This is a genomic window from Pedobacter sp. 22163, assembly GCF_052045595.1.
Taxonomy (GTDB): domain Bacteria; phylum Bacteroidota; class Bacteroidia; order Sphingobacteriales; family Sphingobacteriaceae; genus Pedobacter.
Window position 1 is genome coordinate 1 of sequence record NZ_JBQEPM010000017.1, and the last position, 55,226, is coordinate 55,226.

Annotated in this window: 44 protein-coding genes; 3 read left to right on the top strand and 41 right to left on the bottom strand. The window is 37.0% G+C overall.

Annotated elements, in window-relative coordinates; translation table 11 throughout:
• Positions 1 to 911 precede the first annotated feature (911 nt).
• On the top strand, positions 912 to 1,610 hold the full coding sequence (locus tag ACTJKN_RS26655) for a ComF family protein (protein WP_440828657.1): 699 nt from the start codon (positions 912 to 914) through the stop codon (positions 1,608 to 1,610).
• A 60-nt stretch (positions 1,611 to 1,670) separates the two neighbouring features.
• The gene (locus tag ACTJKN_RS26660; RefSeq protein ID WP_440828658.1) at positions 1,671 to 3,044 is read left to right on the top strand and encodes a hypothetical protein; all 1,374 of its coding nucleotides are present in this window, start codon (positions 1,671 to 1,673) and stop codon (positions 3,042 to 3,044) included.
• Between the two features lie 925 nt (positions 3,045 to 3,969).
• Here the strand turns inward: ACTJKN_RS26660 and glmS are convergent.
• The 3 genes from glmS to ACTJKN_RS26675 form a co-directional block, all read right to left on the bottom strand.
• The gene (glmS, locus tag ACTJKN_RS26665) at positions 3,970 to 5,808 is read right to left on the bottom strand and encodes a glutamine--fructose-6-phosphate transaminase (isomerizing) (protein ID WP_440828659.1); all 1,839 of its coding nucleotides are present in this window, start codon (positions 5,806 to 5,808) and stop codon (positions 3,970 to 3,972) included.
• A 147-nt stretch (positions 5,809 to 5,955) separates the two neighbouring features.
• Positions 5,956 to 7,227: a serine hydroxymethyltransferase gene (gene glyA, locus ACTJKN_RS26670; protein ID WP_440828696.1), complete on the bottom strand. Its 1,272-nt coding sequence runs from the start codon at positions 7,225 to 7,227 to the stop codon at positions 5,956 to 5,958.
• Between the two features lie 62 nt (positions 7,228 to 7,289).
• Positions 7,290 to 8,033, bottom strand: a complete 744-nt coding sequence (locus ACTJKN_RS26675; protein ID WP_440828660.1) for a segregation and condensation protein A — start codon at positions 8,031 to 8,033, stop codon at positions 7,290 to 7,292.
• A gap of 497 nt (positions 8,034 to 8,530) precedes the next feature.
• On the opposite strand from ACTJKN_RS26675, the gene dxs reads away from it, so the two are divergent.
• Positions 8,531 to 10,459, top strand: coding sequence for a 1-deoxy-D-xylulose-5-phosphate synthase (gene dxs / locus ACTJKN_RS26680; RefSeq protein ID WP_440828661.1), 1,929 nt, complete (start codon positions 8,531 to 8,533; stop codon positions 10,457 to 10,459).
• 153 nt (positions 10,460 to 10,612) lie between these two features.
• On the opposite strand, the gene ACTJKN_RS26685 is transcribed toward dxs, so the two are convergent.
• The 38 genes from ACTJKN_RS26685 to ACTJKN_RS26870 all read right to left on the bottom strand — a co-directional run bounded on the left by ACTJKN_RS26685 (position 10,613) and on the right by ACTJKN_RS26870 (position 54,629).
• Positions 10,613 to 12,208: a gliding motility protein RemB gene (locus tag ACTJKN_RS26685; RefSeq protein ID WP_440828662.1), complete on the bottom strand. Its 1,596-nt coding sequence runs from the start codon at positions 12,206 to 12,208 to the stop codon at positions 10,613 to 10,615.
• 102 nt (positions 12,209 to 12,310) lie between these two features.
• The gene (locus ACTJKN_RS26690) at positions 12,311 to 13,246 is read right to left on the bottom strand and encodes a nucleotidyltransferase family protein (RefSeq protein ID WP_440828663.1); all 936 of its coding nucleotides are present in this window, start codon (positions 13,244 to 13,246) and stop codon (positions 12,311 to 12,313) included.
• 11 nt (positions 13,247 to 13,257) lie between these two features.
• The gene (locus tag ACTJKN_RS26695) at positions 13,258 to 14,649 is read right to left on the bottom strand and encodes an undecaprenyl-phosphate glucose phosphotransferase (RefSeq protein ID WP_440828664.1); all 1,392 of its coding nucleotides are present in this window, start codon (positions 14,647 to 14,649) and stop codon (positions 13,258 to 13,260) included.
• A 271-nt stretch (positions 14,650 to 14,920) separates the two neighbouring features.
• Positions 14,921 to 16,069, bottom strand: a complete 1,149-nt coding sequence (locus tag ACTJKN_RS26700; protein WP_440828665.1) for a mannose-1-phosphate guanylyltransferase — start codon at positions 16,067 to 16,069, stop codon at positions 14,921 to 14,923.
• Positions 16,005 to 17,123 (bottom strand): glycosyltransferase, encoded by a 1,119-nt coding sequence (locus tag ACTJKN_RS26705; protein ID WP_440828666.1) that lies wholly within the window; start codon positions 17,121 to 17,123, stop codon positions 16,005 to 16,007. Before ACTJKN_RS26705 ends, ACTJKN_RS26700 begins: the two co-directional genes overlap by 65 nt.
• The gene (locus ACTJKN_RS26710) at positions 17,120 to 18,085 is read right to left on the bottom strand and encodes a GDP-mannose 4,6-dehydratase (RefSeq protein WP_440828667.1); all 966 of its coding nucleotides are present in this window, start codon (positions 18,083 to 18,085) and stop codon (positions 17,120 to 17,122) included. The genes ACTJKN_RS26705 and ACTJKN_RS26710 overlap by 4 nt, the downstream gene beginning before the upstream one ends.
• Positions 18,086 to 18,095: 10 nt before the next feature.
• On the bottom strand, positions 18,096 to 19,223 hold the full coding sequence (gene gmd / locus ACTJKN_RS26715; protein ID WP_440828668.1) for a GDP-mannose 4,6-dehydratase: 1,128 nt from the start codon (positions 19,221 to 19,223) through the stop codon (positions 18,096 to 18,098).
• An 89-nt stretch (positions 19,224 to 19,312) separates the two neighbouring features.
• On the bottom strand, positions 19,313 to 20,467 hold the full coding sequence (locus ACTJKN_RS26720) for a glycosyltransferase (RefSeq protein WP_440828669.1): 1,155 nt from the start codon (positions 20,465 to 20,467) through the stop codon (positions 19,313 to 19,315).
• Positions 20,448 to 20,951 carry a serine acetyltransferase gene (locus ACTJKN_RS26725; RefSeq protein WP_440828670.1) on the bottom strand — a complete coding sequence of 168 codons (504 nt, stop codon included), beginning with the start codon at positions 20,949 to 20,951 and terminating at the stop codon, positions 20,448 to 20,450. Before ACTJKN_RS26725 ends, ACTJKN_RS26720 begins: the two co-directional genes overlap by 20 nt.
• The gene (locus tag ACTJKN_RS26730) at positions 20,926 to 21,945 is read right to left on the bottom strand and encodes a hypothetical protein (protein ID WP_440828671.1); all 1,020 of its coding nucleotides are present in this window, start codon (positions 21,943 to 21,945) and stop codon (positions 20,926 to 20,928) included. Before ACTJKN_RS26730 ends, ACTJKN_RS26725 begins: the two co-directional genes overlap by 26 nt.
• Before the next feature lie 140 nt (positions 21,946 to 22,085).
• Positions 22,086 to 23,093: a glycosyltransferase gene (locus tag ACTJKN_RS26735; RefSeq protein WP_440828672.1), complete on the bottom strand. Its 1,008-nt coding sequence runs from the start codon at positions 23,091 to 23,093 to the stop codon at positions 22,086 to 22,088.
• A gap of 5 nt (positions 23,094 to 23,098) precedes the next feature.
• The gene (locus ACTJKN_RS26740) at positions 23,099 to 24,127 is read right to left on the bottom strand and encodes a glycosyltransferase family 2 protein (protein ID WP_440828673.1); all 1,029 of its coding nucleotides are present in this window, start codon (positions 24,125 to 24,127) and stop codon (positions 23,099 to 23,101) included.
• Positions 24,112 to 25,437: a lipopolysaccharide biosynthesis protein gene (locus tag ACTJKN_RS26745; RefSeq protein ID WP_440828674.1), complete on the bottom strand. Its 1,326-nt coding sequence runs from the start codon at positions 25,435 to 25,437 to the stop codon at positions 24,112 to 24,114. Before ACTJKN_RS26745 ends, ACTJKN_RS26740 begins: the two co-directional genes overlap by 16 nt.
• Before the next feature lie 22 nt (positions 25,438 to 25,459).
• Complete coding sequence (rfbH, locus tag ACTJKN_RS26750) at positions 25,460 to 26,761, bottom strand: lipopolysaccharide biosynthesis protein RfbH (protein WP_440828675.1); 1,302 nt, start codon at positions 26,759 to 26,761, stop codon at positions 25,460 to 25,462.
• A 46-nt stretch (positions 26,762 to 26,807) separates the two neighbouring features.
• Entirely contained in the window at positions 26,808 to 28,526 is a 1,719-nt protein-coding gene (locus tag ACTJKN_RS26755) for a thiamine pyrophosphate-binding protein (RefSeq protein ID WP_440828676.1), read from the bottom strand.
• 8 nt (positions 28,527 to 28,534) lie between these two features.
• Positions 28,535 to 29,446: an NAD-dependent epimerase/dehydratase family protein gene (locus ACTJKN_RS26760; protein ID WP_440828677.1), complete on the bottom strand. Its 912-nt coding sequence runs from the start codon at positions 29,444 to 29,446 to the stop codon at positions 28,535 to 28,537.
• Complete coding sequence (rfbG, locus tag ACTJKN_RS26765; RefSeq protein ID WP_440828678.1) at positions 29,439 to 30,518, bottom strand: CDP-glucose 4,6-dehydratase; 1,080 nt, start codon at positions 30,516 to 30,518, stop codon at positions 29,439 to 29,441. Before rfbG ends, ACTJKN_RS26760 begins: the two co-directional genes overlap by 8 nt.
• A gap of 1 nt (position 30,519) precedes the next feature.
• Positions 30,520 to 31,296 carry a glucose-1-phosphate cytidylyltransferase gene (rfbF, locus tag ACTJKN_RS26770; RefSeq protein ID WP_440828679.1) on the bottom strand — a complete coding sequence of 259 codons (777 nt, stop codon included), beginning with the start codon at positions 31,294 to 31,296 and terminating at the stop codon, positions 30,520 to 30,522.
• A 5-nt stretch (positions 31,297 to 31,301) separates the two neighbouring features.
• The gene (locus tag ACTJKN_RS26775; RefSeq protein WP_440828680.1) at positions 31,302 to 32,339 is read right to left on the bottom strand and encodes a ferredoxin--NADP reductase; all 1,038 of its coding nucleotides are present in this window, start codon (positions 32,337 to 32,339) and stop codon (positions 31,302 to 31,304) included.
• A 6-nt stretch (positions 32,340 to 32,345) separates the two neighbouring features.
• On the bottom strand, positions 32,346 to 34,697 hold the full coding sequence (locus ACTJKN_RS26780) for a GumC family protein (protein WP_440828681.1): 2,352 nt from the start codon (positions 34,695 to 34,697) through the stop codon (positions 32,346 to 32,348).
• 13 nt (positions 34,698 to 34,710) lie between these two features.
• Complete coding sequence (locus ACTJKN_RS26785) at positions 34,711 to 35,517, bottom strand: polysaccharide biosynthesis/export family protein (protein ID WP_440828682.1); 807 nt, start codon at positions 35,515 to 35,517, stop codon at positions 34,711 to 34,713.
• Between the two features lie 148 nt (positions 35,518 to 35,665).
• A complete protein-coding gene (locus ACTJKN_RS26790; RefSeq protein ID WP_440828683.1) occupies positions 35,666 to 36,406 on the bottom strand; it encodes a tyrosine-protein phosphatase in 741 nt (246 codons plus the stop codon).
• Between the two features lie 388 nt (positions 36,407 to 36,794).
• Positions 36,795 to 36,926, bottom strand: coding sequence for a GDP-mannose 4,6-dehydratase (locus ACTJKN_RS26795; RefSeq protein ID WP_440828684.1), 132 nt, complete (start codon positions 36,924 to 36,926; stop codon positions 36,795 to 36,797).
• A 1,512-nt stretch (positions 36,927 to 38,438) separates the two neighbouring features.
• Positions 38,439 to 39,716 (bottom strand): nucleotide sugar dehydrogenase, encoded by a 1,278-nt coding sequence (locus ACTJKN_RS26800; RefSeq protein WP_440828685.1) that lies wholly within the window; start codon positions 39,714 to 39,716, stop codon positions 38,439 to 38,441.
• 281 nt (positions 39,717 to 39,997) lie between these two features.
• Entirely contained in the window at positions 39,998 to 40,858 is an 861-nt protein-coding gene (gene rfbA, locus ACTJKN_RS26805; protein ID WP_440828686.1) for a glucose-1-phosphate thymidylyltransferase RfbA, read from the bottom strand.
• Between the two features lie 71 nt (positions 40,859 to 40,929).
• Complete coding sequence (rfbD, locus tag ACTJKN_RS26810; RefSeq protein WP_440828687.1) at positions 40,930 to 41,790, bottom strand: dTDP-4-dehydrorhamnose reductase; 861 nt, start codon at positions 41,788 to 41,790, stop codon at positions 40,930 to 40,932.
• Positions 41,787 to 42,335, bottom strand: coding sequence for a dTDP-4-dehydrorhamnose 3,5-epimerase (rfbC, locus tag ACTJKN_RS26815; protein WP_440828688.1), 549 nt, complete (start codon positions 42,333 to 42,335; stop codon positions 41,787 to 41,789). Before rfbC ends, rfbD begins: the two co-directional genes overlap by 4 nt.
• The gene (gene rfbB / locus ACTJKN_RS26820; protein WP_190326843.1) at positions 42,335 to 43,387 is read right to left on the bottom strand and encodes a dTDP-glucose 4,6-dehydratase; all 1,053 of its coding nucleotides are present in this window, start codon (positions 43,385 to 43,387) and stop codon (positions 42,335 to 42,337) included. Before rfbB ends, rfbC begins: the two co-directional genes overlap by 1 nt.
• Positions 43,388 to 43,652: 265 nt before the next feature.
• The gene (locus tag ACTJKN_RS26825; RefSeq protein ID WP_440828697.1) at positions 43,653 to 44,216 is read right to left on the bottom strand and encodes a DUF3109 family protein; all 564 of its coding nucleotides are present in this window, start codon (positions 44,214 to 44,216) and stop codon (positions 43,653 to 43,655) included.
• 2 nt (positions 44,217 to 44,218) lie between these two features.
• The gene (locus tag ACTJKN_RS26830; RefSeq protein ID WP_440828689.1) at positions 44,219 to 44,992 is read right to left on the bottom strand and encodes a DUF3108 domain-containing protein; all 774 of its coding nucleotides are present in this window, start codon (positions 44,990 to 44,992) and stop codon (positions 44,219 to 44,221) included.
• 164 nt (positions 44,993 to 45,156) lie between these two features.
• Positions 45,157 to 45,672 carry a DUF2480 family protein gene (locus tag ACTJKN_RS26835; protein ID WP_029278574.1) on the bottom strand — a complete coding sequence of 172 codons (516 nt, stop codon included), beginning with the start codon at positions 45,670 to 45,672 and terminating at the stop codon, positions 45,157 to 45,159.
• Positions 45,673 to 45,737: 65 nt separating this feature from the next.
• A complete protein-coding gene (locus ACTJKN_RS26840) occupies positions 45,738 to 47,822 on the bottom strand; it encodes a peptidylprolyl isomerase (protein WP_440828690.1) in 2,085 nt (694 codons plus the stop codon).
• 274 nt (positions 47,823 to 48,096) lie between these two features.
• The gene (locus ACTJKN_RS26845) at positions 48,097 to 48,669 is read right to left on the bottom strand and encodes a hypothetical protein (protein ID WP_440828691.1); all 573 of its coding nucleotides are present in this window, start codon (positions 48,667 to 48,669) and stop codon (positions 48,097 to 48,099) included.
• The gene (locus tag ACTJKN_RS26850; RefSeq protein WP_440828692.1) at positions 48,669 to 49,982 is read right to left on the bottom strand and encodes an OmpP1/FadL family transporter; all 1,314 of its coding nucleotides are present in this window, start codon (positions 49,980 to 49,982) and stop codon (positions 48,669 to 48,671) included. Before ACTJKN_RS26850 ends, ACTJKN_RS26845 begins: the two co-directional genes overlap by 1 nt.
• Positions 49,963 to 50,697: a type III pantothenate kinase gene (locus tag ACTJKN_RS26855; RefSeq protein WP_440828693.1), complete on the bottom strand. Its 735-nt coding sequence runs from the start codon at positions 50,695 to 50,697 to the stop codon at positions 49,963 to 49,965. Before ACTJKN_RS26855 ends, ACTJKN_RS26850 begins: the two co-directional genes overlap by 20 nt.
• Positions 50,698 to 50,852: 155 nt before the next feature.
• Complete coding sequence (locus tag ACTJKN_RS26860; protein ID WP_440828694.1) at positions 50,853 to 51,833, bottom strand: DUF6427 family protein; 981 nt, start codon at positions 51,831 to 51,833, stop codon at positions 50,853 to 50,855.
• A 931-nt stretch (positions 51,834 to 52,764) separates the two neighbouring features.
• A complete protein-coding gene (locus ACTJKN_RS26865; RefSeq protein WP_440828695.1) occupies positions 52,765 to 53,754 on the bottom strand; it encodes a glycosyltransferase family protein in 990 nt (329 codons plus the stop codon).
• A gap of 20 nt (positions 53,755 to 53,774) precedes the next feature.
• Entirely contained in the window at positions 53,775 to 54,629 is an 855-nt protein-coding gene (locus ACTJKN_RS26870) for a UDP-2,3-diacylglucosamine diphosphatase (RefSeq protein WP_230143385.1), read from the bottom strand.
• Between the last annotated feature and the right edge of the window lie 597 nt (positions 54,630 to 55,226).

A 55,226-nucleotide genomic window follows, 5' to 3' on the forward strand; every position in this document is an offset into this window, starting at 1 on the left:
TCGCTACGCTACATTGACATCTCTTTTAAGAACTTGTTGACCAGGTAAGCCTCACGGCCGGTCATCTATATATCGTTAAACTTCAGTTCGGAAAAGTCTTGTTCGTCTCTCCGTGTTTCCGTTTATCTCAATCTTGTTTTGTTGTTTGTGCAACATCCGCTGCTCCAACTTTTTGCCCTTCCTTTCGGTTGGGAGTGCAAAGGTAAGGATCTTTTCCGAAGTTCCAAATAAAATAAATTTTATTTTTTATTCTTCTCTTATCCACCGTCTGCTTTTCAATATGCCGATTTTAATCAGCTTTCCGTTCTTCCGATCCGGGCTGCAAAGGTAGCAATCTTTTCCGCTTTAGCAATATTTATTTTAAAATAAATCCTGCCCTTTCCATCTCTCTGCCATCTTTTCAACCAAACCCTTCCTCCGAAGCGGGATGCAAAAGTAGAAAAAATTAATGCTTCTGCAAAGATTTTACGCCGATTACCTGAAGGTTTAAGTTAACTCAATGGTTTTCAACACGAAAAAATTTGCCGCAGGACCAAACTTTTTGAGCGAAAGGATGTTTCGGGGCACCTGACCCAACAAACCTATCAGGTTTTTAAAACCTGATAGGTTTAAATAGGAAGCCCCTTGCCCGAAACTTCCGAAGTTTTCCCTGCGCCCGGCCGTTTAAAACTTCGGAAGACCCTGCCAGCTAAACCCGACAGCAGCGGCAGCTCCCGATTCTTCATCGGGACTATAGCGTATGGCGGGGACAAACCTACATAGTAGCACGAGAACTGCTTTGCTAAAAAACAAAAGCACTTTATACATAGTGTAGTAATAAAACCAGCGTGACCTGAATAAACTTCCGAAGTTATCCTTACACCTGTGTTCTTTAAACTTCGGAAGTCAAAAATATTTTATAAATTAGTTAGATGCTTCTGGTTAAACAATGGACTTCTGACTTATTTGGACTGCTATTCCCAAATTTATGCAATGCATGTGGCAATTCTTTGTTTCGCTACGAACAGTTGATTTGTTTAAAATGCTTACATGATCTTCCTTTTACAGATTATCACCAATATGCAGATAACAGGGTTGCCAAACAATTATGGGGCCGCTTACCGCTTAATGCCGCAATGGCCATGTTGTATTTTAGAAAAGGAGCGAAGGTTCAAAACTTAATTCACAACTTAAAATATAATGGCAGAACCGATGTTGGAATATTATTAGGCAATATGCTGGGCGAGCGGCTAAAAACCGGAATTCTTTACCAGGATATCAATATGGTTATCCCAGTTCCTTTGCATCGTAAAAAGTTTAAGATTAGGGGTTATAACCAAAGTAGCTTTATTGCAGAAGGAATTGCAACACAAATGGGAATCGATGTTAGCGAAGACCACCTTATCCGAACTACTTCAACGGAGAGCCAAACTAAAAAAAGCAGGTATAACCGGTATGAAAACATGAAAGATGTTTTTCAGGTAAATTCTCCTGAAGATATAATCGGCAAACATATTTTACTGGTTGATGATGTAATTACTACTGGTGCAACGCTTGAAGCATGCGCCAATACACTCTTAGCTATCGGGGCGGCAAAAGTGAGCATTGCGGTGCTTGCCTTTGCAGAATAATTACGGTTATACGGTTTAGGCGCTATTGTAAGTAGCCAAACATTTTTCTAAGTTTGATTTATGCGTTTAAGTATTGGTTTAGTGCTTTTAATTTCATTCTTTGGTTCAGCTTGCCGGAAAGGGGAGCGTATAACCACCGATCCGAATGCTAAACTAAATATCTCTAATAAAGAAGTATTATTTGATACCATTTTTACCTCTGTAGGATCAATTACCAAAAGAATAAAGATTGTCAACAAAAATAATGATGCGGTTAAAGTTTCCGAAATCAGATTATCAGGTGGCAATACTTCGGCTTTTAGCATTAACATTAACGGAGAACAAACGCAGCACAAAAATGATCTCATTATAAACGGCCGGGATTCTATAAACCTTTTTGTCAAAGTCTCGATCAATCCAAATTCAACTAACCTGCCCTTTCTGGTTCAAGATTCTATCATATTAAATACAAATGGGAATAAACAGGTAATTCAGCTTTTAGCTTATGGACAGAATGCTGTATTTGTTAACGAATCGACAATTAATGCCAATACCATCTGGACAAAAGCTTTACCTTACATTATTAACGGCTCGTTAACCGTTAAGAGCGGGGGCTCACTAACTGTCCAACCTGGAACTAAAATTTATTTTCACAAGGATGCCAATTTAAACATAGAAGGGAACCTGGTAGTTAATGGCAGCCTTACCGAACCTGTACTATTTTGTAGCGATAGACTGGAATACATATATAGCGATGAGCCCGGACAATGGAAAGGGATTTTCTTAAAACGAACGGGATATGGATTGATTAAAAATGCAATCATCAAAAATGCGTCTGTTGGCATTACCTCCGATTCTTTGTCCGTTAACAACAGTCCAAAATTAATTTTAAGCAATAGCATTGTTAAAAACATGCAGGTGGCGGCTTATATTGGGTATCACTCGGAATTGCTTGCATTTAATAATGTGATGTATAACTGCGGCAATTACTTAATATATGCGGTAGGAGGAGGAAATTACAACTTAAAACAGAATACTTTTGCTGCTTATAATTCAAATTTCCCACGTAAAACTGCCGCTCTGAGTTTTTCAGATTATTTATCGGCAAATGCTTATAACAAACTTCGGGTAGATTTAACCAATAATATCATATGGGGGAGTTTAACGAATGAACTGGATATCCAAAAAAAAACGTCTGCAATAGTGCAGGTCAATTTATGGAACAATTTAATCCGATCCACCAACAGCGTTTACACCAACAACGGCAATATTTTAAATACCGATCCTCTTTTCATCAATCAAGATCTGGAAGATTTTCGGGTATCTCCAAGTAGCATCGTCAGAAAAAAGGGAGCTGATTTAAGTACTGATCCGTATTTCTTTAATTACCTTAATCAGGATGCGAAAGGAAACACAAGAATTTCTCCCTCAACCTTAGGTAGTTACGAGAAATAACTTATTTTTTTTTATTTCTCAAAACAAAATGGCTATAAATTTCGTTTATATATTCGAGAGCGTTAATTTAGATGGTAAGGGTCGATATTTCTTCTAAAGAATATCGGCCCTTTACTTTTAAGGCAATTTATTCCCCCAAACGGTAATGGTAATCCTATACTGGCCATCCAAACCCAATAGAGTCTAGTCCCGATTGAAAATCCTACCCGTATGGACACAAATATTTAAGAATAGTCTAGGCGTTTTGCTAGCTTGCTTTAATAATTCACAGGTTTTACCGAAGAACGCCCGTCAATCCCAAGTGGCGGGAGAATCAAAAAAACAGGTACACAAAAGAACAAATAGCATTACCAAACCTGAAACGCAGTGGTTTTGTGTTCATAAAAGCTGCCTCAAAACTTTTACGAAAATTGAACACAAACCCCGAAGGGCTCAATCAGACCTAAGAAAACAAAAACAAGAACTGATTAAACGAAGTGCCACTGTTTTTTTGATGAGCGTGGGCGCTAGGGAGCCACATTGCTGGATTGACGAAGCGTTTTGATACTTTGGCGCTCCAAAGTATCATGCCCCGCGGCAAAGAGCGAAAAAAAATTAACATTTGTGAGTGAACAGTAGTTTTTTCGGGATAGAAGGTTTTTAATAGCATAAAAGATGCTGAAATAAATTCAGCATGACGATCGCCTTAGACAAAGGAGCAAAAAAATCCGGTCAGAGAAAGATATTGTCCAACGGTAGGATTGAAAATCAGGGCTATAGCAAGTAGGGAAGAAACCATCATTAGTATTACTGCTTTTGCTTTCTAATGATGAATTGATATCAAACATTTTATAATCAATAAGCTCATCACCGCACCTCATTAGCACAAACAAAAAAGCAGCTACAAATTAATGCAGCTGCCTTATTTATTTGTTTTGTTGTAAAATTATTCTACTGTTACCGATTTAGCTAAGTTTCTAGGCTGATCTACATTACAACCACGCATCACTGCAATATGATACGATAATAACTGAAGCGGAATAGTTGCTATAAGTGGTAAAAAGGCTTCATTGGCATCAGGAATTTCGATACAGTAATCGGCCATTTTCTTCACCTCCGTATCGCCCTGGGTTACAATCGCAATCACTTTACCTTTTCTTGCTTTTACTTCCTGTATATTGCTGATCACTTTTTCGTATGATGAATTCTGCGTAGCAATAAAAACCACCGGCATTTCTTCATCAATTAAAGCGATAGGCCCATGTTTCATTTCTGCTGCAGGATAACCCTCTGCATGGATATAAGAAATTTCCTTAAGTTTTAAGGCACCTTCTAAGGCTACAGGGAAACCACTGCCTCTCCCCAGAAACAAACAGTTGGTAGAATCTTTGATCTTTTCTGCAACTTCTTTGATCAGATCATTCGATTCTAAAGCCACCTGAATTTTTTCAGGGATATGATCCAGTTCGGTTAAAAGCTCGATTAATTTTGAAGTAGTAATGGTTCCTTTTTGTTGCGCCATATAAAAGGCCATCAAGGTTAGAACCGTTACCTGGGCAGTAAATGCTTTTGTTGAAGCTACGCCAATTTCTGGCCCCGCATGGGTGTAAACACCTGCATGGGTTAAACGTGGGATGGAGGCACCCGCAACATTACAGATCCCAAAAATAGTTGCCCCACGTTCTTTAGCCATCTCGATGGCTGCCATGGTATCGGCAGTTTCGCCCGATTGTGAAATGGCAATTACTACATCTTTTTCGGTGATAATTGGATTTCGGTATCTGAACTCCGAAGCATACTCCACCTCAACAGGAATACGGGCATATTCTTCGATCAGGTATTCGCCAACCAAACCTGCATGCCACGATGTTCCGCAGGCCACAATAATGATCCGGTCTATATTTTTTAATTTCTCTGCAAATTCTTTGATCCCACCAAGCTGAACTTTTCCTTCTTCAGGATAAATCCGGCCCCGCATACAATCTTTAATTGAACGTGGCTGCTCATAAATTTCTTTAAGCATAAAGTGATCAAAGCCACCTTTTTCTAGCATCTCAAGTTTTAACTGTAACTCTTGAATTAAAGGGGTTTGCACTACGTTATCCAATTGTTTAACTAAAAGGTCATTTTTGGTAATCAGGGCGATTTCGCCATCCTTTAAATAAATTACGGTTTTAGTATACTCAATAATCGGCGTAGCATCAGAGGCAATAAAATATTCTCCCGCTCCAACACCAATTACCATCGGACTTCCTTTCCTCGCCACAATTAAACGATCAGGGTGTTCTTTATCCATAATCACGATGGCGTAAGCACCGTTCACTTCCTGCAAAGCTAAACGAACCGCCTCTAAAAGATCAATATTTTCAATTTCCTGGATTTCTTCGATCAGGTGGATTAATACTTCGGTATCGGTATCGCTTTTAAACTCGTGGCCACGACTAGTCAATTCTTCCTTTAAGGTGGCGTAGTTTTCGATAATTCCATTATGGATAATAGACAGCTTACCGCCATTTGATGTGTGGGGATGAGAGTTCCGATCAGAAGGCACGCCATGTGTTGCCCATCGCGTATGCCCCATACCAATTGTACCAGACTTATCTTTGTCTTCGGCATATTCTTCTAAAACAGCTACTTTTCCGGCCTTTTTATAAATATGCTGGCCACTATCATTCATCAGTGCAATACCAGCACTATCATAACCCCGGTATTCTAATCTTTTAAGACCTTTCAATACAATCGGCCAGGCTTCTCTGTAGCCAATATAGCCTACTATTCCACACATAAGTTACATCATTTTATTGGTCAAATATATAAAACAAACGTTTGTTTTGCATCATTAGGCCGAAAAACTTACTTCACAAAAAAAAGCAGCTACAAATTAATGTAACTGCTTGTCTTAATGCCACTCTGGCCGGGTGAGTGTATAATTTTATTTATATAGTGGGAAGGCACTTACCAACTTAATCACCTCAGCTTTTACACTATTCAGGTTAGCTTCATCTTCCGGATTGGTTAAAACCTGGTCGATTAAATCTACAATCTTCTGCATTTCAGTCTCTTTTAAACCGCGTGTAGTAATTGCTGCAGTACCTACACGGATACCTGAAGTTACAAATGGCGATTTATCATCGAAAGGAACCATGTTTTTGTTCACTGTAATTTCTGCTTTCTCCAAAGCATTTTCAGCTACTTTACCAGTAATATTTTTATTTCGAAGATCGATCAGCATCAAGTGGTTATCTGTACCACCAGAAATAATGCCATATCCTTTAGCTACAAATGCTTTGGCCATTGCCTGTGCGTTGGCCGCAACTTGTTTAATGTATGTTCCGTACTCCTCGCTTAAAGCTTCGCCAAAAGCAATTGCTTTAGCCGCAATAATGTGCTCTAACGGACCACCTTGTGTACCAGGGAAAACCGCCATATCAAGCAGGTTACTCATTAAACGGATTTCGCCTTTAGGTGTTTTTAATCCCCATGGATTTTCGAAATCCTGTCCCATCATAATCATACCCCCACGTGGGCCACGTAAAGTTTTGTGGGTGGTAGTGGTTACAATATGGCAATGTGGAAGCGGGTTGGCCAACAATCCTTTTGCGATTAAACCTGCAGGGTGAGAAATATCAGCTAAAACCAAAGCACCGATTTTATCAGCTACTGCACGGATAAAAGCGTAATCCCACTCGCGGGAATAAGCAGATGCACCACAGATAATTAATTTAGGTTTTTCGGCTAAAGCAACTTCTTCTAATTTTTTATAGTCAATAAGTCCGGTTTCCCTTTCAACTCCATAAAATAAAGGTTGGTATAGTTTACCCGAAAAGTTAACAGGCGAACCATGCGTTAAGTGACCTCCGTGAGAAAGATCAAATCCCAATATTTTATCACCCGGCTGCAAAACGGCAAGCATTACTGCTGCGTTAGCTTGTGCGCCAGAGTGCGGCTGAACGTTTACCCATGCTGCACCGAACAACTCTTTTGCCCTATCGATAGCAATTTGCTCTACTACATCCACTACCTGGCAACCGCCATAGTAACGTTTTCCCGGTAAGCCTTCAGCGTATTTGTTGGTTAGTACCGATCCGGCAGCTTCCATCACCTGCTTGCTTACAAAGTTTTCTGATGCAATAAGCTCTAAACCATGCTCTTGGCGGTTTAACTCCTTATCAATAAGTTCAAAAATTTGGTTGTCGCGTGTCATCATTATATGAGGTTTGTATTTTTTTGGCAAAAGTAAGAATTTCAAATTTAATTTAGGCCGTATTAGGATAATGCTTTCACATTAAAGTTGTTAAAGCCGCTCCCAATGGTTATCTCTACGATTTGCTGCTGCAACATTTCTAAAATAGCCAGGAAATTATAAACGAAATGCACTTTATTCTCCGAATTTTTAAGCACCAAAGCAAAATCGATCTGTTTATTGATATCGAGCAGATTCGCAATAAAGTGTTTTTGCTGCTCGATAGTGTAAGGATATTGTACCACGGTGTGTTTAACCTCTTCGCTGCGCAGCTCATATTTCTGCATCGTCCGGTGGTAAACGGTTAAAAGTTTATAGAAATCCAATGATAAAAGCTCATCCTGGTGACTGGAAGATGCAGCGGCCAAAGTTAAATCGTATGCAATATTACCCCGTTGATCCTGTTTAAACCGTTCCTCTTCAAAAACTTTCATTTCTTCCGCGGCAGATTTAAATTGTTTGTAGGCGATAAGCCTTGCAATCAGGTCTTGTTCAGCATTAATTTCATTTCCGGCTTCATCAACCTCAATCCTTGGCAAAAGCATTTTAGATTTAATGCGCATCAGCGTTGCGGCCACTAAAATAAATTCGCTGGCCACTTCTACATTTAAAGCAAGGAGCTGATGGATATAGGCCAAAAAATCGTTGGTGATTTTGGCAATCTCCACATCCTGGATATTAAGTTCATCCCGCTCTATAAAGAACAGCAACAAATCGAAGGGGCCTTCGAATACCGGAAGTTTTATTTCAAAATTCTCTGCCTGCATGTGAAGAGACAAACATAACGAAAAATTTTAGCCCTTAATAATATAAACCCTAGCCTATTAACCACTAAACCCTAAAGTTAATGTCATTAATTTTAGAGTTTTACCACAGATGTACACAGATAAACACAGATCTATATCATAGCTGTGTTTATCTATGGTTAATTTTGCTTTTAAACCCAAAACGGTTTTCCTTAACCTTATCTGCTACCCCATAAACACAACTAAATGCCCATAACCCAATTGTCAATAACTAAAGCCATTTTACCACAAATAGAAACTGAGGTTTATCTGTGTGTATCCTTTTTATCTGTGGTTAATATTCCTTTTGCCTTAAACCTTAAGTTAATCTCATGCCACTAACCACTAAACCCTTAACCTTCATCCGCTAAGCCCTCAACGCCAACCGCTTAACGCTCAATAATAAACCACTATTTTTCTCTTCTATATTAAAACAAATTTGCCTTACTTTGTATCTTGTTTTTTACCATAAATTTCGAATGCAAGTAAAAGCTGGCCCCCTATTATCTAAAATCAACTATCCCGCTGATTTAAAGCAATATAGCGAATCTGACTTAGAACAAATAAGCCAGGAATTACGACAGTATATCATTGATGTAGTTAGTGTTAACGGTGGCCATTTTGGCGCCAGTTTAGGTGTTGTTGAATTAACAGTAGCCTTACACTATGCATTAAATACCCCTTACGACAAGTTGGTTTGGGATGTAGGCCATCAGGCATACGGACATAAAATATTAACCGGCCGCAGGGATTTATTCCACACCAACCGTGTATACGGTGGCATTAGCGGTTTCCCAAAAATTTCGGAAAGCGAGTATGATACCTTTGGTGTAGGCCATTCTTCTACTTCCATTTCGGCCGCTTTGGGTATGGCGGTGGCCTCGCAGTTAAAAGGCGAAACAGACAGACAGCATGTGGCTGTTATCGGCGATGGCGCCATGACAGCTGGTTTAGCTTTTGAAGGGTTAAACCATGCAGGGATCGAAAACAGTAATGTGCTGGTGATCCTGAATGATAACTGCATGTCTATCGATCCGAATGTGGGTGCGCTTAAGGAATATTTAACCAGCATCACCATTTCAAAATCATACAACCGTTTCCGTGATGATATTTCTCATGTACTCACAGGGCTTTCTAAACTAGGCCCTAATGCTCATAAGTACGTTAAAAAAATAGAAAAGAGCATTAAAGGAACCTTACTAAAACAAAGTAACTTATTTGAAGCTTTAAACTTTAGGTATTTTGGTCCTGTTGACGGACATGATGTAAAACGTTTGGCGCAGACCATAAAAGATTTATCTGCTATTCCTGGTCCTAAGCTTTTACATTGTGTTACCGTAAAAGGTAAAGGTTTTGCACTGGCAGAAAAAGATCAGACCAAGTGGCATGCACCAGGTCTTTTCGATAAGATTACCGGTGAAATCAAAAAAAGCACTCCAGATAAGCCACAACCACCAAAATACCAGGATGTTTTCGGACATACCATGGTAGAGCTGGCTGAGGCGAATGATAAAATTGTAGGTATTACACCTGCTATGCCATCAGGATCGTCGTTAAATATTATGATGAAAGCGATGCCAAAACGTGCATTCGATGTAGGTATAGCAGAGCAACATGCCGTAACTTTCTCGGCTGGTTTAGCTACACAAGGATTAGTTCCGTTCTGTAACATCTATTCAAGCTTTATGCAAAGGGCATACGATCAGGTGATCCATGACGTAGCCATTCAAAAACTAAACGTAGTGTTTTGTTTAGATAGAGCCGGCTTGGCAGGTGCTGATGGGGCAACACACCATGGTGCATATGATATTGCTTACATGCGTTGTATCCCGAATTTAGTAATCTCTTCTCCGATGAACGAGGAAGAATTGCGAAACCTGATGTTTACTGCTCAACAAGAAAATGTGGGGCCATTTGTAATCCGTTATCCTCGCGGTAATGGTGTAATGCCCGATTGGAAACGACCATTTAAAGCATTGGAAATTGGCAAAGGACGCAAGATCTGTGACGGCGAAGATGTAGCCTTATTAACCATTGGTCACGTAGGTAACTTTGCCGTTGAGGCACGAGCCGAATTAAACAGCGAAGGTTTTTATCCGGCACACTACGATTTACGTTTTGTGAAGCCATTGGACGAGCAGCTATTACATGAAGTATTTGCTAAATATAAACATGTAATCACCGTAGAAGACGGCTCATTACCTGGAGGCGTAGGCTCTGCAGTATTGGAGTTTATGGGCGATCATGGTTATAACGCCAATGTAATCCGTTTAGGTATTCCAGATCAGTTTATCGAACATGGCGAACAAGCGGAACTTTGGGCCGAATGCGGTTATGATAAAAACGCAATTGTAGCGGCCGTAAGAAAAGTTGCTGTAAAAAGAACAACAGATAGTATGGCAGGGTAGAAGAAGCCTCCATTATGTTTTGTCATTCTGAGCGCAGCGAAGAATCTCAATGATACAAATAAAGATCCTTCCTATCGTCAGGATGACATGTAAATTAACAAAAGAGCCTCAGTTATCTTATTAACTGAGGCTCTTTTTATATCATGTAGTCTACTAAAAATCAGAATACAAATTCCTGAACGAACTCCGTAAACCGAAAGTAATTAATCCGGTTGTATTTTTACCTAAACTGTTACTTTCTCTTCTAACCACACCACCTAGTTCTAAGCGTAGGTTGTATTTCGGGTTAACCACATAGGCAACTTTTCCCTCAGCATAAAAAAGGTCTGTGCGAATCCCTTGAGTGGTGTAATTCCCAATAGGCTGTACCGCGTCAGTATATGGCTCGAAAATATTCTTACCATAGTTCTGCCCGGCGATATCCAGACCATACTTAGCATACATCAATTCTCCGCTAAAATCAAAGCGTTTGTAAGAGTAGTTTAACAAACCAACAAGCTCTCTAAAGTTAGCGCCAAAAGGATGTGCTAGTGGCTCATTATAGTTGGCGTAATTGCCAATACGGGTTCTGGAAGAAAATGTATAGGGTTTAGCCGTATTGTATTCCAATAAATAGTTTAATCCTTCTACATGAAAAACATCTGCTCCCCGCAATCCTAACTGCCAACCATATTTATTTCTGGAGCTACCTGAGCTAGAAAAGAAATTTTTAGCCTCAAACTCATCTAATGAAAACTGTCCGTAAGCTACCAGTTCCTTTGCAAATTTATATTTACCAGTAAAACCCAATAAAGCATTGTCCGGAGAACCACTAGAAGCTTCTACTGGTCTTAAGAAAATAATTGGATTAGCATAACCCCAGTCAAATCCTCTTCTATTCCCGGCATCATCAGTCTGCGCCCAAATAATAGAGTCGAAAAATCCAATTGATAATTTATTGTTAACGTTCCAATCGAGATAATGAAAAATCCCCCCTTTTTTACGGTTGCCCGCGTCGTAAGATAATTTGGTCGCACCTGGATCCTGCATAGATGTCCACATCACCATATATTGTACATTTCCCAAATTCCCGGTCAATTTTAAAAAGGGAGTTGGAGATGAAAAGTCAGATAACAACAAAGAACGATAGCCATCACCAATAAAAGTTTTATCATAACCTGCAGTAATATTCAAATATTTTATAGGTGTATAAGATACTGTTGCGGTCACATACGACCAATCTTTGGTTAATTTACCAAAGCTCCTATCGTAAGATTGGCCTGGCACAACTTTAGTTTGGTTTACATAATTATCATAATAAGCTGCAAAACGCCCTTGATTCTCAAATCCGCTGGTGTAGAAAGAAAATTTCTTTCCTATTGTACCACCAACCTGGTAACCACGGGTATTTAAATAGGTAGTTTTTTTACCCGATGCATCACGACCGATCTGGAAGTCTGGCAAAAAATCTGCATAAACGGTATAGTCTTCTTTCTGAATATCCAATAGATGCTCTTGAAATAATTTTCTCGATACCCACGATTTTCTGGTTGAGTCTGTGCCAATGCTTAACAACATGTTACTTTTGTCACGCAGCAAACTATCATCAATAAAAAAAGGCTTTAAAGCGCTGTGAATCCTTGTATTTGGATTATAAACCTCTCCACTTAATTTCTGGTAAAATTGGAAAGAATAAGGTTGATAAACAGCTTGAGCACTTAACTTGTGAATGGAGGCGACTAAAAATAGGAGGAATAAGATTTTCTTCATCTGGTAAATTTTAATTCAAAAGGCAAAGAACGTTATTAATTATGAAATTAACGATCCTCTCCAAATTTCGATAAAAGAAAAGCCCCTTCGGGCTTTAAAGAACTATAATTGTGTTATCGGAGTACTTACATCCCAAAGATCAACAGGATAGGTTTGTGTATTAGAAAGTTTTAACAGCTCTTCCTTCACTATAGCTGCATCTTCCTTAAAGGTAACACCGAACCATTTGGCATCTGTAGCAATAACTTTGATACGCGCTTCACCGTTTGTGATTAATTGATCAGCTACTTCTGGTATAAGAAACTCTGCTTTAAGCTCATCCTTATTTTCTGATAAAAATTGATAATATTTATCTTCCATCCAATCAATAAAAGCAGGTGTAAAACAGAAAAAGTTCATGCTCACTTGCGTATCCGCGGCCAAGATCTGCTGTTGATCTTTTTCCAGGCTAACAATTTGCCCATCTTTTAAAATAATCTCTCTTCGCTCATTGATAGAAACAATGTCATCTGCTGCATTGGTTTTAATCTCGCCCCTGGTAACAGCGCCAAACTCACTTACCGTATTCTTTAATTTATATCCAAGGCATGCAAATAAATCATCCTGAATCTCTTGGGTTAAAAATGTATCGGCTTTATTAAAGGCATCCAAACCATAAAAGTCATCGGCGTTAATTACGGCAAACGGCTCACTCACCTTACCTTTGCAACAAAGTAGCGCATGTGCAGTACCAAAAGGTTTTGTTCTTTCTTTCGAAAATTCAATATCATTGCTAAAGCTTTCCAGCGACTGATAAGCATAATCAATTTCAATTTTACCGCTTAATTTAGGTTCAATTTGCGCAGCAAAAGTTTTAGCAAATTCTTCGCGGATGATAAAAATCACCTTACCAAACCCCGACCTGATGGCATCATAAATGGAATATTCCATAATGGTTTCACCACTAGGTCCGAAAGATTCTGTTTGTTTATTTCCTCCATATCGGCTGGCCATTCCAGCCGCCAGAATAATTAAGGTAGGTTTCTTATTGTTATTCATTGATTACTAAATTAAAAAGCATTCTCTTCACCTTTAGCCATATTAATTACGGTCATAAAGATAATCTTAACATCCAGCATAGCACTCCAATTCTCCAGATACCAAATATCGTGTTCTACGCGCTTTACCATTTTATAATCTTCTTTGGTTTCGCCACGGTAGCCGTTTACCTGTGCCCAGCCCGTTATTCCAGGTTTTAAAAAATGGCGAACCATAAACTGATCTACGATACCTTTATATTGCTCGGTATGGCTTAACATATGGGGACGGGGACCTACCACACTCATATGTCCCATGAACACATTAAAAAATTGGGGCAACTCATCTAAGCTTGACCTTCTAAGAAATTTACCTATCGGTGTAATCCGGTCATCATTTTTGCTCGCTTGTCTTTTATCACTATCAGCATTCATCCGCATGCTTCTAAACTTAAAACACCAAAAAGGCTCATCATCACGACCACTTCTTAGCTGTTTAAATAAAACCGGACCTTTACTTTGCATTTTAATTAACAAGGCAATAATCGGATATAACCAGCTTAGTACAAAAAGAATCACCAAACCACTGAATACCACGTCAATAACCCGTTTTTTGAAGCGGTTATGGATTTTCTCCAAAGGTTCTGAACGTAAAGAAATTACTGGAAATTCATTACCCAAATAACTTACTGTATAAGGAGATAATAAAGCACCACTAATATCCGGAATAAACTTTAAGCGTACACATTGACGCTCTGCCTCTTCGGTTAATAACGTCATATCCGCCATCCGCTCTGGTGCAATGGTTACATAAATATCCTTAATCCCCTTTTCGACTGCCATTTTAAACTGGCGTCCTACCATATCAGAAATCTGACCATTACGGTCTAAATAATCCTCCGGCACGTCATTAATAAAACCGTGAAATTCGATATAACGCTGCTTTTCAAAATAACTTGCTAACTGTAGTCCTGTCGCATTGTTGCCCATTATAGCAACTGATTTAACCCCACGTAAATGATTAAATAATAAAAACTGAAAAGAGGTACCTATAAAACGGTTCACCAAAAACAAAATGGCCAACATCCCATAGAAAATCACTAAGAAGGATCTAGAGAAATCATTTTGTTTAGAAAAGAAAAGATAAATAGAAAATAAAACCGCATGTAAAACTACACTTTTCCAGGTTCCACGATAGATCCGCTCGATTCTACGCGACCCATATTCACTATAAAGACCAAAGCTTGTAGTGCTCACAATCCAGATCAGATTACACACCACAATATAATGCCATTGTAGTTCAGAACTTACCGCTTTTCCCATATAAGCCGTAAATTCGTAGGCAAAAAAGTACACAATATTGACCATAATCAGGTCAGTAATCGGTAAAATATATTTGAGTATAAATAAGTAACGTGTTTGCATAGGCTTAAAGGGAAAACTTAAACATTTATTTCCTGCTTTTGTTTTAAATGAATCATAATGAACAAAATTGATGCCCAAAATCTAAATTCAAAGTTAAAAAATCATTACCAAAGTGAAAATCGGTAATAATCACACAATATAAGCTTTAAAAACCCTTCCAATGAAAAGAAGTATCTATATAATAATAAATAGTCGACTAGTCGTGCAAATACGTAGATACAAAAAAAGTTTACAAATATGTAAACTTCTTAATATTATTTGGCTTAGTATACTAAGCATATTTTATTCCGTGTTCGTTAACCATATCCTTAGCTACTTGCTTAATTTCCTGTTCTTCCGATTTTGGATAAATCAAAAGTACATCACCATCATCAACAACAATGTAGTTATCCAATCCTCTTATTACCGCCGCTTTATCATTGGGTAAGTGTATAATGCAATTGTTTGTGTCTTTCAAATTAATCTTAGTAAGATTAACCATATTATTATCGAAATCTTTTTCTCCAACCGCATGTAAAGAAGCCCAGGTACCCAAATCAGACCAACCAATATCAGCAGGAATAGTGTATACATTATCAGCCTTTTCTAAAATGGCGTAATCGATAGAGATATTAGGACTTAAAGGGTAATTTTCAGCAATAAAATTAGCCTCTTCAGGTGTATTATAAAAAGGCAAGCCACTTTCAAACAGCGCAGTTATTTCGGGAGCATATTTCTCAAATGCTTTCTTCAAGGAACCTGCTGACCAGATAAATATTCCTGCATTCCAAACATAATCTCCACTTTGTAAATATTCCTCTGCCTTAGCCAAAACGGGCTTCTCCATAAAAGCATTTACCTTTTTAATCTCGATTGATTTGTCTTGATACTCGATACTCGATTCCTCATACTGTATGTACCCATAACCAGTATCCGGTCTAGTCGGTGTAATACTCAAGGTTAGTAAGGCATCATTTTTCGAACTAAAATCTAAAGCAAGCGCGATCTTATTTAAAAATACATCTTCTTTTAAAATCAAATGATCTGAAGGTGCAACTACAATATTGGCATCGGGATTTAACTGACCAATTTTATAAATAGCATAAGCAATACAAGGTGCAGTATTGTTACGGCTAGGTTCTAACAAAATATTAGCCTTTAAAATAGCTGGCAATTGTTCGGTGACTAATTCCGAATAACTTTCATTGGTTAATATGAATATTTGATCATTTGGGCAAATGTTTAAAAATCGCTCATAGGTTAGCTGTAATAAAGATTTCCCAATTCCTAAAATATCAATAAATTGCTTTGGGCAAGCATTACGGCTTTTTGGCCAAAAACGGGAGCCAACACCGCCGGCCATAATTAATACATAATTATTTTTGCTCATTATATTTTTGCAATACAAATTTTTCAAGCTCCTCTTTGAAGACATTTTCATCGAATCTTTCCGCGTTTGATCTAATAAAAGCAGGGTTAAACTCAAGATGTTCAGATAGTTTCACAGCCTCAATAAGACTTTCTACTGTCTGCTCCTTGAAAAAAATTGCGGTGGCCTTAGTTGCATCATTAGTGAAAGGGATCATGGTTTCTAATACGCCTCCAACGCCGTAGGCTATCACCGGCCTTCCCGATGCATTTGCTTCGAGGGGTGTGATCCCATAGTCTTCGTGTTGTGGAAAAATAAGTGCTTTACAATTGGCATATAACTCAGCAAGTTCTTCGCTTGAAAGGCCCTTTCTGAAATCAATATTATTCTCCGCAAGCTGCTTTAATTCTTCAGCTTTCGTACCATTACCTACAACAATTAATTTTAAGCCGAGTTTATTGAAAGCTTCAATTGCCAGATCAGCCTTCTTATAATATTCAAGACGGGAAACCAAAAGATAATACTCTTTAGGTTTGCTGGAAACATGAAAGTTTTTTGTCTTTACATCTGGGGGGATAAGTTTAATATCTGTTACACCATAAGCATCTCTGATACGTTGAGCAGTTTCTTCAGTCATGCCTAAATAATAGTCACCCCTCTGAGCAGCCTTTTTATCAATTTTTCTTAAAACTCCGACAACCTGATTAAATATCCATCTTGATATGCCTTTTGAGGTATTATATTGGCTATAAGAAGTCGGATTCCACGCGAGTCTAAAAGGGGTATAAGTGTAAATAAACACTAAAGCATTTCTATCAATATTTACATATTTAGCACTATGTGTATTTGATATTAGAACCACATCATATCCATGAACTTTCAATGCTTTCATGGCCATTACACCAAATGGAAAGTATAGTCGCTGCATCCATTTGACGCTTTTAGAAAGAAATTGAAGTTTGGAGGTAGTAATCTTGTAATCCCTATATTCAGGATAAGTACCCTCTGGGTTGTAAGCAAGTGTAAAAACATCAGCTTGAGGAAAAGCCTTAAGCATTGTCATCACCACTTGCTCTGCCCCACCTCTTCTCATCAATTCATCATGGACAATCGCTACTTTCATCATATAAAGTTGTTATCTTCTTCGTTAATTAATATTTCGAGAACATCAAAAAATGACTTATCATATTCCCAGCCTAAAACTGTTTTTGCCTTATTGTTATCACCAAACATATCTTCCATATCAGTAGGTCTAAACAACGCTGGATCCTCCACTAACTTATCTTTTGAAATGCTAAGATAATCCATTGTGTAGGTTATAATATCCCTTAAATAAATAGACGTTCCAGAACATATTAAATAATCATCAGCTTTATCTTGCTGCAAAGAAAGCCACATGGCTTTAACATAGTCTGGAGCATAGCCAAAATCACGTTTCACATCGATGTTACCAACCCTAAGCTCATCTTTCAGGCCTTTCTTTATTTCCAATGATGTTCTGATCACTTTCTTAACAAAAAAGTTCGGGCTGCGTAAATACGATTCGTGATTAAACAAAATACCATTGACGCAAAATACTTTGTAAGATTCTCTATAATTAATACCAATCCAAAACCCTGATGCTTTTGAAATCGCATAAGGACTTAGAGGATGCATCGGCGTACTTTCCGTTACTGGTAAAGATTTCACCTGACCAAACATTTCACTGCTACTGGCCTGATAAATTTTCGTGTCTAATTGCAATAAACGTACACTCTCTAGTATATTAAGAACAGATTGTGTATTATAATTTAATGTACCTATGGGTTGTTCAAAAGAAATACCTACCGAGCTTTGAGCTGCTAAATTATAAAATTCGTCAGGCTTATATTTTAACAAAACCTTAATAATACTTGAAAAGTCTAATAGATCACATTCTTCAATTACAATATCATTTTTAATGTTTAAATACTTGAAATTTTTTGTACTAAAATTATGACTACTTCGGGTTAACCCAACAATTGTATAATTTTCACGAGACAGCAGCTGTGCCAAATAACCACCATCTTGCCCCGTGATCCCAGAAATAATAGCTATTTTCCTTTTCATTTTACATATATTATTCAAACTGTCTTTTGATGTAAAATCCGTTTTCTTTCAACAACTTTTCTTTTTTGAAATGATCAACATCAGCTGCTACCATCTCTTTTACTAAACCTGCTAAATCGTATTTTGGTTCCCAACCTAATTTAGTTTTTGATTTTGTAGGATCGCCAATTAACAAATCAACTTCTGTAGGTCTAAAATATGTAGCATCAACTGCAACAACAGTAGTGCCAATCTCAACCTTGAATTCAGGATTTGAACAAGAAATTACTTTACCAATTTCATCAACGCCTTCACCTTCAAAACCAACAACAATGCCCACTTCTTCAAATGCCAATCTCACAAACTCTCTAACTCTTGTAGTCACACCAGTAGCAATTACGTAATCTTCAGCAACGTCCTGTTGCAAAATTCTCCACATAGCTTCCACGTAATCTTTAGCGTGGCCCCAATCTCTTTGAGCATCAAGGTTTCCCAAATACAATTTAGATTGCAAGCCTTGAGCAATTTTAGCTACAGCTCTTGTTATTTTACGAGTCACAAAAGTCTCTCCTCTTAATGGACTTTCATGATTGAATAATATACCGTTACAAGCGAAGATATTATAGGCCTCCCGATAGTTTTTAGTAATCCAAAAACCATAAATCTTTGCTACGCCATACGGTGAACGCGGATAAAAGGGTGAATTTTCATCATAAAATCCTCTATCATTTTTATTTTCGGGCATGCCACCGTATAATTCAGAAGTAGATGCCTGATAAACCTTAGTCTTTTTTTCTAAACCTAAGATTCTTACCGCTTCCAATATCCTTAAAGTTCCAATACCATCTACATTGGCTACGTATTCGGGAGAATCGAAAGACACTTTCACATGGCTCATAGCACCTAAATTATAAATCTCATCTGGTTGAACTTCCTGAATAATCCGTATTAAATTAGTAGAATCACTAAGATCACCATAATGCAATTTAAAACGAACATTATCTGAGTGAGGGTCTTGATATAGGTGATCTATTCTATCAGTGTTAAATAGGGAACTCCTTCGTTTGATACCGTGAACTTCGTATCCCTTTTCTAATAATAATTCTAGAAGATAGGCACCATCTTGACCAGTTATCCCCGTTATTAAAGCTTTTTTCATTTTTTTTATTTTATATATTTTTTATGCCTCTTAACCAATACGCAGTATCAATATATAATACCACTTACTCAAATCCGATTAATATTAAGTTAATTGTTATAAATCTCAAGAATATTCTCTAAATACTTACTTTCGGAAAACTGGCTGAGATTTCCTTTTGAGGAATTGTCATCATTCATTTGTTCTCGAACTATTTCTAGACAATTTTTCAAAGATAACCAATTGTTTTTTTCAAAATGATTACCGCCACCAACAGCATTGGCAATTTCAACCATCCCACCTAAATTTGTAGTGACAATTTTCAACCCTGCATTTGCAGCTTCAATAATAGACATCGGAGCATTTTCATACCAAATTGACGGAAGTATAAATACGTCAAAATTTGGCAGCACTTTTAGAAGAGCTTCTCTATCCATAATCCCTTTAAATTCAATTACTGAATCTAATTTACTATTAATTACCTGCTTTTTCAGAGATTTAGATTCTGGACCCGCTCCTATTATAGTAAGTCTAAATTTTATCTCCTTTATGTGGCTTATCATTTCAATTAATTCTTTTAAACCCTTTTCTATCGAAAGACGGCCAAAAAAAACTATTTCCATTATTTCTTTTTTAGACCGTTGGCGCAACAATGTTGTTGAAGATAGAGTGATGGGATTTCTAATAACCTTAATTGTTTTATTGATGTGCCTATCCAAAACTTGTTTAAGAAAAAAACTAGGTGTAGTAATAATATCTATGGCATTGAGGTAATCATTATCAATGTACGCATTTTTCCATTGCCTTTTTTTTAACCAATTGTGAACAAAGCCTCTCTTATCTATATTTTTTCGCCTTATCTCAGACCATTCAGCAGAAATGTCAAAATTTTCAATTTTGCCATTGTGAAAATAGTAGAAACCACTATTCGGACAAACTAAATGATAGTCATGTGCGGTATAAACGACCTTGATGTTACCACCTAACCTTTTAAAATCAAGTATTGCTCTTAAGATTGAGGGTGATAATAAATGATAATAATTATGCAAATGAATTACATCATATTTTTCATTAACTAACTTATCGAAAAGAACATTATAAGATTTTTTTGAGTAAATATATGAGAAAAAATTCGGTTTGCTATGAATATCCTCCCCTGATAGAAAATGTATATCTAACATAGGACTCAATATTGCAATCTGCATTCTAACAACAGATTCTGCTCCCCCGCCTAATATATGGTCGTTAATTATTAATACCTTCATTATTTTTTATTATTCTTGCTGGATTACCTACAACAATACTGTTCGCTGGGACATCTTTTACAATGACAGTTCCTGCACCTATGATCACATTGTCCCCAATTTTAATATCGCCAATAATACAAACGTTTGCACCAATATCCACATTATTTCCAATATCAGGGCATTTTGTATAGCTTCCATCCAAAGTTTGCTTGTTCCCTATAGTTGTTGAGTTACGAAGCGTGCAATTTGAACCAATTTTAGTTTCACCATTGATAATCAAAGATTGTCCGTGATAAATCTTTAAGTTTTGTCCGGCATTCATATTCCATGACAATTCGGTACCAAAGCACCACTCAATTATTAATCTATACATTATTAAATAAAAGAAAAATAATACCGTGAGTAACTTATTATGTCTTATAAAAAAAGCTAGGCGGTAACAAAATGTTATAATCCTTCCTTTAGCATTTCCACTGTTAATTTTCCAATCTTGAAATACCATGTAAAGTTTTCTTTTTGTAAATTTTAATCAACATCTTCCTTAATAAACTTGTAAAAAATATCAACAGAAGAATTTTGTATATATATATTACTCCATACCACTGTACTCGCAGTTGCATAACGACGATCAATATGAAAATCAATGTAAAAATTTGTGTTCTCCGTTTGTAAACGAATTTAATAAAGAGACTCCATACAAACACAATAAAAATCAATCCGGGAATTCCAGCAATTAACAAGCCTTCTGTATAATACAATCCTCCTCCAGGATTAGTCATTACATTTTTACTTAAAAAAATTGAATAGTTATAATCAGATAAAACTCCCCCATACTTACCTGGTAAAGCCCCAAATACAGTGTTGAACATAAGGGCAGAATTAGTGCCCTTAGCTATAAAGTAATCCACACCGGTTAAATACACATAACATACGTCAACCGCAGTTTGTTGAGATATCAGGGACGAAACAACAAATGGAAAATTAAATGCTTGACCTGCTCTCTGAGCATCGATAAAAATAGCAAAAAGAAACATCCCAATAACAATTGGAATAACTTTCCATAAACTAACTTTACGGGTGTTGTTTCTCTCCCCTATTAAAAAGTGTAAAATTAATGCTAGCAAGGCATCAACCCTTTCTCCTGAAAGGATTACAAAAATCAAAAAAAGAATATGTAAAATAGATGTTAATTCAAATTTTTTATCTTTCGAAGTTAAAATCAATACAGAGAAAAGGATTGCAAAAATCCCTGACTGTATTCCTACATCAATATTAAATGCTCTTGTATAGCCAATAACAGCTGAGATTAAATATAGGAATGGAAGAAGCATCTTATATTTAAAAGGAATATCTATCCTTATCATTCTCCATTCTTTATTTCTAATTGAATATAGCGTGATAAATGTCACTAGGTAAGCAAGGCAAGAGGTATAAAATGCAAACGACTTAGTTTCTCCGTCGAAGTAATCGTAAAAAACATTAAGTACTCCTCTCATTGGGAGATTATACTTGTAGCCACATAAAATGAATGTTGGGTAGATTGATACAAGCAAGATAAGTTTTAAAAAAATATTCTTAAACAAGAAAATACCCAAAATCATTATAACTATTAAAGAAATATCAATTATCATCCACATCAGCTATAATTTCGTTTTTGATTTATATTAAACCTTATTATTTCTGTAATAGAAAATTTTTTAAGCTGCTTAAGTTTAAATCTCAATATATCATTTACTCTATTAGTAATTAATAGGTAAATAAATACACGATTATGAATAAGTAGATTTAAATAATCAAAATTCTTCCGGTTTCTAGTGAAATTATCCTCGAATTCATTTATCATATCCATAAGTCCTCCAATAGGGATATTTCGATTAATTACAGAACGCTCCCTACTCGTTATAATCGCTAAGATATCAAGAGAATTAGTTGATAATTTTATGTTAAGGTTTTTTGAAAGGCATTTGATAATCTCAATAAAAATACTTTTATCCTTCTCAATATCTAACTTGTATCCGGCGGTTACATTATTGGAATGTCTTCGATACCACAATAATGGCTCATCTAAATTATTGAAAATGAAATTATCTGCCAGTTTTGCCCAAAGAGCATAATCTTCATAACCTTTATAATTTTCATCATATGAAAACCCCTTATCTAATAAATACGATCTAAAAAACAAAGTGGGATGCATTATCGGATTAAAACAAAAAAGGGATTCAGTGATTTTAGTATTTGACTGCGGCACATACCTAATTTTACTCTTAATTTCATTCCCGAAAATTTTTATCGCAGTGCCTAATATGTCGGTCTGAGGATGATTAAGCATAAAATTTAATTGTTTTTCCAATCGTGTTGGGAAAGCAATATCATCACTGTCCATTCTAGCGATATATTCTGCATCAGAACTAATGGCTAACATTGAATTCAAAGAAAAGATTAACCCCTTATTTTCTACATTATTAATTATTTTGATCCTCGGGTCGGTAAAAGTTTCTAATAGCGCGAGGCTCTTGTCAATAGATCCGTCATTGACGATAATAAGATTCCAATCTTTAAAGCTTTGACCAATAATACTGTTAACAGAATCCATTATATATGGTTCCTGATTAAAAACAGACATTATAATATTAACTTTGGGCATACTTCCTATCTTACAAATAAATCAAAAGATGTATAATTATCTATTTTACGTTTCAAAAAAGAGTTTCTAATTAACAATTTGGTTAAAAAAGTAATTCTTAGTAATATTAAACATAAAATATATTCAATAAATGTATAAATCTTGTTTGACCTAAAAGCAAAAGTCTTAGAGAAAATTAATTTAAATATGTAAAGATGATAATTGTCTATTTTATGTAAATCATAATTAATACTATTTATAATGCAAACGAATACAGTAAGCATAGAAATAGAATTCGAATATATTTTTTTTCCAATCAATCTATATGTAGATTTTTCAAGAGCTATTGGTGCTTCCAATAATGCTACCAATGATAATGTTAACCTAATCTCAGACCATTTGGATTTAACTGGTTCCGGTTTGTTAAAGACAGTTTCAGCTTTAGCAAGTATAAGTGTTCTTCCTTGAGAAATGCTTATTAATAGCGGCACTATTTGTGAAGCCATGCTATAGGCACCCCAGGCAGAAAACCTTAAATGCTTGATATATTCAGAACGATTATATACAGTTGCAGAGAGGAAAAGTAAGTTTGAAAAATAATCTAACTTATTTGCCAAACCATAAATTGTATCAATGCAAATATCTTCATTTCTTTTTTCCAAACATAAGTTTGATTGAAAATTTATTCCAATAAGACTTTTATGTGAATTCGATATTATTACATCTAGCACCTGATCTACAGCACCATCTAATAGTTCGTCATCATCGCCAAGGATCCAAATAAATTCTGTATCTGTGTATTCAAAACATTTTATAAAGTTTACATCTGCACCAACATTTATCTTGTTTCGAATAAATTTAATATCAAATTCATTTGTGTTTATATTATCATGAACAAACTCTTCAAGCCGTACATCAGATGCATTATCAACAACTAATACCTTGACCTTTGGGCTTAACTGCAAAATTACTGCTTGCAATGTTTTCAGCAACGCTTCAGGCCTATTATATGTGGGTATTGCTATAGTTAACATTCCTACTAATTCGTGTGCCATTCTAAACGTTTATTTCTAAATATTCTGTATGAAAAATAGGCGCTAACAATTACTAAAAAAGTATAACCCGAAACGATCCCTAACAAACCATAATAATTTCCTAAAAAAAATGTCGAACAACTTGTCAAAATTGCGAATACAATTGAAAGTACCAAAAAAGGTTCATTTTTATGGCAACGTAGATATGTTGACCAACAAAATATCGCTAGGTTAAATATGCATGCAGTGGTCAGTAGTAAGGTGGATTTAATTGGCAAAAATCTAAAGTAGTAGCTAGAGCCAGACATTTCTAGAACCATTAAAGCTAAGTTAAAGAGAATTAGCAGTACTATGCTTACAACGAATAATGATGACATAGTTTTTTTAAATACAAAGTCCAACTCAGTAAACTTCTTTTTAGCAATTAGACTGGAAAAAAATGGGACTTTCGTAGATATCCAACTCATAGAGATAGAAGATATTCCATTCAGTGCTTGCAAAGTCATTCCCATTTGTCCTGCTGTTTTAGCACCCTCAGTTGCAAAAAGAACAGGGTTAAATAATTGAAAGATAAAATAACCACTTATCCAGCTTAAAGCTATTTTCCACTGTAATGGAAAAATCTCCTTCATATATTCAATTTTCCATTTCAATTGCAATCTCCATATTGCTCTAAGTTTAACAATTCTATCCGAAAATAATATTTGACAGTAGTTTATTAAAATAGAAAATAAAGAAGCCAATGCACCAGAATAAAGTTTAAAACCGAATATAAAAAATAAGAACAATAATACGATCATTGCGGTTTTTTGAACCAGCCTTACTTGAGCCATATCTTTAACTTCACCTAAACCATCAAAATATGCAAGTATAGGGTCAATAAATAAGTTAAGAGATGTTGAAACACATAAAATTATCCAGGGTATCTCCCATTCAATGTTAAGTTTTTCATTAAATTTATTAAAAAAATAAAATCCAACGCCTATTAACAAGAAAAACAAGAAAATTGAAATCAAACCAAACCATTTTGTACAGAAATGTAACAGTGAAGACAATCTTGATTTGTAGTATTCATCCCCTTCTAGCTTTCCATCCTTCCAGTTCAAATGGGCAAACTCATGGGCAGTATATTGCGTTATAATCCCACTTAGCCCTAATTCAAAAAAAACTTGAATTGCTATTATACTGGCGAAAGTATAATAGTAACCTTGCTCGTTTGCTGTTAAATACTTTGCTATAAATACTATTGACCCTATACCCCCGGCTGCTTGAATCAGTCGGCTAAGTATCGTTAAAGCAATGGCTTTATCGATGCCAGCTTTTTCGCACAACTTTCTTATTAAGTTTAGCACCCTAAGAAATATAGGCCTTTATAACATCTAACATATAATCATAATGGCTTTCATTTAATCCAGGCCAAACACCTAACCAGAAAGACTGATTCATAATGATATCAGTATTCTTTAAGTCACCAATTTTACGATGTTCTATTCCAGCATAAGCAGGTTGCCTCAAAAGATTTCCCGCAAATAATAATCGTGTCCCGATTTTTTTCTCCTCAAGATGTTGCACTAGCATGTGGCGATCATTTGAATCACCTTCTCTTAAAGTCATTAAAAACCCAAACCATGACGGATCAGAATTTGGAGTAGGCTCAGGTAGTATAAAGATCTCCTCAAGCTCTTTCATCCTCGAATACAAAGCCGCATAGTTTTCTCTTCTGCGTTGTACAAAATGATCTAATTTTTTCAATTGAGAAACACCGAATGCTGCTTGCATATCAGTCACTTTTAAGTTGAATCCAATATGAGAATAGGTATATTTATGATCATAACCATAAGGAAGTGATCCTAACTGTTGCCCGAACCGACAACCGCAGGTATCATCTTTTCCTGGTAAGCAGTAACAATCTCTACCCCAATCCCTAAAACTCTCTGCTAGTTTTGCTAATTCTGGATTATTGACAATTACAGCACCACCTTCGCCCATAGTAATGTGGTGGGCAGGATAGAATGAAAAGGTAGAAATATCACCAAATGTCCCTGTTTTTTTTCCCTTATATGTCGCACCTAAAGAATCGCAATCATCTTCAACAACCCATAAGTTATATTTTTTAGCAACACGCATTACCTCGTCCAAATCAAATGGATTACCCAAAGAGTGAGCAATCATGATGGCTTTAGTTTTTGGAGATACTGCCTTTTCAATATCTTCAGCCAACACATTATGAGTGGCAACATCCACGTCCACAAATACAGGTATAGCACCAAACTGAACAATCGGATTAACTGTTGTTGGAAAGCCGGCTGCAACTGTAATGACTTCATCACCTGGTTTAATTGCTCTATCGCCCAACTTCGGCGAGGTTAAAGCATAAAATGCAACCAAATTCGCAGAAGAACCAGAGTTAACCAAAAGCGCCTTTGTAGCGCCAAAATATTGTGCAAATTCATGTTCAAATTGACTTGCAAATCTTCCTGCGGTTAACCATCCATCTAATGTTGCATCAACACCCAACATAATATCCTCTTCATCTAAAACTTTACCTGTTACAGGAATATAGTTTTGCCCAGGAATAATTATTTGTGTTGTTTTCTGCCTGGCAATCTCACGCAAGGCATTTTCTACATTTGAATCAGTAATATTTTTTAACATAATGTTTTGTATTGTGGAGTATTATTATCTTTTTTTTGAAATCTCATTAAGTACCTTCCATTTCAATTGGCTTTGCAAACGGCTCCATTTCGGTAATCGGTTTTCCAAAAGCGATTTTTGGATAAGTATTAGTATGTGGATCAACCATCACCTGAAGTAACTGTGGTTTGTCTTTGTTTTCATCATTCCAAAGCCAGGATACTCCAGATGTTATATCGTCTGGGCTTTCAATAGTCATGGCATCAATTCCATAAGCAATTGCAACCTTTGAAAAATCTGGCGCACTATAACCCCAATAAGTAGATTGGTACCTCGATTCGAAATAACTATCCTGGAATTGCCTAATCATCCCAAGTGTGCGGTTATTTAGTACAACAATCTTAACTTTTAAGTTATTACGAACAATGGTTTGCAGCTCTTGTATATTGATCTGCATACAGCCATCACCTATGATTACAACTACAGGTTGATTATTAAGCGCTATACAGGCACCAATACCGGCAGGCAATGAAAATCCCATAGCACCCATTCCTCCAGAAGTTAGAAAATGTTGGCCTTTATTTAATTCTAAGGATTGTGCCGACCACATTTGATGACTGCCCACATCTGCCAGATACACTTTATTTTCGGTACTAGCTTTTGAAAGCGCATGCATAAATTTGTTGGGATTTATACCTTCGGGTGTAAGTTCATTAATATCAGGCCATTCTGCCCTTAACTCATTCACATGAATCAACCATTCTGCTGGCAAGTAAAACTCAGTTGATCGTGATACTTTTTCGAACTGAGGGAAAAAATCAGTAAGATTGGCAACAATTCCTACACAACCAGTTACCCTGTTATTAATTTCTCCACTTTCACAATCTATATGATAGATTTTCCTATTTTCAATAAATTTAGTGTCGGCACCAGTTTGACGAATATCTAATCTACTACCCAAAACAATCAACAGGTCACACTCGCCAAAGGCAATATTAGCCCAACGGTTGCCATAGCTGCCTATAAAACCTACCCGAAGGTTATCATCATAAGAGATAGTATCTAACCCCAATAGTGTAGTTGTTACCGGTATCTGTGTTTTTTGTACAAATTGGTCAAAAGCCGATTGGGTATTCGCGGCCTTAATGCCTCGTCCAGCCAAAATTAATGGCCGCTTTGCATTTTTGATATCTTTGATAAGCGCTTCTAAATCATCTTCGGAGATAACAATAGACTTGTTATCCTGATTGAAATTTTCTTTTACTTCTATCTGTGCCCTTTGAACATTCATCGGGATATCGATTAATACAGGTCCTGGTCTTCCCTCTGTAGCTAAGTCAAATGCCTTTTCAAAAACCTCTTCAAGCTCTTCAGGGTCATTAACTAAAAAACAAGCTTTGGTAATTGGCCTTGCCATCGCTACGATATCTGTTTCCTGAAATCCCAATTGCCTGATATCACGTTCACCTTTTTGCTCATGCGTATTCACCTGTCCGGTAATGAAAACTGCTGGTGTAGAATCAAAAAAACAACTGCCTATCCCTGTTAATAAATTAGTAGCACCTGGTCCGCTCGTAGCAAGCGCAACACCTGGTAAGCCAGTGACTCTTGCATAGCCCTCTGCAGCAAAAGCAGCAGCCTGCTCGTGGTGCATGGTGATAATTTTTATATCTGTTGTTTGATTTAAAGAATCTAAGATATGCGTAATCATCCCACCAGAAAGCTCAAAAACGCTTTCAATTCCCTTTTTGCTTAAAAAGCTAGCTATAAAATCAGATGCTTTCATTATAATACTTATTTAGATAGGTAATAATTTAAAGTTTTAGACAAAGCTACGTTAAAATCAGTAAAATCGACCAAACCAATTTGATTAGTGAGTTTCGTAATATCTCCTTCAATATGCATAGACTGGTTTTCACGATAAGGAATAGCGCCAAAGTTTAACGAAAATGAAGGATTGATATTATCCCTTAGCTGTGTCAATAACGTTTTTAGTTCTTGTGTTTGATTGGCAGAAATATTGTAAATACCAGAATCGATTTTTTTCTTCACTACAGATAACAATATCTGTGCAAAATCTCCTGCATATAAGTAGGCGTACTTTTGTTCCCCTTTGGTAAAATCCATTGCCGATTTTTCTTGCATCGTTTTGATTACTGAAGGAATTAACCAATTATCAGCTTCGCGCTCTCCAAATACAGAAAAGACCCTTAACCAGATCCAATTGATTTTATTTAAATCAGCATAGGTTTCCAAAATCTGTAGGCAGCTCAACTTAATGCTGGCATAGGCACTAACAGGGTGAACAGCTTGATCTTCAAACACCTTGTTGCTTACATTACCATATTCTGCTTGCGAACCTAAAAAAATAAATTTGTCAATTTTTAGCCTTTGTGTAATTTCCAAGAGAGCAACGAGCAGTTCAATATTTTTAGATTGAAGCGACCAATTGTTTCTATCTTGTGCCTCTACACCAATCCATGCACAATGAATAATTGTAGTTGGCCCCTTATCAATTACTTGCTGCTTCCAATCATTTTGGCCATCTAAATCAATCCAATCGATTTTATCTTCAAATGCCTTACACCTCCATGTATCTGAAGAAGATCTTTTCAATCCAATAATATTAATATTGCTTTGACCTAAGCGCTCGGCAATGTGCGAGCCTAAAAAACCAGTAGCTCCAGTAATTAATACATTATGCATTTAGATAATCTAAAATCTGTGCAGCTGTAATGGAATCTATCTCTGACTTACTATGCACAAACGATTTATACCAATTTATAGTTGTTTCAACTGCTTTACTGGCATTTAATTTTGGCTGCCACTTTAAGTCAGCTATTGCTTTACTAATATCTAATTTTAATAATCCAGCCTCATGAGGTTGATCTGCAACCTGCTCTACTTTAAAACTACCTGTTCCCCAACGGCCTATAGCTAATGCCAACATTTCTTTTACCGGCAAAGCATCAGCAGCGTATGGCCCAAAATTATAAGCTTCCCCAAATTTAATTGGATCACTTTCTAAGTTCATACCTAATATGAGGTAAGCAATCACCGGCTCTAAAACATGTTGCCAAGGGCGAACTGAATTCGGGTTTCTAATTACTATTTCCAGATTTTTAGATAGGGCTTTCGCAATATCAGGAATCAATCGATCTTTTGACCAATCCCCTCCTCCAATTACATTTCCTGCTCTGCCAACAGCAATTCCTTTTTTATGGACATCAATTTTAGATTTATTGAAAAAAGAATTTTTATAGGAATCGATTACCAATTCCGTACAGGCTTTACTTGCACTATAGGGATCATAACCACCTAAACGGTCATTTTCACGATATGGATATTCCCATTCGTTGTTATGATATACCTTATCAGTTGTGATTAAAACAACCGAACATTTTTTCTCCAATAAACGTACTGCATCCAACAAGTTGGCTGTGCCGATTGCATTTACCTCAAAAGTTTCTGACGGAATCTCATAAGATAACCTAACTAATGGCTGAGCAGCCAGATGAAAGATAAAATCCGGTTGAAAACCCACAATTGCTGTTTTAAGCGCTTCCCGATCACGTAAATCTGAAATTACAGATTCACAAATCTCATCTCCTTTTATCAGATGGTATAAGTCATTTTCAGTTTGAGGAGCCAAAGCATATCCTTTAACTTTTGCTCCCAAAAGTTGAAGTGTCTTCAACATCCACGAACCTTTAAATCCAGTGTGTCCAGTCAGGAATACCTTTTTCCCTTCGTAAGTTTTTTTTAGTTCACTTAACATATTACCAGATTTTCCATTTTGCCTCTCCACTGCTCCAAAGCTGCTCCAATTCAATTCGATCTCTTAAAGCATCCATAGGTTTCCAAAAACCGGGATGTTTAAAAGCTGCCAATTCCCCATCATTGGCAATTTCTTTCAACGGTACGTTCTCCCATTGTATAGTATCCATATCGCCTTCAAGGTATTTAAATATACCTGGTTCTAGCACAAAAAACCCACCATTGATCCACATACCATCGCCTTGCGGTTTTTCTACAAAATGGTTAACTTTTCCGTCCTCATCCATTTCAATATTACCGAAACGACCTGGCGTTTGAATGCTGGTTAAAGTTGCCAGTTTTCCATGGCTTTTATGAAATTCGACCAATTTGGTAATATCAATATCAGCTACACCATCACCATAAGTAAGCATGAAGGTTTCGTCCTGAACATATTTTTGAATTTTTTTGATCCTACCTGCCGTATTCGTTGTTAATCCGGTATCAACCAAGGTAACCTTAAAAGATTCTGAATTTGAAAAGTGGACATCAACTTTGTTTTTTTCGATGTCAATAGAAACATCAGAATTATACAGGTAGTAATTTAAGAAATATTCTTTAATACTTTGTGCCTTGTAGCCCAGGCACAATACAAAATCGTTATAACCATAAGCCTCGTAGATTTTCATGATGTGCCATAAAATGGGTTTACCACCAATTTCAACCATCGGTTTCGGTCGAGCTTCTGTCTCTTCCATTAATCGGGTACCTAAACCACCTGCTAGTATTACTACCTTCATATTTTTTAACTTAATATTTCTATATGTACATTTTCTGTTAAGGGATGAGCACAGCAGAGCAAAAATTCGTCTGTAGCAAGATCCTCTCTTTCTTTACTCAACCCAATCATTTTAGCCTTACCATTAATCAATTTTCCTTTGCAGGTACTGCAATTTCCGGTTTGGCAGGAGTAGGGTAATTCAATATCAGCATTTAAAGCGGCCTCTAGAATACTTTTTCCTTTTGCTACTTCGAGATGATATGGTTTTCCATCAAAATTTAATAGTACATTTTGAGTATGAACATCAACCAAGTCTTTTGGGTCCTTCACTAGCTCAAAATCTTCGGAATATACGTTTTCCAACGAACCAAATTTATTTAGGATGGCACTTTTTACAGATTCCTTTAAACCGGCAGGTCCACAGATATAATGTGCGCATTTTTCCGCATCTAAACTTTCATCCAAAATCTGAAAAGCCTTGACTTGATCAATTCTGCCTTGAATTAAATGTGGATTAGCTTCATCAACAAATAATTTGGTATGAAAATGACGTACAATAAACCGATCAGCATATTTTGCCTTCAGGTGTTCAATTTGATCTTTAAAAATTGTACTTTCATGGTTTTTATTTCCATAATTCAAATGTACTTTTACAGCTGCTGTGCTAGATAAGATATATTTAATTAGAGATATCAGTGGTGTTATTCCACTACCCACTCCCCAGAAATAAATATCTTCGAAAGATTGCGTTTGGTCATAAATAAAATCACCCATTGGCGGCATTACTTCGATAGAATCACCAACCTGTACCATATCATTGATGTAATTAGACACTAAACCATTTTCAACGCGCTTAACGGTAATTTCCAAAAAAGAATCAACACCTGGACAAGAAGAAAATGAATAGGGTCGGATATAACGCCTGCCATTAATTCTGAAGATTAAAGTAAGATATTGGCCGGCCTCATATTTAATCTTTTTTAAGCCAGGTTGCTTAAAACATAAAGTAACTGTATCTTCAGTTTCCCTCCTTATGTCAACTATCTTTAATGTATAGTTCATTAATTTTTAGGCTCGCTTAAAAAATTTTTGATACCATTTTTCATTTTTTTCTTGTCCATAAGTACCATATCCATATCCATATCCATAATATTTACTCATTATGTCATTAACAACTATACCTAAATTCTTCATTTTGCCGCTTCTATAGAGTTCCTCAACAATATTAAGTTGTTCCTTTTGAGTTACTTTCTGCCTAACAAGATATAATGTTACATCAGCAAAAGTTGACAATAGTTGAGCGTCTGTTATAATACCAATTGGAGGCGCATCCATAATGATGTAGTCAAATTGTAGTTTCAACTCCTTAATTAAAGTCGCCGTATGTTCACTCATCAATGTCTCAGCAGGATTGGGCGGTAATGGTCCCGAAGAAATGATAAACATATTTTTATTGATAGTTATAGGCTTAACAATATCTTTAACCTTTACTTCAGAATTTATTGTATAGTTACTGAATCCTATGTCATTACTAACACCTAATTTAACTGATAATCCAGGTTTTCGCAAATCAAGCTCCATTAACAAAACTTTTTTACCAGCAAGGGCTAAAATATTCCCTAAGTTAATTGCTGTAAAGGACTTACCCTCTCCACTCATACTTGAGGTTAAAAGAATTACCTTTTCGTCATCAGTTTTCAGATAAAAAGACAAATTTGTCCTTAAGGCTCTAAATTGTTCAGAAATTGCAGATCTATTTTGATTGGCTACAATAAGATTGTCAGAACTAGAATTATGGCTAATTTCTCCAATAACTGGGACATTAGTTATCGCAATAATGTCCTCTTTAGTATTTATTTTCGTATTTAACAAATCTTTCGCAAATACTAAAGAAATAGGTATAATTAATCCAATAATCAGTCCAATAAGAAAAATTAAGCTTCTTCTCGGGCTGATAGGCATAACGCCAGCTTTCGGAGGATCGATAGTCTTTGCAATAGAGATATTAGATGTTTTAGAAATAGCTGTTTCCTCCGCTTTTTGCATTAGAAAAATATAAAGTTCTTGCTTAATTCCTTTATTTCTAGCTAGTTTTAAATAATTCTTTTCAATTTTAGGAACTCCAGAAATCTGACTCTCAGCATCAAGTAACTGATTTTTTAGTTTATCTCTAGTTACAACAAAATTATTTTTTGTACTTCTAACATTTGATAAAATTCCTTTTCTAAGCCCCTCAATCTGACTATCAATGTTTTTAATAAATGGACTCTCTTCAGTAAGACTTAATAACTGCTTATCTCGTTCAATCAATAATGAATTATATTGATTCATCAAATCTGAAAATACCATATCTTGTGGTAGCAAAGATGAAGGAAATACTCTTTTGTTTTTGGTCTGATCCTTTAAATAATTTTCTAAGTCATCCATCACAATAACCTGAGTTTCAGCTTTTGCCAATTCCGTTGAGAAAGATCCTGTGTTTTGAACAAGCAATTTCCCTTGCTCACTCATATCCGCAAGCTTATTTCTTTCTTTGAAATTTTCTTCTTGATTCTCAACATCACCCAATTCAGACGCTATTACATTCAGACGCTCTTTAATAAATTTATACGTGCTATCTGCAATTGCATTCTTATCACTTAAATTGGCTTGAGTATATTTATCAATTAACGTATTTAAAATGTCTTCCCCCTTCTTTTGAAGTGGATAAGTTAATCCTAAATCAATTATTGAAACTTGTTTATTAGTCACCCCTACCGATAATTGCTTCATGAGCGAAGCTACTTTATCGTCAATTGAACTAACGGTAACATAGTATTCGCCATCCCCCATATTGATTAAAGAATTTCGCAAAAGTCTTAATGTCCCGACTCCATTTATATTAAAGGTTTGTGACCAACGAACTTCTTTCTCAAAATTGTCAGTACCAATTATCAACTTATCAGGACCTAACTTTTTAATATCTAACCTAGTTGTTTTTATAGAATCAACTCCATTAATAATTTCTAAAACAAAAGGTGATTTATACAACTCACGGCTGACTAATTTTGCTTTTTTTGAGTATACAATATTCAATTGCATTTGTCTAACAACCTGCTCCATAAGGAATCTGGTTTTTAGTATTTCAGCTTCGTTATCAACAGAGTTTTTAGATCCCAACAATCCACCTATATCCATTAAACTACTTGATTTGCCACCTAAGCTTCCGCCTTTCTCATCATCATTAACTAATAATTTCGCACCTATTTGATAAGTCGGAGGGGTGTATCGAGAATAGAAAAATGATAAAAGCAAACATAAGCCGACGCTAATAACAAACCATATCCATTTATCTAAAAGTTTATTGAAAATTTCTTTAAAATTTATGCTTTCCTCTTCTTCGCTATGCTGTTCCATATTTTTTTTTGGCAAACTATTCATTTGTTAAGTACAATTATTTAAAATTCGATATTGCCAAAACAATTACAGAAATTACTGACACAATAACTCCAACGGTCTGCAACTGAGCAGAATTTGAAGCAGATACTTTGCTCTTATTAGGTTCTACATATATCACATCATTCTGCTTTAAATAATAGAAAGGGCTATTAAAAATTTCAGAGGAGTTAAGGTTCAGACGTGCGAATTCTTTTTTGCCATTGTTATCTCTTACAATAAGAACATTTTCCCGTTTACCGTAGATCGTTAAATCTCCTGCTAAACTTAGCGCATCTAAAATACTTACTTTCTCATTAGGCAGGGTATAAGCAGAAGGCGTATTAACCTCACCAAGAACACTAACCTTAAAATTAGCAAAACGTAGCTGCACATTAGGCTCCTTATAAATTAAGGTAGCTTTTTCCCTTATCAATTCTCTAGCTTGATAGGTGGTTAACCCAGCCACTTTTAATTTGCCAATGAGCGATAGTTCAATTTCGCCATTCTTATCAACAAGAAAACCAGTACTTTGCGAGGAAATACTATTATTAGTATTACCACCCAGCGCAGGATTATTAGCCGCCTGATTGACTACAGCGCCACTTTGAGGATTCAGAGTAAATACATTAATACTTAAAATATCGTCAGGCTGAATCACTGGTTCGGTAAAAGCAATTGCATTTTCCAATTTTGCCTGATTTACGGTTTGGATGTCTTGAAAATAAGCAATTTTTTTGCTGCTCACGCACGAAGAACTTAGGGCAATTATACAATACAGTGTAGCTAAACTAATTCCCTTAATCAAATTATAATTTTTATTCATAGGTATATTCCGTTCAAAATAGAACAGATTATTTTAAACAGTTTGCAAACTTAATCATTTAATTGTAATATGTAAAAAGGTTTAACTTTAGTATTAATTATAATTAAGGTCCGATCAGAGTGTACTAGATAAGTGCTAGCAAATGTAATTAAACATATATGGTACTAAATAACTCTTGATTCCTAAAATTATAATTACCTAAAAGATCATAGAGTTTCCCAGAATGTACGGCCGTAGTTAGAGCATCTAAGTGTTTATCATGATGCAAATCCGTACCTGCCAGGTCATACATTTTTTCTTTTAACAAACCTTCTGCCAATTGTTTTACATCTTTACCATAATATCCAAGAATAGAAAGTAAATTTAATTGTAGCAAACAGCCTTTTTCTTTAAATCGTCTTAATCTACTTTTATCTTTAAAATAAAATGTATACCGTTCAGGATGAGCCAATACAGGTTGATAACCTTTGATTTCAATATCAAATATAGTCTGGCTTATCCCTGGGCTTTCATTTAAATAAGACATCTCAATCAACAAATGCTTCTGATCTAAAGTACATAAAGACCCATCCATTTTAAAATCCTGATCAACCATATACTCTGCACCAGCACTTAACTTAAGGGATATATTCGCTTTATCCATTTCTTGTTGTAGTAAACCTCTTGCAGTAAAGATTGTTTCCTTTGTGTTTGGGTACAACTCTTGATAGATATGTGGTGTAGCAATCAATTGATCAAACCCCAGTTCCTGTAATGATTTAACAAAACGCAAAGAAGTAGCCAGATCAGGCGATCCATCATCAATACCCGGTAAAATATGAGAGTGCATATCAACTCCCAACCAGGAAATATCGGTTACCTTATTTTTTTTACTAAAAAAGCTTAACATATTTAAAACAATGGAATTTCAAATTAACCGGTTCTATCATAATCACTCTATTAAACGAAATAATCACTGCAATAATATTGCCGATAGAAAAGTATTATTTATAGAACAACAAAAGTATTCTAATTAACGAGTTAAATTTAAGACAATTCATGCTACTTTCCAATAAAGAGTAGATTAAATCAGACAAAAAGTCGAAAATGATGCTTTAAAAAAAAATTACAGCTTAATTTACACAAGAGAATTAACAAAAATATAACCTACATGCTGCCGACAGCGCTCCAGAAATGTAATTCTAAATAGTTAAGGCTTTAAAATATCCCTCTTTTAAATATTCATCTTTCTTCATTAAATGAAGATCAAAAATTACCCTATTTTTAACCAAAGCTGCTTAATTATACTTAGGCTCCCATCCGAATTGTGTCTTTGATTTCGTTGGACCTCCCAGTAAGCCATCGACTTCTGTAGGCCTGATATATTTAGGATCTAACTTACTATCGTTCTCTAAAAGAGTTTCCAGCATCTAAGCCGGCTAAGTACATCTAAACCGATTACTACACCCTTCTCGTTTTCATCCTTTCCCGAAAATTCTATATCAATCCACAATTCGGTAAAACTCATGCGTACAAAAGCACACACGGCGGGTGGTAATGTCCAATGTTATTAAATTAAGGGATAAATCGCAAAAGCATGTCACCCTGAGCGTAGTCGAAGGGCATTTATTTGCGCTTTATCAATCTCAAGAAGTCTTCGACTACGCTCAGACTGACGATCGCGTTGCTTAACTTAATGACATTATGATAATGCCTGTTGCAATAACAAAACCTTAGGTTTTCTTATCGGCTTAGGTTTGCTGTTTATGAGTAACTTTTTGTCTTACCAGGTCCTTACTTCCGCGTTTGTAAAAAACAAGAGCGCCCAGTTGCCATAATTTTAGTATATTAGGTTAAACAAAAGGGATGATCACCCAATTCAGTCAATCTGATTAAAATCCAAAAAAACACTCCAAACCCCACCTTTACGCCACATTTACCCCACGTTTACTCCACCTTCCGGCCAGGCTTGGCTATGCCTTGCTGTACACCTACTTGCCTACTGCTTCACACTTGCTTTGGTTGAGATAGAGTTACGTTGAAGATCAGCGATGTCAAAGATTTGTATCGCCTTAGATTGGCGGGTTAACAATAGCTAAATAAAAGGTGAAGCAAAACATAGCCTGGGGTTATTTTGGGCCACAGCTGTGTCGGTAATGGGGTACGGAAATGGTAGGGGAAGGCAAAACACAAAAGCACGAATATATTAGCAGCTTATGGTTAAGGTTCCCGTTTGCACAGGATCCGATAGGTACCGGACGGCGACTGTATTAGAAAGTACAAAGATCTCTCCTCCGAAGGAGTTCCTTTGGAACACTACGGAGATGACGCCCCAGCGTGCCCCTCAAAGTTCAAAAAACATATCTCTTCGGATGGCTGTCTCTGCTCCCTGCTATCTGGCCTAGCAGATTTTCGTAGAAATAAGCATTGAAATTCTTGCACAACCCCACAATACACCGCTGCCCAAGGCAATATAAAGTCCCGATTCTTCATCGGGGCCTCCATATTGCCGCAATAAGAATTTCGATAGCTTAGTTCAAGAAAGGATGCAAGCCTTGATTTTTGGTTACCTTTTTATCAAGAAAAAGGTAAGAGCCCCTCGGCGGCGGTGAGCCGAGGCAAGGCAGAGCTTAGGGCGAGAAAATAGCGACCGCTTTAAGATTCCCGCCTACGCGGGAATGACGACCGTAATAGAAAGTACAAAGATCTCTCCGCTACGGTCGAGATGACGAATTAATCGAGGTAGAGTGACTTAATGGTAAAAACACTACAAATGAGATTGCTTCGGCTCGCCCAATTCCGGCGTCCATCCAATAGCTATCGGATTATTGCCATTAAGATTAGCTTTGCTGAGCAATCGTTGGTTCCCGCCTGCGCGGGAATGACGCACGGTGTTAATAGTCCTACTCATAGCCAAAATTAGCAGGTTGGAAGCGAAGTGCCTATAACCTGGCATCCACCAAATTTCTGTCGATAAAAGATTTGGTATCAAAAATGAGTGTCCCTTTTTCTTTAATACTGCGATAATCAATGTCTAAAAACTGCTGGTGCGCCACAGCAAGGATAACAGCATCGTAATGTTTAAACTGAGCATCATCAATCATTTCGATGCCATACTCCGCTTTCACTTCATCCCTATTGGCCCATGGATCATACACATCAACATCCATACTAAAAGCTTTCAGTTCCTTGTAAATATCAGTTACCCTCGTATTTCGGGTATCAGGGCAGTTTTCTTTAAAAGCGAAACCCAATATCAGGGCTTTAGCGCCATTAATCACTTTATCTTTGGCCACCAGCATTTTGATCACCTTATTGGCCACAAACATCCCCATATTGTCATTTACCCTTCTACCAGATAGGATTACTTCAGGTTTATAGCCTAATGACTCTGACTTATGCGCTAAATAATAGGGATCTACACCAATACAATGACCACCAACCAAGCCGGGTTTATAATTGAGAAAATTCCATTTGGTTGCAGCAGCAGCCAATACATCTGTTGTATCAATGCCCATACGGTCGAAAATTAAGGCCAGTTCGTTTACAAAAGAAATATTAACATCCCGTTGTGCATTTTCTATCGCTTTTGAAGCTTCTGCTACTTTAATGCTGGGTGCCAAATGCGTACCAGCAGTAATAATAGAAGCATAAAGTTCATCGATTTCAGCAGCAATTGCAGGCGTAGAGCCTGAGGTTACCTTTTTAATTTTGGTAAGGGTATTAACTTTATCTCCAGGATTAATCCGCTCTGGGGAATAGCCACAGAAAAAATCGATGTTATATTTTAATCCTGAAATTTTTTCTAAAACAGGCACGCAATCTTCTTCGGTGCAGCCTGGATAAACAGTTGATTCATAAATGACGGTATCACCTGTTTTTAATACGATACCCAACATTTTACTGGCCGCAAGTAAAGGTTGCAGATCTGGCCGTTTGAGCTGGTCGATAGGTGTAGGTACGGTAACGATATAGACGGTGCAAGTGGCCAGGTCTGCTAAATTGGCACTAAGGGTTAATCCCATCTCCGACGCAGCGAGTACAGTTTTCAGGTCTTCCAGATTGGCTTCATTTGTTCGATCCCCTAGTTGATTTAACTCTGCCACCCGTTCTTCATTCGTATCAAAACCAATTACTTTATATTTCTTAGCAAATTCGATTGCAAGGGGTAAGCCTACATAACCTAAACCAATAATGGCAATCCGCTTTTCTGTATTCATTTTTTCTTTCGGTAATTGGGCAAATATAAGATAAATGTAGAATGCTTAATTCTTTTAACCACAAAGGACACAAAGAGAAAGCTCGAAGTACGCAGCGTTGGATGGAACGTAAGGCTTAAATGAACTTATATCTCTTATGTGGTTAAGATTGCATATGCATTTTAGAGATCCTTCGCTGCGCTCAGGATGACAAAATTTCAAATAAAAGAAAATCACCAATCGATACATGGCATCAATTGGTGATTTAGAATTACGCGTACATTAAACTATACTTAAACTTATTATTTAATCTGTTTCAACAAGTAACTACCATAGCCGCTTTTAACCAATGGAGTAGCGATAGCCCTAAGCTGTTCTGCATCGATAAAGCCCATACGATAAGCTATTTCTTCAATACAACCGATCTTTAAACCTTGCCTTTCTTCAATAATCTGTACAAATTGCCCGGCCTGCATTAAAGAGGTAAAAGTTCCGGTATCTAACCAGGCTGTACCACGGCTCAATACGCCTACTTTTAATTTACCCCGCTCCAGGTACACGCGATTCACATCAGTAATTTCGTACTCACCTCGTGGTGAAGGTTTAATGTTTTTTGCAATCGCTACCACATCGTTATCATAAAAATATAACCCCGGTACTGCATAATTAGATTTTGGCAGAACAGGTTTTTCTTCAATCGAAATGGCCTTTTTATTTTCATCAAATTCAACAACACCGTAACGTTCAGGATCAGCAACCTGGTAAGCAAATACCACACCACCATCAGGATCAGAACTGGCTTGTAATAATTTGGCCAATCCGTCACTGTGAAAAATATTATCGCCAAGCACCAAAGCCACTTTATCTTTACCAATAAACTCTTCACCAATAACGAATGCCTGAGCTAAACCATTGGGCTCTGCTTGTACAGCATAGCTAAATTTGCACCCCAATGAAGCACCATCACCTAACAGTTTTTCGAAATTTGGCAGGTCATGTGGGGTAGAGATAATCAGAATTTCTTTTATCCCTGCCAACATCAGCGTAGACAGCGGATAATAGATCATCGGTTTATCGTAAACCGGCATCATCTGTTTACTACAAGCCAAAGTTAAAGGGTGCAAACGGGTTCCGCTGCCACCAGCTAAGATTATACCTTTCATATTTTAGTCATTAGTTCATTGGTCATTGGTTCATTGGTCATTACAGACCTAAATGAAATAATGATGCCTATTTATTGTATTTTAATTTGTTTTATACACTCTACCAAACTATCTCTCCAGTAAGGGATTTCAATATTAAATGTATTTTTTATTTTAGATTTATCCATCACTGAAAATGCCGGACGGATAGCTTTGGTCGGATAAGCAGACCCTGGAATAGGATTCACTTTAACCACTGTTTCACTGATATCAAAAATGGCCTTTGCAAAATCGAACCATGAGGTTACCCCTTCATTGCTATAATGATATACTCCGTACGAGGCAGATGAAGATGCGATAATATCAAAAATAGCATTTGCCAGATCAATCGCGTAGGTTGGTGTACCCACCTGATCGGCAATAATATTCAGTTCATCACGCTCGGCACCAAGTTTAAGCATGGTTTTTACAAAGTTGTTGGCATACTCAGAATACAACCAGCTGGTACGAATAATGAAGTGAGCAGGCAGTGTGGAAACAACTACTTTTTCTCCATCCAATTTGGTTACACCGTAAACATTGATCGGTTTGGCTTCATCATCCTCTTTTAGCAACTTTACCTCATTCCCTTCGAAAACGAAATCTGTGGAAACATGCAGCAAAGCCGCCCCATTTGCCAAACAGGCTGAGGCTAAGTATCCTGCACCTGTTTCGTTAATGGCTTTAGCCAGCTCAACTTCATCCTCTGCTTTATCTACAGCAGTATAAGCGGCACAGTTAATTACAAAAGCAGGTTGCGCTGCAGCTAACAGCTCGTTCAAACCAGACTGATCCAGAATATTGGCATCCTGCTCGGCTGGAAAAATAATTTCAGTAATTCCTCTTCGCTCCGCAACAACCTTCAAACACTGGCCTAACTGTCCGCCAGCACCAATTACTAATATTTCGTTCATATGTGCTGTAAAGCTGAAAATGGTTTTAAAAGTAGATCCTTATCAGATACTGACTGATCTTTCTCTGGAATTAACCAATCGATATTAAGTTTCTGATCATTATAAATTACCCCGGTTTCAGAAGCCTTATTAAAAAAATTATCACATTTATATAAAAATTCTGCAGTTTCACTCAATACCGAAAAACCATGGATGAAACCTCTTGGTATATAAAGCTGTAATTTATTTTCTGCACTTAAGCGTATGGCGAAATGTCTACCATAGGTTGGTGAGCTTGGACGAACATCTACCGCAACATCCAATACTTCTCCCCTGGTTACACGCACCAACTTTGCCTGCGCAAATTCTCCGGTTTGGGCATGTAAACCCCTAATTACACCGTACGAAGAGTAAGATTCGTTATCCTGAACAAACCTGCCAGATAAACCTGTTTTTTCTTCGAATGTATTTTGGTTAAAGCTTTCAAAAAAATAACCTCTGGGATCTTCAAATACCCTTGGCTTAATAATCAGACAGTCTTTTAATCCCGTTTGTTCAATTTCCATTATTTACTGCTGTATTGTTGTTCGTAATAAGATTGATAGTTGCCTGAGGTTACATTGTTTAGCCAGTCTTCGTTTTGTAAATACCAGTCTACCGTTTTGGCCAAACCCTCTTCAAATTGTAAGCTTGGTACCCAATCCAATTGGTTTTGTAATTTACTCGAATCAATGGCATAACGCAAATCATGCCCTGCGCGGTCGGTTACATAGGTAATCAGTTTGGCTGATTCGCCAGCTTCGCGACCTAACTTTTGATCCATAATGGTGCAAAGCAAATTGATCAGGTCGATATTTTTCCACTCGTTATGTCCACCAATGTTGTAAGTATCTCCTGTTTTCGAATTGTGGAAAATTACATCGATTGCCCTGGCGTGATCTTCTACCCATAGCCAATCGCGTACGTTTTCGCCCTTACCATATACGGGTACCGGTTTGTTATTTTTGATATTATTAATGGCCAGTGGGATTAATTTCTCAGGGAAATGATGAGAACCATAGTTGTTAGAGCAATTAGAAATTACGCAGTCCATGCCATAAGTATCATGGTAGGCCCTTACAAAGTGATCTGAACTTGCCTTTGATGCTGAATAAGGACTATGTGGGTCGTATGCCGTGGTTTCGGTAAACATGCCTGTTTCACCTAAAGCACCATAAACCTCATCGGTACTTACATGATAAAAACGTTTTTTATCGTAATCACCTTTCCAATATTCGCGGGCCGCATTTAATAAATTTACGGTACCAATTACATTGGTAATGACGAAAGCTGTTGGATCAGAAATAGAACGATCTACATGGCTTTCTGCCGCTAAGTGAATAACCGCATCGAAGTTTTCTGTTTTAAACAGATCAAACATCGCGTTAGCATCAGTAATATCTTCTTTTACAAATCTATAATTCGGTTTATTTTCAATATCTGTTAAGTTAGCCAGATTACCAGCATAGGTAAGTTTATCTAAATTTACGATCTCGTATTGAGGATAGTTATTTACAAAACGACGGACTACATGAGAGCCAATAAAGCCTGCCCCACCAGTAATTAAGATTTTCTTCACGGTATAAGAGATTTATAAAGTACTAAAATAGTTTACATAAACTAAAAAATCATTGTTTTTTCAACTAAAAACAAAAATGAACAAATTTTGTAAACTGATTTGCACTTTAAGGCACTTAAACAATGAAAATACCAGCGAAGTTTAAACCAGCAGTAAGGGGGGTAAAAGAAAAATTAATTTATTTGACTTATTTAGGCATGGTGAAGCCCATTAATTTGTTATTTGATTAAAATTGAACAAAATAACTGCATTGTAAAGAAATAAACTACATCGCTGCCACAGAACTTTCCAATTCTGCATACCACGCTTCACCATATTTACGGATAAGCGGTCCTTTTAAAAAGCTGTATACCGGAACTTTAAGTTCGCGGCCAAAGGTGCAGGCATCGTGGCAGATGTGCCAGCGGTCGTAATTTAACACCTCAAATTCTGGATATTTGGTTATCCGGATAGGGTAAAGGTGACAGGAAATCGGTTTCTGCCAATCTACAATACCCTGCTCATATGCTTTTTCAATGGCACACTTGGTAATACCGCCCTCGAAAAGCACATAAGCACATTCTTTATTTTTATCTACACAAGGGGTGGTTAAATCGCCATCTTCATCAACTACGTAAACGCCTTGCTCCTCAATGGCTTTAATGCCCTTTTCATTCAACAGGTGTTTAATTTTCGGATATATCTCTTCCAAAATGGCTTTTTCGTCATTATCCAATGGTGCACCGGAATCACCTTCCACACAACAGATTCCTTTACATTTGCTTAAATTACAAACAAAGTTTTCTTTCAATACGTCTTCGTGCACCAGCACCTGTTCAACTTCTATCATCATTATTCTTTTGCTAAAGCATATTTCAGGCCACTGGCCGATTTTAATTCCATCGTAACTGCACCCACCAATATCTCTACCTGGGCTTTTACCGGCACACGGTTTCCATCATCGGTTACCCAAAGGTATAACCTGCTATCTTTTTTGAAGATCCTTCCCGGTTTAATGGATGGACTAAATTTTAAGCAGCGGATGTTCCCCAACTTACTTTTAATCGTTTCTTTTCCTATATATTCTACCTCCAGGGCTGAGATTTCATCACCCAAAAAATAGTTGAGTTTAAACTTATCACCAATCTTGATTTTACTGATATCAAGGCTTCGGGCAAAATAATAAGCAGAAACCAGATCAAAAGTCTGAGTAGTCGGCGTTGTAAAAGTTCCTCTGTTCGAAACTACCTTCTTTGCATCCTGTGTAAAACGTGCCTTATCCTGGCGCCTATAACTGGCCTCACGGATATTCTCCTGATAGAAGTAGGGTAAAAGGTCAGTTTTATCGATATACGAATCGTAATGATCTCTTATCTTATAAAACACATCAAAAGTTCCGGAAGTCTGCGCATCAACAGTAAGTTTATAGGTAGGCTTGTTATCAAACTTTAAATCAGAATTGGCTACCTTAATCGTGGCTTCTGCCGCCGTTATAAATCCGTACCTTAATTTATATTGCAAAACTTCACCTTCCTGAAATACAGGCTCTTTCTTTAAGGGAAGTTGCTGAGCCGTTGCCAAAAGGCTGCATAAGCCAGCCGTGACGGTTATAAATAATTTCTTCATTGCTTTTGTACTCATTTGTGTGTGTATTCATTATCAGCATGAGAGATCCTGAAATAAATCCGATAACTATCGGATCAGGATGACGCACCGAATAAGGAAAAGGTTTTCCTTTAAAAGAAACTAAACTCTTCCCGCATGAAGATATACAAAAAGCAAACCAAAATTTAATCTTTTCTTTTATATACAGGAACCGTAGAGCAGGGTTCGCCAAACATAATACTTTTAACTACCGGAGTAAGCAGATTGGTAACCTCAACGTAGGCTGAAACCGGAACATCGATATCGCCACATCCTTTTACCACCACACGCTCGTTGGCATAATCTTGCGGATTAATTTTAGCCAATGCTTTGGTAAACAAAACAGCTTCCAATGTATTCAAATCGCCAAATACTACTTCGTTGGCATATGGCTTTAATTTATTCGCCAGCAGCATATAAGCCCAGGTAGGTACAATTGCATCAGCCGAACAGATAATGGCTACATTCTTATCCTGATATTGCGCCCAATCGTGATTTTTGATAAATTCTCTAAAATCCTTTTCCCTTAGCATTAAACCATGGAATAGATTATCTACAATATCATAAACCACTCTTTCGCCTTTATGATAAAAATCTTCCAGATTTAAGGTTATTAAACCGCTATTGGCTACTTTATTAATAATGTTTTCCTGAATTTCCATGGCCTTAAATAAAAAAACCGTTCCGACTAATCATCGGAACGGTTACAAAATTACGTATTTTCTATTTAATAGAATTTCACACGATTGTCTTTTATCTTGGCATTTTCCTGTAAAGCCTGGAAAGCCGATCCTAATGAACGCTGTCCTAAACTTAACATCATGCTTTCTTTTTGTTTAAACATATTTGCAATTGGTGCAGGATTAGTAAATCCATCAACTGAAAATACATAAACCCCACGTTCGCCCTGAACAGGAGCAGAAAGTTTACCTGGCTGTGAACCGAAAACGCTTCCTACTAAAGCATTTTCCTGTGCCACACCTGGAATTACCGGATTGGCAAATACCACGTTCTGTACTGGATTAACCGGACGTGCAACTTTAGCGGCAACCTGATCGATACTTCCTTTACCTGCGTTGGCTAATTTTTCTTTTAATTGTTTTGCTTTAACCGCATTAATTACCATTGGCTCAATTTCTTTCTTCACATCAGCTAAAGATAAAATACCTTTAGGGCTGATGGTAGTTAAACGCGCCACAACATAAGCATTGCTCATGGTATAAATTTCAGGTAATACATCACCTTTATCTGCTGCGTAAGCATCCTGGATTAATTTACGTGGGTTATCTAATCCAGCTGCAAATCCTTGTGTTGATGCAACTTTATCAGCAACGGCAACTTTTAATCCTTTTTGTGCAGCAAATTTGCTAAAGTCGTTACCTTTCACATCAGTTAAGAAATTGCTTGCTGCTTTGTAGGCAGCTGCCTGGGTTTTGCTACTTGCATTTAATGCTTTTTCTACGTAAGCTAATTTAGCCACTTTAGATGAACCGATCTGTTTTTCAATTTTAAGCACATGGTAGCCAAACTGAGATTTTACGACTTTAAGATCTCCTGTCTTCCCATCAAAAGCTGCATTCTCAAACTCAGGTACCATAGCACCGCGGGCAAAAGTTGGCAATTCGCCACCTTTATCTTTCGAACCATCTACACTGTAATTTTTAGCCAGTTCGGCAAAGTTCGCACCTTTTAAAATTAATGCTTTTAATGAATCAGCTAGTTTTACTGCCTTATCTTCACCACCAACTTTAGCCGGGTCGATTAAGATGTGGCTAGCTTTTACCGAATCAGGAGAGATACGGGTTGAAACTACCTTTACAATTTTGTATGAGTTACCTGTTAATTTCGGACCGTAAAAACTGCCTGCAGGCAAAGCGAATACCGCTGAATCTACAGCCGGATCCAATTTACCTTTTGTGATATAAGTAAACGGAACTTTTACGTCTGAATTGATGGCAGCGAAAAGTGAATCGTTTTTAGCCACCTGGAAATCAGCAGCAATTTTGTCTACCTGGGCTTTGATTGCCAATGAATCTGCTTTGGTTGGGCTGATACTGAAAGAAACGTACTCGAAAGCACGGGTTTCCTGTGGATTGTTAAAACGTGCTTTGTTCTGCTCATAATATTCTGAGTAGTCGTTGTCTGTTAATTTAACAGCAGCATCGGGAATAGAAGTATAATCTAAACTTACGTATTTAAAATTAGCCAGTTTATTGCGGTTGGTATATTCATCAGTAGCTTCTAAAGAAGTTACATAAACCGAATTACGGATCAGGTTAGAATATTTTGTCTGAAGGGCCTGGTTTTTAATTTCTTCCTGTAACATATTAGATTGCTGCAAAGCCTGAGGTTCTTTCGATTTTAGAAAGTTCATCAAGGTAGCACGGTCTAACTGTCCTGTTTGAGGATTAGAGAAATATTGTTTAATTAGGGGGCTAGGGTTTTGACCTTGTAATAAATCTACCAGTTCATCTTCAGAAACTGTTAAACCTAAACGATCGTACTCTTTAGTTAACAAAACTTTTGCCAACTCTGCATTCCATGCCTGATCAACAGCCATAGCAGTCATCTGTGCATTTGCACTGCCGCCATATTGTTGTTTCATCTGGTTTACACCCTGATCAACCTTTGGTCCGAACTCATCAATACTGATATCCTTACCATCAATTGACCCTACAACTTTTTGATCTGCTGCCCAAAAAGGTTTACCCACGTTAATTGCATCACCTACTAAAAATGCAACAATTGCAAAACCGATGGCGAAAACTAGAATATAGCCTGCACGGTTACGCAAAAATGTCATTAATCCCATATTATACTTTATAAATTTATTTAGTTCTTTTTTAAGAGGGCGCAAGATACAAATTTGCCTTAAAAAAGAAAACACAAAATTTTATTTATCAAGTGTTTAATTTTTAAGCAAATACAAGCCTGGTTTTAATGATTGAATGAGAGAATTTTGAGTGATTGAATGACCAGAATTATTGAATGGCGAAATTTTGAATGATGGACTTATTGAAAGATGAGATGAATAAATCCATTTAAACATTCAATAATTCACTCCTTCCATCATTTATACATTGCGACTAAGGCGCTACGCCTTCCTTCATGTTCAGCTCACCATTTCCGCTGTCCATTTCATACGTACTAAAATCCTGCGGCGCTTTAAAGTTGATTCCTTCGCCTATGCTTCCATCTACTCCTTTCACATATACCCGTTGATTGGAATAAAAAATCTTTTTGGACTCATCCCAAATCAGCTCCTGCGAAGAGAAAGTATCGCCTTTACTGTTTTTTACGACTACATTTTTCCTGAATTCGGTTTTAAGCTCATTATCCTTCCTAATGGCGTAATCGCAAACCAGGTTCCCATCAATGGTTCCATTAGGGTTATAAAAATCGATATTTACACCCTTAATCATTTCCTGATAAGCACTTCCGTTCGAAGGCGTAACCTTATCCATTATCGGCGCATAACCCTTAGCCTTAATTCTGGCCGAATCACTGTACGTGATATCGACACCGATGGTCCGATCTCTGGACAGGATTACTTTATTTGGTGAAACTGAACTGGCATTTTTTAGGTCGTCGTCTCCACAGGAAGCCAGAAAAAAAGGCAACACCAGAAACAGACCATATAAAAATGTCCTTAAATTCATTAGTCTACACGGTACTTACGGAACCAGGTATCGTTCAAGGTGAAGCCTAAGTGGAAGTTAATAAACTTCTCTTTAACAAGGTTATCGCTTAACGTTCCCCTTTGTCCGAACTCGGTTGTGAAGTTGATTTTATAAAATGCTGTACCACCGTTAGCAGTAGGCAACGGGAAGCCAAAACCTAACGATGCGCCCATTTGTTTGATATCCTGATTACCGATTTTGATATAAGTTTTATCGTAATTAACACCAAGGCGGTAATCTACACGTTTCATATAACTGTTGTAAGAAAATGCATCTGGTGTCCACTGGCCACCGAGCGATGCGCCCCAGCTATCTTGCAAACCCTGACTCACATTATTGATACTTGTTGCAGACCATTTACTCATTCTAAAATCGGCACCGATCATCCACTTATCATTTTGCTGGATAGAGATCCCAAAATTGTGCGTTAATGGCAAGGTAAGATTAGATTTTCCGTTATTTGCGATATTTAACGTATCGGCTGCAGGGTTTTCATTACCACTTTGATCTCTTGTATAGAACGTAGCAAAAGAAGTTTGCGTTGAATTTATTTTCCCGGAAGTACTTCCAGAATAACCCAGGGTCATAATTGTTTTCTTACCGATATTAAAATCGTACTGAATGCCATAAGAGTAATTTATACCGCCAACACTATTTTTATTTTGAAGTTTAGCATTATATGACCCTACTGATTGAAATTCGGTAGCCCTCGTAGTTTGGAGGTTACCAAAAATATATTCTAAGTTACCACCAATTCTTAAATGATCGCCAAAACGATAGCCGTAACCTAAATAAGCCTTTGATAAGCCGCCTTCGCCTTCATAAAGCTGGTCTAAAGTGGTTGTATCTACTTTGGTGGTGTTTCTGTAAGAATAACCCAAATCTGAGTAAGGTAAAATACCAAAACTCAAGGCCGATCTTTTGGTAACCGGAGCGGCAAATGCCAAATGGCTAAAAGTAGAATTGAAGCTCGTTTCGCTTAAATTGTTTCGCGAAAGATTGGTTAAACCAGCACTCATTCCCACATCAATGGTAGTTAAAGTTATTCCGGCATAAGATGCAGGGTTTTGCATATTAATATAATTGAACCCTGTTACTTTACCTACAGCGGTAGAAATTCCACCCATTGCTCTAAGCTGGGGCAATAAAGATCCCTTTATATTTCCAAGTCCATATCTTGAATATGGTGATGAAGTGGTAACCTGTGCCTGAGCACTTAAACCACAAACTAGAACGAGTATGGCTGCAATATAATTTATTCTTTTGTACATTTTAATCTGCAATAGCTTCATTTAATCCTTTTAATACTAAGTAAGGATCTTTTATAATTTGAGGCGCAAAGATGCTGTTTTGTAATTGTTTATACAAAAAATTAGCATCACCCCCCGTTATAATTACCTTCAGAGCACTTTCTTTTTTATTATTTAGGGCAATAAAGCCTTCAATTTCGTTTATTATTCCTTGTAAAACCCCGTTTTTGATTGCCGATTGGGTATCAGTACCTTCTACAATAGCCTCATTTGCATCCCACTCCACCAAAGGTAAACGGCCGGTAAATTCATGTACAGCCTTAAAACGCATTTTAATGCCAGGACTTATACTACCGCCAAAATATTCCTTCGTGCTACTTAAAACATCGTAAGTAATGCAGGTACCTGCATCTACCACTAAACTTGCGTTTGCTGGATGTAAGCCATTTGCACCCAAAATAGCAGCCCATCTATCTAATCCTAAAGTAACTGGCGTTTTATATCTATTTTGTACGCCATTCGTCAACATGGTTGAAAAACGGATGTACTCGGTATGCTTTTTTAAAAATACTTCTAATGGTCCAACTTCCTGGTTAACACTACTGATGATGGATTTCGCTGGCGAAAACTTCTCAATCAATTGAGCCAGATCAAGTATCCCAATTTTATTGAAACGCTGATGGTGAATAATTTCCTTATTTGCAAAAACAGCAACCTTCACAGCAGAATTTCCAATATCAATGCTTAACCTACGCATTTAAAATCTCCCACTGCAAATAATATGTTCTTAGAAATTCCAATGATCCCATTTTTTATCCATCTTGATTAAAACTAAAAAAGCTTTAATTCTAAAATCATGCACAAAGCTATTAATCTTTGTCAAGTTTCGCTCTAGTTATTTGTTAAAAAAGGTTAAACAAACAGAAAATACTGTATCGAAAGCACAAATAAAATGAACAGTGTTTCATAAAACCAACGTTTTTTGGCATTGCTGAAATAGTATGCCAACAGTACCGATCCCGGCGGTACACACAGCAAAAAATGCCAGGTCCTGAAATCGGGTTTGAGGTAAAAACTAGCTGCAGAAATAATAAACATGAAAAATAACAGCTGAAAACTTTTCCGTGTACTGATAAAACTCCTGAAGAAATTTTCGCGGAGCTGTAGTGATGCCAGTATGATAATTACCGTTACCGGGATCAGCACCAGGTAATCGTTATAGTTGATTTTGAAAACCGAAGGGAACTTATTGCCCAATGGTTTCCAGATCTGATAAAACGAGCTTAAATTATCATTCCAATAATAAAATACAGCCAGAAAAAAGAAAACTGTAATAAAGCCGATCAAGCCAGCTACCCATTCTCGCCAGTTAAACGACCTGAAAAGCAACAGTGCTAAAAAGATCATCAGCAACATGGCCATAAACGGAAAATAGATCAATGTTCCAACCCCGATAATCATCCCGATATCGAAAACAGTGGTAATGGAATTCGCACTTTTACCCAGTTTTAAAAACTTATCTATAATCCAGATCAAGAGAAAGTTGCACAACAATGCCGGGCTTAGGATCATAAAAGGCATGAACAGGCTTGTTCCTGTTATAAACATCAGCCCCGGCAGGAAACTGGGTTTAGCCAATAAATTATGGTTGTTTACAATCCGGTTGAAAATTAAAGCCTGTACATAAACCAGAAGTGCCGCGATAAAAATATTGGTATATGGCGTAAAGGCATTGTCTAAATCTATATTGATCAATAACCGGGCAAATGGCTCCAAAAAATCAAAGTTCAGCTTATCGTGCGTTTCATGAAAAATGGCAATACGCAAAAAGAATGTGTATGCCAGCAAGAATACGAGGTTAATTGGATTTAGCTTTCTAAACTGATTAATCATGCCTTTTTAAAGAGTAGGCAAAGTAAAGAAAATAATTTAATAGTAGCAGAAGAAAGACTAAGGCTTCAAGATTAAAGCGGAGGGCGTTAAGCGTTGAGCGGAAGGACAAAAGCAGAAAGACCAAAGCCGAAAGATCAAAGCCGAAAGATCAAAGCTTAAAGACTAAAGACCAAAGGGACGGGTTATATTTTATCCTATTAACAGGCATCCATAAATCTGTCAGTCTGAGCGGAGTCGAAGACCGTTTTGATTAAGGGGCATAAGAAGATATCTTATTCTTGTTTAGAAAAGCAGGTTCCTGTTTGTATCGGTTCCGATAGTCCTGCCATCCGTTTTACCTCTCTACGTTCGGTGTCCGCTACTGTCAGGTTTAGATTACGCAGTAAGTGCCACGGACTAAAAATAAGCGGAAAAGATTAAAATATAATCTCATTAAATCCACTCAAAAATTGTCAGTCTGAGCGGAGTCGAAGACCGTTTGATAAGGGGCATAAAGAAGATATCTTATTCTTTTTTAGAAAAGCAGGTTCCTGTTTGTATCGGTTCCGATAGTCCTGCCATCCGCTTTACCTCTCTACGTTCGGTGTCCGCTCCTGTCAGGTTTAGATTACGCAGTAAGTGCCATGGATTAGAATAATCCTAAAGACCAAAGCAGATAGGCCATAGTGGAAGGTACAAATAGGCGATAGATAGCTAACCATTCCCAAAAGCGCTGCTTTACGTTAAATAAACCCGGGAGCAGCGGCAGCCCCGATCCTTTATCGGGCTATAGCGAATAACGGGGCTGTGCAAGCCAAAAGCTTCTGGCATTCATTTCCAAAATCAAACAGCTAACTCTGGTAAGTAAAATCATGATAGAGATCCTTCGACTACGCTCAGGATGACACATCATAGGCCAATTGACTTTGGACTCAGGACCGAAGACTCAAGACTAAACCCTCGCGTATTTCCTCACCATATCATCAATGATCTGCGCTGTTTCATCCGGAAAATTAAACTCGTGCTGTTGAGGGTTTTCTACCCAGTTTTTAATAATCGGCAACCAGTTCCTGGTACTTCCCCAAATTACAGGCAAACCGAACTGTTTTAAGGCGTAGGCGTTACATTGTTGTTCAAACTGGAAACGCATAGGTGCCACCAGCAGTTTTTTCTTTAGATAAAGTGCTTCAGCAGGTCCTTCGAAACCGCCGCCGGTAAACAAACCTTCGCAGGTGGCCAGGCTTTTATTAAATTTTTCGTTGTTAACAGGTTCCACAAAAACATTCCCTTCCTGGTAGGCAACTTTACTGTGTTTAGAAAAAACCTGCCAGGTAACCTCAGGCAGCTGTGTAAAAAGCTTTACCAAACGTTTATCGTCAATGGCTGGAAGATATACCGTATAATGTCCTAAATTTTCACTTTTCAGGTTTCGGATCTCTGCCCTGATTACCGGCGTATGGATAAAAGTATCGTAACGGTCGAAATGAAAGCCAATGTGATATTTGGTAGGTGCATAACGGCTCAAAATCAGTTTCCCCCAATCTAAAGTTCTCGGGCGCGGTACTTTTTTAGATTTAAATGCAGCCTGATGACTCAATGATACACATTCTATGCCCTGCAGTTTACAGGCCCAGGCGCTTACAGGTTCAAAATCGTTAACAATTAAGTTGTACTCTTTAAGGTGAAGCTGCTTCATATCTTTTCTAAATCGGAAAAGATTCATGTTCAGCCATGTTTTAAAATGGTCTACACCACCTTTTTTCCCAAAGATAAAGCTGAAACCATGCAATTGGTATTTTACAGGCTGACTGAGTTTCACATCGGCCTGTGTTCCACTTACTAAAATATCCAATTCGCCATATTGCTGAAGCAAGGGAATAATCTCCCGCGCCCTGCTGATATGACCATTACCTGTTCCCTGTATTGCGTAAAGTATCTTCATTTATGCCCGAATATCTAAAATTATTGGGCAATTTCATATTTTATATTCTGTAAAAGAATATTTATGTCTAGTTTACTTTTCAAATCCTCTGCATCAGAAAGGATTCCTTCATCCAATTCGTCTTTCGTGAAATGTTGATGTTCGTACTTAAAAACCGTCCAGTTTTTATTTTCATACTCTAAAGCGGTTAAACTTTCTACCCAATCTCCACTGTTCAGGTAAAGCACTTTTCCATCTTCTGTGGCGATTTCGCGTTGCTCGGCTTGGTGGATATGACCACAAACAACATACTGATACCCTTTTTCGATGGCCAGTTCTGCTGCTGTTTGCTCAAAACTATTGATGAATTTAACGGCATCTTTAAATTTAGCTTTGATTTTTTTCGAAAAGCTCATCTTCTCCCGCCCAAATGCGGTAAGTACCCAGTTTACAAAACTATTAATGAGGATCAGTGTATCGTAGCCAACCGCACCAAGTTTAGCCAGCCATTTAGAGTGCTGCATGGTAACATCAAAAACATCGCCGTGAAAGAACCATGCTTTTTTACCGTCCAGCTCTAAAATCAACTTATTCTGGAGATGGAAAGTGCCCATTTCCATGCCATCAAATTTGCGGAGCATCTCATCATGATTCCCCGTGAGGTAGTGAACCTGAACACCCTCCGATACGAATTTCATCAGTTTACGGATCACCTTCATGTGCGATTCGGGCCAATAACTTTTGCTAAACTGCCAGATATCGATGATATCGCCATTTAAGATCAGTGTTTTGGGTTTTATGCTCTTAAGGTATTTTAGAAGTTCTTTTGCATGGCAACCATAGGTGCCTAAATGTACATCGGATATTACGACTACATCGACATTTCTTTTATCCATAAACGGGAAATTTTAGGGGGAGGAGTCTTATTACCGCTCGATTAAAGCAGTTCAGAGATAAATTAGCTGTGTTACCACTCCTCTTCCTCATCGAGTTTTACCTCAAAGGGGCTAAAGAAATAAAGTACAACAATTAATAAACACACGGCAAAGAATGATTCTAACATATCATCTGATTTACATTACAAAGGTAAGACTCTGTATATCAAACAAATGTTACGACATTGTTAAATTATTATTCCATCTGATAAAGATTGTTAAAATGACATTTGAAGGTTTGTTTAGTTCAATAGTTCATTAGTCATTGGTCATTGGTTCATTACCCATCGTCGTCATCGTTGAGACGGATCCTGATTATCCTAAAGCTTTCCTTCTAAAGGGTCCTTCGACTACGCTACCATTGACAGGATCTTTTAAGAAGGGACGTCATTGCGAGGCACGAAGCAATCTTAAAGCGCTCGCTACTAGCGATAGTTGTAAGATTGCTTCGTCGGCTGAAAAAGCCTTCTCGCAATGATTGTTATGACTAATCCAAGTTTTATGCTGCTATTTTATAGTTGTTTTTATAATTAGTTTTACTTTTAATGACGGCTGCTA

What these genes read in the sequence shown, in the direction of transcription:
- ACTJKN_RS26655 (WP_440828657.1), top strand. Translation starts at nt 912, where the DNA reads ATGCTTCTGGTTAAACAATGGACTTCTGACTTATTTGGACTGCTATTC.
- ACTJKN_RS26660 (WP_440828658.1), top strand. Translation starts at nt 1,671, where the DNA reads ATGCGTTTAAGTATTGGTTTAGTGCTTTTAATTTCATTCTTTGGTTCA.
- glmS (WP_440828659.1), bottom strand. Translation starts at nt 5,808, where the DNA reads ATGTGTGGAATAGTAGGCTATATTGGCTACAGAGAAGCCTGGCCGATT.
- glyA (WP_440828696.1), bottom strand. Translation starts at nt 7,227, where the DNA reads ATGACACGCGACAACCAAATTTTTGAACTTATTGATAAGGAGTTAAAC.
- ACTJKN_RS26675 (WP_440828660.1), bottom strand. Translation starts at nt 8,033, where the DNA reads ATGCAGGCAGAGAATTTTGAAATAAAACTTCCGGTATTCGAAGGCCCC.
- dxs (WP_440828661.1), top strand. Translation starts at nt 8,531, where the DNA reads ATGCAAGTAAAAGCTGGCCCCCTATTATCTAAAATCAACTATCCCGCT.
- ACTJKN_RS26685 (WP_440828662.1), bottom strand. Translation starts at nt 12,208, where the DNA reads ATGAAGAAAATCTTATTCCTCCTATTTTTAGTCGCCTCCATTCACAAG.
- ACTJKN_RS26690 (WP_440828663.1), bottom strand. Translation starts at nt 13,246, where the DNA reads ATGAATAACAATAAGAAACCTACCTTAATTATTCTGGCGGCTGGAATG.
- ACTJKN_RS26695 (WP_440828664.1), bottom strand. Translation starts at nt 14,649, where the DNA reads ATGCAAACACGTTACTTATTTATACTCAAATATATTTTACCGATTACT.
- ACTJKN_RS26700 (WP_440828665.1), bottom strand. Translation starts at nt 16,069, where the DNA reads ATGAAAATGTCTTCAAAGAGGAGCTTGAAAAATTTGTATTGCAAAAAT.
- ACTJKN_RS26705 (WP_440828666.1), bottom strand. Translation starts at nt 17,123, where the DNA reads ATGATGAAAGTAGCGATTGTCCATGATGAATTGATGAGAAGAGGTGGG.
- ACTJKN_RS26710 (WP_440828667.1), bottom strand. Translation starts at nt 18,085, where the DNA reads ATGAAAAGGAAAATAGCTATTATTTCTGGGATCACGGGGCAAGATGGT.
- gmd (WP_440828668.1), bottom strand. Translation starts at nt 19,223, where the DNA reads ATGAAAAAAGCTTTAATAACGGGGATAACTGGTCAAGATGGTGCCTAT.
- ACTJKN_RS26720 (WP_440828669.1), bottom strand. Translation starts at nt 20,467, where the DNA reads ATGAAGGTATTAATAATTAACGACCATATATTAGGCGGGGGAGCAGAA.
- ACTJKN_RS26725 (WP_440828670.1), bottom strand. Translation starts at nt 20,951, where the DNA reads ATGGTATTTCAAGATTGGAAAATTAACAGTGGAAATGCTAAAGGAAGG.
- ACTJKN_RS26730 (WP_440828671.1), bottom strand. Translation starts at nt 21,945, where the DNA reads ATGAGAGGAGTACTTAATGTTTTTTACGATTACTTCGACGGAGAAACT.
- ACTJKN_RS26735 (WP_440828672.1), bottom strand. Translation starts at nt 23,093, where the DNA reads ATGCCCAAAGTTAATATTATAATGTCTGTTTTTAATCAGGAACCATAT.
- ACTJKN_RS26740 (WP_440828673.1), bottom strand. Translation starts at nt 24,127, where the DNA reads ATGGCACACGAATTAGTAGGAATGTTAACTATAGCAATACCCACATAT.
- rfbH (WP_440828675.1), bottom strand. Translation starts at nt 26,761, where the DNA reads ATGTTAAAAAATATTACTGATTCAAATGTAGAAAATGCCTTGCGTGAG.
- ACTJKN_RS26755 (WP_440828676.1), bottom strand. Translation starts at nt 28,526, where the DNA reads ATGAAAGCATCTGATTTTATAGCTAGCTTTTTAAGCAAAAAGGGAATT.
- ACTJKN_RS26760 (WP_440828677.1), bottom strand. Translation starts at nt 29,446, where the DNA reads ATGCATAATGTATTAATTACTGGAGCTACTGGTTTTTTAGGCTCGCAC.
- rfbG (WP_440828678.1), bottom strand. Translation starts at nt 30,518, where the DNA reads ATGTTAAGTGAACTAAAAAAAACTTACGAAGGGAAAAAGGTATTCCTG.
- rfbF (WP_440828679.1), bottom strand. Translation starts at nt 31,296, where the DNA reads ATGAAGGTAGTAATACTAGCAGGTGGTTTAGGTACCCGATTAATGGAA.
- ACTJKN_RS26775 (WP_440828680.1), bottom strand. Translation starts at nt 32,339, where the DNA reads ATGAACTATACATTAAAGATAGTTGACATAAGGAGGGAAACTGAAGAT.
- ACTJKN_RS26780 (WP_440828681.1), bottom strand. Translation starts at nt 34,697, where the DNA reads ATGAATAGTTTGCCAAAAAAAAATATGGAACAGCATAGCGAAGAAGAG.
- ACTJKN_RS26785 (WP_440828682.1), bottom strand. Translation starts at nt 35,517, where the DNA reads ATGAATAAAAATTATAATTTGATTAAGGGAATTAGTTTAGCTACACTG.
- ACTJKN_RS26790 (WP_440828683.1), bottom strand. Translation starts at nt 36,406, where the DNA reads ATGTTAAGCTTTTTTAGTAAAAAAAATAAGGTAACCGATATTTCCTGG.
- ACTJKN_RS26795 (WP_440828684.1), bottom strand. Translation starts at nt 36,926, where the DNA reads ATGCTGGAAACTCTTTTAGAGAACGATAGTAAGTTAGATCCTAAATAT.
- ACTJKN_RS26800 (WP_440828685.1), bottom strand. Translation starts at nt 39,716, where the DNA reads ATGAATACAGAAAAGCGGATTGCCATTATTGGTTTAGGTTATGTAGGC.
- rfbA (WP_440828686.1), bottom strand. Translation starts at nt 40,858, where the DNA reads ATGAAAGGTATAATCTTAGCTGGTGGCAGCGGAACCCGTTTGCACCCT.
- rfbD (WP_440828687.1), bottom strand. Translation starts at nt 41,790, where the DNA reads ATGAACGAAATATTAGTAATTGGTGCTGGCGGACAGTTAGGCCAGTGT.
- rfbC (WP_440828688.1), bottom strand. Translation starts at nt 42,335, where the DNA reads ATGGAAATTGAACAAACGGGATTAAAAGACTGTCTGATTATTAAGCCA.
- ACTJKN_RS26825 (WP_440828697.1), bottom strand. Translation starts at nt 44,216, where the DNA reads ATGATAGAAGTTGAACAGGTGCTGGTGCACGAAGACGTATTGAAAGAA.
- ACTJKN_RS26830 (WP_440828689.1), bottom strand. Translation starts at nt 44,992, where the DNA reads ATGAAGAAATTATTTATAACCGTCACGGCTGGCTTATGCAGCCTTTTG.
- ACTJKN_RS26835 (WP_029278574.1), bottom strand. Translation starts at nt 45,672, where the DNA reads ATGGAAATTCAGGAAAACATTATTAATAAAGTAGCCAATAGCGGTTTA.
- ACTJKN_RS26840 (WP_440828690.1), bottom strand. Translation starts at nt 47,822, where the DNA reads ATGGGATTAATGACATTTTTGCGTAACCGTGCAGGCTATATTCTAGTT.
- ACTJKN_RS26845 (WP_440828691.1), bottom strand. Translation starts at nt 48,669, where the DNA reads ATGAATTTAAGGACATTTTTATATGGTCTGTTTCTGGTGTTGCCTTTT.
- ACTJKN_RS26850 (WP_440828692.1), bottom strand. Translation starts at nt 49,982, where the DNA reads ATGAAGCTATTGCAGATTAAAATGTACAAAAGAATAAATTATATTGCA.
- ACTJKN_RS26855 (WP_440828693.1), bottom strand. Translation starts at nt 50,697, where the DNA reads ATGCGTAGGTTAAGCATTGATATTGGAAATTCTGCTGTGAAGGTTGCT.
- ACTJKN_RS26860 (WP_440828694.1), bottom strand. Translation starts at nt 51,833, where the DNA reads ATGATTAATCAGTTTAGAAAGCTAAATCCAATTAACCTCGTATTCTTG.
- ACTJKN_RS26865 (WP_440828695.1), bottom strand. Translation starts at nt 53,754, where the DNA reads ATGAAGATACTTTACGCAATACAGGGAACAGGTAATGGTCATATCAGC.
- ACTJKN_RS26870 (WP_230143385.1), bottom strand. Translation starts at nt 54,629, where the DNA reads ATGGATAAAAGAAATGTCGATGTAGTCGTAATATCCGATGTACATTTA.